The sequence below is a fragment of the Polyangium sp. 6x1 genome, from assembly GCF_029946515.1.
In the GTDB taxonomy this organism is placed as follows: Bacteria; Myxococcota_A; Polyangia; order Polyangiales; family Polyangiaceae; genus Polyangium.
The window spans coordinates 114,591-172,261 of sequence record NZ_JARZHH010000017.1; the positions used below are offsets into that span (position 1 = coordinate 114,591).

47 protein-coding genes (2 of these 47 cut by a window edge) are annotated in these 57,671 nt (G+C 68.4%); 22 read left to right on the forward strand and 25 right to left on the reverse strand.

Going from position 1 to position 57,671, the window contains the following annotated elements; genetic code table 11:
• The 4 genes from QHF85_RS18260 to QHF85_RS18275 form a co-directional block, all read left to right on the forward strand.
• Nucleotides 1-19, forward strand: the final stretch of a protein-coding gene (locus QHF85_RS18260; RefSeq protein ID WP_281328489.1) for a hypothetical protein. The gene continues 881 nt to the left of window position 1, outside the view; 19 of the gene's 900 nt are visible here — the last part of the coding sequence; its start codon lies off the left edge, out of view; the stop codon is at nucleotides 17-19.
• 176 nt (nucleotides 20-195) lie between these two features.
• The gene (locus QHF85_RS18265; RefSeq protein WP_281328490.1) at nucleotides 196-1,893 is read left to right on the forward strand and encodes a mechanosensitive ion channel family protein; all 1,698 of its coding nucleotides are present in this window, start codon (nucleotides 196-198) and stop codon (nucleotides 1,891-1,893) included.
• An 8-nt stretch (nucleotides 1,894-1,901) separates the two neighbouring features.
• Complete coding sequence (locus QHF85_RS18270; RefSeq protein ID WP_281328491.1) at nucleotides 1,902-2,516, forward strand: hypothetical protein; 615 nt, start codon at nucleotides 1,902-1,904, stop codon at nucleotides 2,514-2,516.
• Between the two features lie 135 nt (nucleotides 2,517-2,651).
• Entirely contained in the window at nucleotides 2,652-3,254 is a 603-nt protein-coding gene (locus QHF85_RS18275; protein ID WP_281328492.1) for a hypothetical protein, read from the forward strand.
• Nucleotides 3,255-3,294: 40 nt separating this feature from the next.
• On the opposite strand, the gene QHF85_RS18280 is transcribed toward QHF85_RS18275, so the two are convergent.
• Together QHF85_RS18280 and QHF85_RS18285 are read right to left on the reverse strand one after the other, a co-directional pair.
• Nucleotides 3,295-3,843, reverse strand: coding sequence for an SgcJ/EcaC family oxidoreductase (locus QHF85_RS18280; RefSeq protein ID WP_281328493.1), 549 nt, complete (start codon nucleotides 3,841-3,843; stop codon nucleotides 3,295-3,297).
• A 131-nt stretch (nucleotides 3,844-3,974) separates the two neighbouring features.
• Nucleotides 3,975-4,547 carry a hypothetical protein gene (locus QHF85_RS18285; RefSeq protein ID WP_281328494.1) on the reverse strand — a complete coding sequence of 191 codons (573 nt, stop codon included), beginning with the start codon at nucleotides 4,545-4,547 and terminating at the stop codon, nucleotides 3,975-3,977.
• A 155-nt stretch (nucleotides 4,548-4,702) separates the two neighbouring features.
• Between QHF85_RS18285 and QHF85_RS18290 the strand changes: the two genes are divergently transcribed.
• Entirely contained in the window at nucleotides 4,703-5,506 is an 804-nt protein-coding gene (locus QHF85_RS18290; RefSeq protein WP_281328495.1) for a hypothetical protein, read from the forward strand.
• 176 nt (nucleotides 5,507-5,682) lie between these two features.
• Nucleotides 5,683-6,144: a hypothetical protein gene (locus QHF85_RS18295; RefSeq protein ID WP_281328496.1), complete on the forward strand. Its 462-nt coding sequence runs from the start codon at nucleotides 5,683-5,685 to the stop codon at nucleotides 6,142-6,144.
• A gap of 80 nt (nucleotides 6,145-6,224) precedes the next feature.
• On the opposite strand, the gene QHF85_RS18300 is transcribed toward QHF85_RS18295, so the two are convergent.
• The 6 genes from QHF85_RS18300 to QHF85_RS18325 form a co-directional block, all read right to left on the reverse strand.
• Nucleotides 6,225-7,418 carry a glycosyltransferase gene (locus tag QHF85_RS18300; protein ID WP_281328497.1) on the reverse strand — a complete coding sequence of 398 codons (1,194 nt, stop codon included), beginning with the start codon at nucleotides 7,416-7,418 and terminating at the stop codon, nucleotides 6,225-6,227.
• A 147-nt stretch (nucleotides 7,419-7,565) separates the two neighbouring features.
• Nucleotides 7,566-8,543, reverse strand: a complete 978-nt coding sequence (locus QHF85_RS18305) for a hypothetical protein (RefSeq protein ID WP_281328498.1) — start codon at nucleotides 8,541-8,543, stop codon at nucleotides 7,566-7,568.
• Nucleotides 8,540-11,083 carry a TonB family protein gene (locus tag QHF85_RS18310; RefSeq protein ID WP_281328499.1) on the reverse strand — a complete coding sequence of 848 codons (2,544 nt, stop codon included), beginning with the start codon at nucleotides 11,081-11,083 and terminating at the stop codon, nucleotides 8,540-8,542. The genes QHF85_RS18305 and QHF85_RS18310 overlap by 4 nt, the downstream gene beginning before the upstream one ends.
• Nucleotides 11,084-11,270: 187 nt before the next feature.
• The gene (locus QHF85_RS18315) at nucleotides 11,271-11,558 is read right to left on the reverse strand and encodes a hypothetical protein (protein ID WP_281328500.1); all 288 of its coding nucleotides are present in this window, start codon (nucleotides 11,556-11,558) and stop codon (nucleotides 11,271-11,273) included.
• A gap of 190 nt (nucleotides 11,559-11,748) precedes the next feature.
• On the reverse strand, nucleotides 11,749-12,513 hold the full coding sequence (locus QHF85_RS18320; protein WP_281328501.1) for a hypothetical protein: 765 nt from the start codon (nucleotides 12,511-12,513) through the stop codon (nucleotides 11,749-11,751).
• A gap of 178 nt (nucleotides 12,514-12,691) precedes the next feature.
• Entirely contained in the window at nucleotides 12,692-13,570 is an 879-nt protein-coding gene (locus QHF85_RS18325; protein WP_281328502.1) for a sigma-70 family RNA polymerase sigma factor, read from the reverse strand.
• Nucleotides 13,571-13,626: 56 nt separating this feature from the next.
• On the opposite strand from QHF85_RS18325, the gene QHF85_RS18330 reads away from it, so the two are divergent.
• Complete coding sequence (locus QHF85_RS18330) at nucleotides 13,627-16,350, forward strand: serine/threonine-protein kinase (RefSeq protein WP_281328503.1); 2,724 nt, start codon at nucleotides 13,627-13,629, stop codon at nucleotides 16,348-16,350.
• A gap of 33 nt (nucleotides 16,351-16,383) precedes the next feature.
• On the opposite strand, the gene QHF85_RS18335 is transcribed toward QHF85_RS18330, so the two are convergent.
• Nucleotides 16,384-17,016: a hypothetical protein gene (locus tag QHF85_RS18335; RefSeq protein WP_281328504.1), complete on the reverse strand. Its 633-nt coding sequence runs from the start codon at nucleotides 17,014-17,016 to the stop codon at nucleotides 16,384-16,386.
• Between the two features lie 55 nt (nucleotides 17,017-17,071).
• On the reverse strand, nucleotides 17,072-18,436 hold the full coding sequence (locus tag QHF85_RS18340) for an RCC1 domain-containing protein (protein ID WP_281328505.1): 1,365 nt from the start codon (nucleotides 18,434-18,436) through the stop codon (nucleotides 17,072-17,074).
• Between the two features lie 362 nt (nucleotides 18,437-18,798).
• Between QHF85_RS18340 and QHF85_RS18345 the strand changes: the two genes are divergently transcribed.
• From QHF85_RS18345 to QHF85_RS18355, 3 genes are all read left to right on the forward strand, one after another.
• Entirely contained in the window at nucleotides 18,799-18,960 is a 162-nt protein-coding gene (locus QHF85_RS18345) for a hypothetical protein (RefSeq protein WP_281328506.1), read from the forward strand.
• Nucleotides 18,961-19,214: 254 nt separating this feature from the next.
• A complete protein-coding gene (locus QHF85_RS18350) occupies nucleotides 19,215-19,574 on the forward strand; it encodes a hypothetical protein (RefSeq protein WP_281328507.1) in 360 nt (119 codons plus the stop codon).
• Nucleotides 19,575-19,714: 140 nt separating this feature from the next.
• The gene (locus QHF85_RS18355) at nucleotides 19,715-21,172 is read left to right on the forward strand and encodes an FAD-binding protein (RefSeq protein WP_281328508.1); all 1,458 of its coding nucleotides are present in this window, start codon (nucleotides 19,715-19,717) and stop codon (nucleotides 21,170-21,172) included.
• A gap of 39 nt (nucleotides 21,173-21,211) precedes the next feature.
• Here the strand turns inward: QHF85_RS18355 and QHF85_RS18360 are convergent, their stop codons facing one another.
• Nucleotides 21,212-22,432 carry a glycerophosphodiester phosphodiesterase gene (locus tag QHF85_RS18360; RefSeq protein ID WP_348652745.1) on the reverse strand — a complete coding sequence of 407 codons (1,221 nt, stop codon included), beginning with the start codon at nucleotides 22,430-22,432 and terminating at the stop codon, nucleotides 21,212-21,214.
• Between the two features lie 426 nt (nucleotides 22,433-22,858).
• Between QHF85_RS18360 and QHF85_RS18365 the strand changes: the two genes are divergently transcribed.
• Genes QHF85_RS18365 through pstB form a run of 4 tightly spaced genes read left to right on the forward strand, consistent with a single transcriptional unit; the run spans nucleotide 22,859 to nucleotide 26,308 of the window.
• Nucleotides 22,859-23,704 (forward strand): phosphate ABC transporter substrate-binding protein, encoded by an 846-nt coding sequence (locus tag QHF85_RS18365; RefSeq protein ID WP_281328510.1) that lies wholly within the window; start codon nucleotides 22,859-22,861, stop codon nucleotides 23,702-23,704.
• Nucleotides 23,686-24,663, forward strand: a complete 978-nt coding sequence (gene pstC, locus QHF85_RS18370; RefSeq protein WP_281328511.1) for a phosphate ABC transporter permease subunit PstC — start codon at nucleotides 23,686-23,688, stop codon at nucleotides 24,661-24,663. The genes QHF85_RS18365 and pstC overlap by 19 nt, the downstream gene beginning before the upstream one ends.
• A complete protein-coding gene (pstA, locus tag QHF85_RS18375) occupies nucleotides 24,660-25,556 on the forward strand; it encodes a phosphate ABC transporter permease PstA (protein ID WP_281328512.1) in 897 nt (298 codons plus the stop codon). The genes pstC and pstA overlap by 4 nt, the downstream gene beginning before the upstream one ends.
• Nucleotides 25,557-25,564: 8 nt before the next feature.
• Entirely contained in the window at nucleotides 25,565-26,308 is a 744-nt protein-coding gene (gene pstB / locus QHF85_RS18380) for a phosphate ABC transporter ATP-binding protein PstB (protein WP_348652746.1), read from the forward strand.
• 24 nt (nucleotides 26,309-26,332) lie between these two features.
• Here pstB and QHF85_RS18385 read toward each other — a convergent pair whose 3' ends face one another.
• Together QHF85_RS18385 and QHF85_RS18390 are read right to left on the reverse strand one after the other, a co-directional pair.
• A complete protein-coding gene (locus tag QHF85_RS18385; protein WP_281328514.1) occupies nucleotides 26,333-26,848 on the reverse strand; it encodes a hypothetical protein in 516 nt (171 codons plus the stop codon).
• A 1,026-nt stretch (nucleotides 26,849-27,874) separates the two neighbouring features.
• Nucleotides 27,875-29,344, reverse strand: a complete 1,470-nt coding sequence (locus QHF85_RS18390; protein ID WP_281328515.1) for a hypothetical protein — start codon at nucleotides 29,342-29,344, stop codon at nucleotides 27,875-27,877.
• A gap of 175 nt (nucleotides 29,345-29,519) precedes the next feature.
• Between QHF85_RS18390 and QHF85_RS18395 the strand changes: the two genes are divergently transcribed.
• Nucleotides 29,520-30,473 carry a hypothetical protein gene (locus tag QHF85_RS18395; RefSeq protein ID WP_281328516.1) on the forward strand — a complete coding sequence of 318 codons (954 nt, stop codon included), beginning with the start codon at nucleotides 29,520-29,522 and terminating at the stop codon, nucleotides 30,471-30,473.
• On the opposite strand, the gene QHF85_RS18400 is transcribed toward QHF85_RS18395, so the two are convergent.
• Nucleotides 30,457-31,314, reverse strand: coding sequence for a class I SAM-dependent methyltransferase (locus QHF85_RS18400; protein WP_281328517.1), 858 nt, complete (start codon nucleotides 31,312-31,314; stop codon nucleotides 30,457-30,459). The two genes, QHF85_RS18395 and QHF85_RS18400, sit on opposite strands and share 17 nt — an antisense overlap.
• An 82-nt stretch (nucleotides 31,315-31,396) precedes the next feature.
• On the opposite strand from QHF85_RS18400, the gene QHF85_RS18405 reads away from it, so the two are divergent.
• From QHF85_RS18405 to QHF85_RS18415, 3 genes are all read left to right on the forward strand, one after another.
• On the forward strand, nucleotides 31,397-31,840 hold the full coding sequence (locus QHF85_RS18405; protein ID WP_281328518.1) for a helix-turn-helix domain-containing protein: 444 nt from the start codon (nucleotides 31,397-31,399) through the stop codon (nucleotides 31,838-31,840).
• Nucleotides 31,841-31,969: 129 nt separating this feature from the next.
• On the forward strand, nucleotides 31,970-34,309 hold the full coding sequence (locus QHF85_RS18410; RefSeq protein ID WP_281328519.1) for a hypothetical protein: 2,340 nt from the start codon (nucleotides 31,970-31,972) through the stop codon (nucleotides 34,307-34,309).
• 91 nt (nucleotides 34,310-34,400) lie between these two features.
• Complete coding sequence (locus tag QHF85_RS18415; RefSeq protein ID WP_281328520.1) at nucleotides 34,401-36,146, forward strand: DUF2169 domain-containing protein; 1,746 nt, start codon at nucleotides 34,401-34,403, stop codon at nucleotides 36,144-36,146.
• An 8-nt stretch (nucleotides 36,147-36,154) separates the two neighbouring features.
• Here QHF85_RS18415 and QHF85_RS18420 read toward each other — a convergent pair whose 3' ends face one another.
• Nucleotides 36,155-36,763: a hypothetical protein gene (locus tag QHF85_RS18420; protein WP_281328521.1), complete on the reverse strand. Its 609-nt coding sequence runs from the start codon at nucleotides 36,761-36,763 to the stop codon at nucleotides 36,155-36,157.
• A 35-nt stretch (nucleotides 36,764-36,798) separates the two neighbouring features.
• On the opposite strand from QHF85_RS18420, the gene QHF85_RS18425 reads away from it, so the two are divergent.
• Nucleotides 36,799-37,929 (forward strand): DUF2169 domain-containing protein, encoded by a 1,131-nt coding sequence (locus tag QHF85_RS18425; protein ID WP_281328522.1) that lies wholly within the window; start codon nucleotides 36,799-36,801, stop codon nucleotides 37,927-37,929.
• A 286-nt stretch (nucleotides 37,930-38,215) separates the two neighbouring features.
• Here QHF85_RS18425 and QHF85_RS18430 read toward each other — a convergent pair whose 3' ends face one another.
• The 8 genes from QHF85_RS18430 to QHF85_RS18465 form a co-directional block, all read right to left on the reverse strand.
• Complete coding sequence (locus QHF85_RS18430) at nucleotides 38,216-42,424, reverse strand: DUF6531 domain-containing protein (protein ID WP_281328523.1); 4,209 nt, start codon at nucleotides 42,422-42,424, stop codon at nucleotides 38,216-38,218.
• Nucleotides 42,425-42,430: 6 nt separating this feature from the next.
• On the reverse strand, nucleotides 42,431-43,432 hold the full coding sequence (locus tag QHF85_RS18435; protein WP_281328524.1) for a DUF2169 domain-containing protein: 1,002 nt from the start codon (nucleotides 43,430-43,432) through the stop codon (nucleotides 42,431-42,433).
• 8 nt (nucleotides 43,433-43,440) lie between these two features.
• Complete coding sequence (gene tssI / locus QHF85_RS18440) at nucleotides 43,441-46,071, reverse strand: type VI secretion system tip protein TssI/VgrG (RefSeq protein WP_281328525.1); 2,631 nt, start codon at nucleotides 46,069-46,071, stop codon at nucleotides 43,441-43,443.
• Nucleotides 46,072-46,249: 178 nt separating this feature from the next.
• A complete protein-coding gene (locus tag QHF85_RS18445; protein ID WP_281328526.1) occupies nucleotides 46,250-47,293 on the reverse strand; it encodes a hypothetical protein in 1,044 nt (347 codons plus the stop codon).
• A 4-nt stretch (nucleotides 47,294-47,297) separates the two neighbouring features.
• The gene (locus QHF85_RS18450) at nucleotides 47,298-49,490 is read right to left on the reverse strand and encodes an FG-GAP-like repeat-containing protein (RefSeq protein ID WP_281328527.1); all 2,193 of its coding nucleotides are present in this window, start codon (nucleotides 49,488-49,490) and stop codon (nucleotides 47,298-47,300) included.
• 319 nt (nucleotides 49,491-49,809) lie between these two features.
• Nucleotides 49,810-50,619 carry an SDR family oxidoreductase gene (locus QHF85_RS18455; protein ID WP_281328528.1) on the reverse strand — a complete coding sequence of 270 codons (810 nt, stop codon included), beginning with the start codon at nucleotides 50,617-50,619 and terminating at the stop codon, nucleotides 49,810-49,812.
• 26 nt (nucleotides 50,620-50,645) lie between these two features.
• On the reverse strand, nucleotides 50,646-52,187 hold the full coding sequence (locus tag QHF85_RS18460) for an SMP-30/gluconolactonase/LRE family protein (protein ID WP_281328529.1): 1,542 nt from the start codon (nucleotides 52,185-52,187) through the stop codon (nucleotides 50,646-50,648).
• Nucleotides 52,188-52,359: 172 nt separating this feature from the next.
• On the reverse strand, nucleotides 52,360-54,156 hold the full coding sequence (locus tag QHF85_RS18465) for an NAD(P)/FAD-dependent oxidoreductase (protein WP_281328530.1): 1,797 nt from the start codon (nucleotides 54,154-54,156) through the stop codon (nucleotides 52,360-52,362).
• Between the two features lie 99 nt (nucleotides 54,157-54,255).
• Here QHF85_RS18465 and QHF85_RS18470 point away from each other — a divergent pair, with 99 nt between their 5' ends.
• The 3 genes from QHF85_RS18470 (at nucleotide 54,256) to QHF85_RS18480 (ending at nucleotide 56,332) form a co-directional block, all read left to right on the forward strand.
• The gene (locus QHF85_RS18470) at nucleotides 54,256-54,834 is read left to right on the forward strand and encodes a TetR family transcriptional regulator (RefSeq protein WP_281328531.1); all 579 of its coding nucleotides are present in this window, start codon (nucleotides 54,256-54,258) and stop codon (nucleotides 54,832-54,834) included.
• A 185-nt stretch (nucleotides 54,835-55,019) separates the two neighbouring features.
• A complete protein-coding gene (locus QHF85_RS18475) occupies nucleotides 55,020-55,592 on the forward strand; it encodes a hypothetical protein (protein ID WP_281328532.1) in 573 nt (190 codons plus the stop codon).
• 281 nt (nucleotides 55,593-55,873) lie between these two features.
• Nucleotides 55,874-56,332 (forward strand): hypothetical protein, encoded by a 459-nt coding sequence (locus QHF85_RS18480; protein ID WP_281328533.1) that lies wholly within the window; start codon nucleotides 55,874-55,876, stop codon nucleotides 56,330-56,332.
• Nucleotides 56,333-56,570: 238 nt separating this feature from the next.
• On the opposite strand, the gene QHF85_RS18485 is transcribed toward QHF85_RS18480, so the two are convergent.
• A complete protein-coding gene (locus tag QHF85_RS18485) occupies nucleotides 56,571-57,314 on the reverse strand; it encodes a ferritin-like domain-containing protein (RefSeq protein ID WP_281328534.1) in 744 nt (247 codons plus the stop codon).
• 7 nt (nucleotides 57,315-57,321) lie between these two features.
• Nucleotides 57,322-57,671, reverse strand: the 3' end of a protein-coding gene (locus QHF85_RS18490; RefSeq protein ID WP_281328535.1) for a hypothetical protein. 367 nt of this gene lie beyond the right edge of the window; the window shows 350 of its 717 coding nt (coding positions 368-717); the start codon falls outside the window, past its right edge — the gene reads right to left on this strand; it ends in the stop codon at nucleotides 57,322-57,324.

Consider the following 57,671-nt stretch of genomic DNA (forward strand, 5'->3'; position numbering starts at 1 on the left):
CATTGGCTGCCAAGAGTAAGACGCCTGCGCGCTGGGCGGAGGCGCGTCGGACGGCGAGGGGCGCGCCCGTCCCCATCGACGACTCCACCGACCCAGCGAACGCTGGTGCGGGCACCGGGGCAAGGATGTCCGGGCGTTCTCTCTCCCAGGGAGCGCCCTTTTTTCATGGGCCTGGTGTACAGTGACGATGACACCATGCCCTTGCCCCGGTTTTTCCCCGATCCGGTCCCGAACAACGTCGCGCTGACGGTCGTGGCAACCGCCATCCTGCTCCTCGCGCCGCTCGCCCTGACCGTATTCTTGCGGTGGGTCGTGCGCCAGGCGACGCAGTCGGTTCGCTCGAAGTCCGTCGAGAGCGCCGCCGAGCAGGTCCAGAAGTCGCTGCGCCTCGTGGCGACGGTCCTTTCGTTGCTCGTCGTGGTCGGGGGCTGTGCGACGCTCGCCATTGCCATCATCCGGGACATCGATCTTTACCCGTGGGCGAACCGGTTCGTCGCGTACGCGAGCGTCCGTACGGGGGAGGACCTCCTCCACGGCGCGGCGATCGTGGTCGCGGTCGCGGTCGGCTGGCTGGCGCTGCGCATTTTCTTCAAGTCGCTGCTCGACCGCGTCGAGGCGAAGCTGCTCTCCGTCGCGGCGCTCGAGGGCCAGAAAGAGGAGATCCCGGTCCTGCGGCAGCGGGCCGCGAGCCTGGGGAACGTCGCGTTCCTCTACGGCCTGCACCGCCTCGGCAGCGGATCGCTGGGGCTGCCGGGGAGCCTCCACTGGCTGCTCGACACGATTCTCTACGTGCTCCTCGTGGTGTGCGCGGCGCGGACGCTCTCGGGGATCGGCGTCCTGAGCCTCGAAGGGATCGACAACGTGGGCGCAGCCCGCCTCGAGAAATCGGCGCTGCACGTCTACTACGCCGGCATCCGCAAGCTACTCCCGCTCGCCAAGCGTATCCTCGAGGCCATCATCCACCTCGCGGCGGCGACGCTCGTCGTGCGGCAGTTCCAGACGCTCGAGGCCTTCGCGCCTTATGGTCCGCGCATCATCCGGCTCCTCGGGACCTTCCTCGCGGCCCGCGTCTTCGTCGAGCTCGCCCGCGTGATTCTGGTCGAGGCGTTCGGAGGCGAGAAGGGAGCGGAGGACGAGACCTCGAAGCACCGCGTGACGCTGGTCTATCTCCTCCAGAGCATCGTCACCTACGTCATTTCTTTCGGCGCGGCGCTGATCATGATGGATCAGCTCGGCATCGACACGAAGCCGTTCCTGGCCGGCGCGGGCATCGTGGGGCTTGCGGTGGGCCTCGGCGCGCAAAAGCTCGTCAACGACATGGTGAGCGGCTTCTTCCTTCTGTTCGAGGGGCAGTTGCTCAAGGGCGATTACGTGCGCATCGGGGATTGCGAGGGGACGGTCGACTCGGTTCAGCTCCGGGTCACGATGATCCGCGACGGCTTCGGCCGGATGTTCACGTTCCGCAATGGCGACATCGGCACGATCATCAATTTCTCACGCGAGTACGTGCACGCGGTCGTGGACGTGGTCGTCGATCTCCACGTGAATTTGAATCAGGTGTTCGATGCGCTCGTGGAGGCCGGGAAGCGCCTCGGGGAGGCGCACGCCGATCGCGTCCTCGACAAGCTGGTCGTTCGTGGCGTGACGCAGATCGCGCAGACCGGCATCGTGGTTCGTGTTGCCGTCAAGCTCACGCCCGGGGATCCGGATCCCATGCCGCGGATCCTGCGCAAGTTCATCAAAGAGGTGTTCGACGAGCGCCAGATCCGGCTCGCGAACGCAAACCAGGTCGCCGTCGTGCTGACGAACGATGCCGCCGCCGAGGCCGGTCGAGCGCCCGAGAAGCCGCGCCGCGCGGCGCTCGAATTCGAGGCGCTGCCGCCCGCTCCCTGAGGAACACGATGCGTCGTTCCTTGATTCATTCCCTCGACCTGCCGCGTGGCTCGGACGCCCGCGCGCTCGCCGAGAGCCTCGTCGGCCCTTTCGCCGTCGCTTCCATCAGCGGCAGCGACGGGGCGTACGAGGTTCAGTTCGTGAATCCCTCCTCGCTCGTCGCCGTCATCGGCCCGTCCCACGCGCGCTTCTTCGTCCAGGAAGTCGAAATGGATGCCGCCGACGAGGACGAAGAAGCGGCGGAAGGAGAGGGCGACGAGGAGGACGAGCCGCACGATATCGCCGAGGCCGTGAGCCATCACCTCGCACGCAGCGTGGGGCTGACGAACGACGACGAGGATACCGAGGACACGCCGCCCGCGGACGAGAGCGATCGCCTCGCCCGCCATGTCATTGCGCAGCTCCTCGAGGGCGGCCTGTTGGAGCTCACTTCGCCGCGCTCGCGAGCCCACGTCGAGGCGCGCCTCGCGTATTGCTTCGAGCGAGGGATGCGCGGAAGCGCGCTCATCGAGACGCTGACGGAGGTGCCCGGCGTCGCGGAGATCTATGCGTCGGACGAGGAGCTCTCGGCGTTGATCGCCCAGGGCCGCCGGGCCGTCCCGCGGACACCAAGGCCGCGATGAAGCGGGTGGGCATTGGCTTGGGTTCCTCGAGGCGGAGCTGATCGACGCGAGCGTGGATCGAGCGTTGACGCACGGGGATCGAGCGTGCGAGAATCCAAACGACGGCGCCAGGGGGCGGTACGGCAACAGGTGGTCATGGCATCCGGACCTCGCAGCACGACCATGCTCGCCGGCACTTGCGTGGCGCTCACGCTGGCGGCGTGCGCGGGGGCGCCGTCGCGACGGGAACAGGTATTGCGCTCGTTCCGGCAAACCGTGGCCGAGGATCTCGCCGAGGCGGTGACGTCGCCGGTGCTCGACTGCGGTGAGGTCGCGATTTCGTACGAGGAGCTCGTCCAGCAAGACAGCGAGCCCCGGCGCTGCTTCGCCCGTGCATTCCGCTCCTGCAGACCCGCGCGCGTGGATGGCTCGTATCACGGCGTCGATAGCGGGCCGTTTTACTGGTCGGCGGTCGTCACCGCGGGGGCCGACAAGGCTGGGTGCGAGGTTCGTCATTACGAAGACGCGCGCCTCGATACCCATGGCGAACGGTCGATCGCGCGATACCGTTGCGGCGACCCGGCTGCCGGGACCGGCGCGGGCGAGAGCAGGCCTTCATGCGAGCTGGTTTGGAGGGAGCGGCACGTGCTCTGCAGGGCGTATGCAGGGGAGACGGCGGCGCCGGGGGGCCGTCAGGGTTTGCCGGCGAGAACGGCGTGCGTGGAGCTACCGGCCGACGTTCGATGGTCGATCCCGTGATCTTTCCCCCGCTTTCGTGCTCGCGGACCCCCGGGATGCCTCAGCCGCCCGTGGGCGCGGGGGCCGGTTGCGATGGCGGCGCCGGCGCCGGCTTCACGTCCGTGTTCTGGCCAGCGACAATCGACCACGCGCCCGCCGATTGTTTGATGACGTAGCGCATTCGCGTGCGCAGCACGCCCTGCTCGGTGGCCTGCACGCCCGGGGGCAGCGCCGTGTACCCCGTGACCACGTGATCCATGTCCACCACGGCCACGTCGGGATCGATGATACGCAGCTTCCGCACCGTCACCTCCGTCCGGCTCTCCTTGAAGACGCTGTCGAAGAGGAGAGCGTGCCTCTTCTGGATCTCGTCACGGCCGTTGAAGATCGTCCCCACGATATTGATGAATTCGGCGTCCGGAGCGAAGGACTTGCTCCACGCCGCCGCGTCGTGGTGGTTCCAGGCCTCGGTCTGCTCGGCGACGAGCTTGCGCAGGATCGCCTCGTCGTTCTGAGACGAGCCCTGGGCCTTCTCGGTCGGGTCGGGGGTGGAAACACAGCACGTCAGGAACAACGCCATGACGGCCGAGCTTCGCGCGAACGTGTTCATCAAGAACTCTCCTGGGATCCCATGACGAGGAGCAGAGCATCGGTTCCTCGCGGAGAGGGATCTCAATGACATCCGTCGGGAGGTGTCAAGCGCGCCGCGCTCCAGGCGCTCGTGGGCGGCCAGATCCAGCGTCAGAAGCGGAAACCCAGGTTGATGTCCACGGTCGGCCCGAAGAGGCTGAAGCCCGGGCGCGCCGTCTTCCCCAGGAAGGAAGTGCGGTGATATTGCCCGCCGAGCCCGAGGCCGAGCAGGACGCGATCGCCGAGCGTCCACGTCCACCCGGCGCTCAGCCCCACCGCGAACGCAGGGCCCCAGACCTTCTCCGATGCGACCGTCGAACGGACGGGGCCCGCCTGCGTGAACGGCGAAATCCAGAGCCCACCGGGCGCGTGCCCGAGCGGGTGAAAGAAGACACGCCCACGCAAGACCATACCGATCACGTCCTCGTCCGGCGGGCGATCGCCGCCGCCCAGGCCGAGCACGTTTTGCGTGACCGTCCAGGGCCCATAAAGCCCAGCGGTCGCCTGCACCGTGACGTGACAACCGAAAGCGCGCTGATAACCGGCGTTGATGACGTGCAACCCGAGGTCCGCGACGACGGCGTTCGGGCGCTCGGCGCACGACGGTTCCTCGGCTCGGGCGGAGCTGGCGAAGAACAGGATGGCGGCGGGAATGAGCAGATGGAGGGCGGAGCGTAGCCTCATGCGGGGCACGAACGTTGCCCCGTTTGGCGTCGGGGGGCAACAGGAGCGGGGAGGTTTTTCCCAGGGTCGGGGAGCCGCGCCGTTGTCACGCGGCGCGCGCTCGTTGTAGGCTCCACCAAGGCCGCCAGCACCTTGGCCGGAAGAGGATCCTTTTCATGAAGAACCCGACACGGTCGACCCTGATGACGACGCTCGTGATCGGCGTGATGGCGTATTTCGTCGCCACGGTGGGTCACGAGGGCGTGGGTCACGGGGGCGCTTGCTTGATCGTGGGCGGGAAGGCGCTGCGGATGTCGAGCGCCTGGTTCGATTGCGACAAGCAGGGATTGAGCGAATGGGCGGTGCGCGTCATCAAGGCCGGCGGCACCGTCGCCAATCTCCTCCTCGGCGCCTTCTTTTTGGCCATGATGCCACGCGCGCCTGGGCGGCCCAGCAATCGCTGGTACGCTTTCTGGCTGCTCGCGGCCACGAACCTTTTCATGGGCGCGGGGTATCTGATGACGTCACCCTTCGCGAATCATGGCGACTGGGCCGATTTCATCGGGGGCCTTTCGAGCCCGCTTCTCTGGAGAATCTCGCTGACGGTCCTCGGAGCCATTCTTTCGGCCGCAGCGCTGCGCGTGCTGCTACGCCGGCTCGACCCTCACCTGGGCGCCGAGCTTGCCGAGCGCGTGACGGCGGCGCGCATCCTCTGCTGGGTTCCGTACGGCGCGGTCGGTGGCGTGCTCTTCAGCGTCGCGGCGCTCATGAATGCCGAGGGAATGCAATACGCGCTGTCCTCCGCGCTCGCGACCCTGGGAGGCACATTTTTTCTGGCATGGCTCCCCGCGTGGGTGAAGGGCCCGCGGGGGGAGGTCGGACAAACCCTGGAGCTCGCTCCGACACCCGCGTGGTTGACGGCGGGCGCTGCGATCACGGCCCTGACGCTGGGCGTCCTTGGGCCGGGAATCCGCTTCTGACTGGGCGCGCCCCGTGAACCCATTTGGCCGGCGGGTGCGCATTCCCCAGGATCGACGACGACGCGGCTCTTGACGGAAGTTGCTCCGAGCGGCAGGCGCGGTGCGCAGCGGGCCACGGCGAACGCAGGTGCGATCCCCCTAGTCCCCGCGCGCTGCCGTGACGTATGATCGCGCCCATGTTTCGTGGTCGCAGCCTCGTCCTCGTGCTCCTGCTCGCCGCGTGTGGCGGGCCCTCCTCTCCACCACCCGCCGAGCCCGCCGCGCGTACGGCCGCCGATCTCGGGCCGATGTGCCATCGCTACTACGCGCGGCAAGGCACATGCACCGACGACTACCTGTCCGCGGTGCTCGACGTCCGCGTCGAGCTCGACATGCCGAAGGGCATCGGCGAGCGCGTCAAGGCCGAGGGGCGCGACGTGGTCCTGAAGGAATCGCGCGCCCATTGGGAGAGCGACATGGAGCCCGCGAAGATCGACGCGATGTGCGAGGCGATGGCGACCCGCACGCCAGCCGATCAGGTGGAGCGGCTGCTGAAGCAGGGCGACGCCTGCGAGGCGGCGGCCGATTGCAAGGCGTTCGCGATCTGCGCGGTCGGGACGGAGCGGTCGTACATCGCGTCGGGCGCGACACACCATTAGCGCGATTCTGTCATCCTCCGCGATCTGCCCCGCGGCGAGCTCGTTCTACGGGCGCTTCGCGGTTTGTCTTGGCGTGACGTTCACGCGGAGGAACGCTCGACGAGGTCGGCGGCGACGGCCGCGCCATCCGCCGCCACGCGGCCGGCGATCTCGGCTGCGCGCGCAGCGACCCCTCGAGCGAGCGCGGCTTGCAACGCGGGCAGGAGGGACTCCGCGTGCAGGGCTCCACGCGCCACGGACGCCCCGATCCCGAGCGCCCGGACGCGCGAGGCCCAGTAGGGCTGATCGGCGAACATCGGGACGATCACCTGCGGGACGCCCGCGCGCGCCGCCGTCGTGGTCGTGCCCGCCCCGCCGTGGTGCACCACCGCGGCGACCCTCGGGAACAACGCCTCGTGATTGACGTCGCCGATCGCGATGCAATCGGAGGCGCCGTCGATCCGATCGAGCTCGGCCCACCCCTGCGACAGGACGACGCGGCGCCCCGCAGCCCGCACGGCCTCGATGACGATGCGGCCGGTCTGCTGATCCGCAGGCATGCTGCCAAAGCCGACGTAGACGGGCGGCTCGCCTGCGGCGAGAAATGCTTCCAGCGCCGGGTCGAGCGGCGTCGGATCGGGGAGGAGCCAGGCGCCCGTCTGCGTGACGCGCAGGCCAGGCGTCGCCGGCAGCGGGCCGAGGACCGGGTCCGCGGCGAGCCATGGATCCTCGCCCAGGATGTAGCTGTGGACGTCGCTCAGCGGACCGAGGCCGAACCGCTCCCGGTTGGCATTGAGCCGCTCGAGGAGGCGCTCGTTCCAGCTCCGCGATTCGTCCTGCCAGCGCTTGCGATTTCCTTCCGGGTCGCCCCCGGTCTCGCCGCCGGGCGCGTGTTCCGGCGACGGCAGGGCCACCGGCGCGTACAGGGCGACCACGGACGGGATGCCCCGCCGTTCCGCGATGGATCGTGCGGCGTACTGGTGCGCTCCGCCGGCCACGATCACGTCGCATCCCTCGGCGGCCGACGCGGTGGCGTCGAACTGGTCTTTCGCGAGATGCTCGAGCAGCGCGCGGAGCTGCTCCGGCGTCGGTGGGGCCTGCGCGGCGGCCCCGCTCGGTGCGCGCATCGCGATGCCGATCGGGGTCGCCGTGAAGCCCAAGGCCCCCGCCCCGTCGATGAAGTTCGGCGGAATGCACAGCCTCACGTCGTGCCCCCGACGCCGCATCTCGACGGCCAAGGCCACGACAGGTTGCACGTCCCCGCGCGTCCCGACTCCCGTCAGCAACACCCGCATCGCCCCTCTCCCTTCCACCACGCACGCCCGCGTGGATGACGAACGGCGATGATGGCACCACGAACGCGATTTGCCATCCGCTCAGCGTCGGTTTCCGCCGGATGCGAGGCGCGATCCCGAGGGGCCATCGCCGCCGGCGATGTCCCTTCATCGGACGTGGAAGGGGATTTCGAGCCAGGTGATCCCCCCGCGGTTGTCGCGGACGATCGCAAAGAGCGTCTCCTCGCCCGCGGCGAGCGGGGCCCGGAGATCGCCGGCCGTACTGCCGACCTTGCCGCTCTCCGGATCGTAGAGCAGGCGCGTGGAGCTCACCTGACCTCCCGTGACGTAGTAATCGACCAGGATCCTCTCCTTGCCCATCTCGCCGTCCTCGGTGCGATAGCTGGGATCGGGCTCGTGACTCCCTTCGGGGACCGAGATGTCGAGCGGTTTTGCAGGGCATTGGTCGATCTCGGGCATCGCGCAAGGGGCCATCGTGATGCCCTCGCTCGGATCGACGGTTTTCCCGTCGAAGGTGAGGTGATCGATCGCGGGATTGGAATTCGGAAGCAGGACGGGGAAGACGAAGACCCGCGAGAACGCGAACATGAAAGCCTCGGGGCCGAGCTCCTTCCGCTCCGCGTCGAAACAGCCGAAGGGGACCGCCTGCGGGCCCCTCCCACGCGCGCCGACGTACTCGACGTGCCCGGTGCACGCCATGTGGAAGACGACGAGGGTTTTGTAGAACGGCGCGCTCCCGGGTCCAGGCGGCCCGGGCATTCCGAGCACGTCCTCGGGCACGTCGAACGAGAACGACATCCCCTCCTTCAAGCGTGGCGTGAGGTCTTCGCCTCGCGGGAACGCGCCGGCGAAGGCGGGATAACATTCATACGGCGCGCCTTCCGGTGGATCGGTGCAGACCGTCGGGATCCAGAACACCCGCATGGGATGCGCCTTCTCCGCTCGCCCGTCGAAGGCGAGCACATCGAGGTTCACCGTGTCCCCGGGCGTCGCATAAGGTTTGTCGGTGCGCGTCGCGAGGATTCGCACGCTCGTTACCTGATTCTCGGGATCGAACGAGGGAAAATTGCAGCCCGTCGCCCCCAGCATCCAGACAGCCCCCAGGATCCAGGCATTCTTGATCATAACTCCCCGCGCAGCCCCAGGCTCGGCAAGATGGGCAAGCCGCTCACGTACGACGACTGGGTGTAATCGTAGTTGTAGGTGATCCCCTCGGGGTTCTGGTGGTTGTAGATGTTCTGGATATCGATGTAAGCCGAGAGCTTCCACGACGTGAAGGTCCACGTCTTGTCGAAGCGCACATCGAGCTGGTGGAAGAACGGGAGCCGCGCGCCGTTCGGCGGAGACGCGGTCGCAGCCTGAAAACTGCCGGTCGTCGCGTCATAGGCGCCGCGGGTCGTGGGGGTATAGGGGTTGCCCGAGACGAGGCGGAAGCGCGCGCCGAGACGATACCCGCGACCGAGATTGTAGCTCGCGATCGTCGTCAGCACGTGCGTCTGATCGTACGGGGATCGGGCCGACGGCTCCGATGGCTCGGGGCGGCGCTCGCTCCTCGAAAGCGTGTACGCGATCCATCCGAAGAAGCGCTCGTCGGACTTGTAGCGCAAGAGCCACTCGGTGCCGTAGACGGACCCCGCCCCGACATTCCCCGCGCCGTCCGAGACCAGCCTGTCGAGCTGCTTGTAAAACGCGTTCACGGAGAGCTCCACGCGGGGGCCGAACTCCTGCTCGAATCCGACGTCGTAATGAACGGATCGGTTGGATTTGAGGCCTTCCTGGCCGAAGACGGGATCCGTCTCGAGCGGGCCCGGCGGCTGGTAGAAGATGCCGGCGCCCGCCTTGAGCGCCGTGCGGGGGGAGCCGCTCGTCAGCTCTTGCCTCAGGTTCAAGCGGGGAGAGAGGTCCCAGCTCTGGGTCGAGCTCGCGTAATCGAGGCGGAGCCCCGGCACGACACGCATTCCCTGCCACGGCATGAACTCCCATTCCGTGTACAGGCCGCCGAAGAGGCGGTTGCCCGATTGGGTCGTCTCCAGCGGCACGTCCTCGGGTCCGCCCGCGGGGACCCCCGGCGGGCGGGGACGCGGCAAGCGGAGATGCAGGTCATAGGGGCTATAGATCATGTCGATCCCGACGTTTGCCCGGACAGACCGCATGACCTTCTGCGAGACCTCCGCGCGCCCGCTGATCGGGAGCTCGGTCGTCGTGAAGCCGAGGGCGCCGAAGCCGACGTCCACCGAGTCCTGCCCGACGGCGGCCGTGACCTTGAGCTCCGTGCTGTCCGTGAGCTTGTGCTCGTAGCGGGCCTGGAGGCGCCAGAAGCTCGTATGGGTGCCGATGCCGGTGAAGCTCGTCGCCCCGGCGTTCGGATTTTCGTTGAAGATCTCGAGGCCGTCGTCGGAGCCGAAGAACAAGAGGCGCAGCGACGCCCGCTGGCCGAAGTCCTTCTGGAGCATGACCTGATAATCGTAATAACGCGGCGCCGTCGACACGCCCGCGCCGGCCGCCGTGAGGACGGGGCCGAGCCAGCCGTCGAACCACGAGCGGCGACCGGCGATCAGAAAGGTCACGCCCGTCTTCGGGATCGTCCCCTCGACGAGGAGCCGGGCGTCGATGAGATCGAGCTGCGCCATGCCGTGCAGCCGCCCGTCCTTTTTGGGATCACGTATCCCGACATCGACCATGCCGCCCATCCCGCGCCCGTACACCGCGCTGTAGTTCGAGGGATAGAAGTTGATCTTGTCGAGCGCCTCCGTCGGCACCACGGAGCTCAGGCCGCCGAAATGGTACACGATGGGCACGGGGGTGCCGTCGACGTAGGTGGTCGTGTCCTGGGGCGCGGATCCACGAACGATCAATTGGCCGCCGAACGGAGGCGGCCTGGCGACGCCGGGGAGGTTTTGCAGCGACCGCAGCGCATCCCCGTTCGTCCCTGGAATGAGCGCGATTTCTTCCCTCTTGAGCGTGCGTTTCGTCACCTCGCGGGGCGGGCGCTCCCCGCGGACGACAATCTCCTGGACCGGCGGCTCGTCCTCGCTCGCGGCGTCTTTCTCTTCGGGGGCTTTTCGGGGCAAGAGCCTCAAGACGACGTTGGTCTCTTCCCCGGGCGTGAGCTCTTCGTCCGCGGATTGGGGTTCATACCCCGGCGCAGTGACGGTGATGTGCGTCGGGCCGACGGTCACGTTTTCGAGGGCCCAGGATCCATCGGCGGCCGTTTGCGTCGTGTGCTCGGCGCCGTCGGCCGTCCGCACCGTGATGCTCGCGGGGGCAATCGGCGAGCCGGCCGTCTGGTGCTCGACACGTCCCGTGAGCTTCGGCGGCGGGGGCACGAAGACGTACCGGAACTTGATCCGGGCCGGGATGTTCTTGTCATTGCGCCGGGCCGGTTCGAAGACGAGCTTCTCGGCTGCGGCGACGGCGGCCTCGTCGAATCCGTGGCCTCGCGGGGCCTCGACGGTCGCGCGCCGAACCGCCCCGGAGGAATTGATTTCGAGGATCAGGTCGACCGTGACTTCCTCGAAAAAACGCTCTTTCAGCGCTTGCTCCGGATACTTCACGCCAGGATCGGCCTTGAGCCGCGGCGGAACGATGACCGGCGCTGGCGCGGCGGCGTCGCTCGCGGCGGGCGGCTCGTCGGGCGCCTGGGCGAGCGCGTCCCGTGGTGCCAAGGACGCCAGGAGGAAAACGACGGCAGCGCCGCGTCGGAGGGGAGGGTCGGTAAGCGTGGCCAAGGTTCTCGGGGGACAAGATGCACGCATGGCCAGCGCTCGGGGCTTCGATCCGACGAGCCGTCGGATCCCTCCGACGAGATCCTTTCTTTCGATCACGAATCTCGGGAGGCGGGCCATGGGACGATCAGGCCTCGGCTTGCGGGGGCGGCTCCGCGGCGTCGTCCGTGCGGGGGAGCGTCTTCCAGGCCGCGCTGACGACCAGGTCGACCTCGCCGCCGACGCAGCTCCAGGGCTGCCCCGGTGCGCCGGTCGCCTCGACGAGCGCCTCGACCGCGCGTCGCCAGGCCTCGGGCTGGGCCGACACGTTTGCCCCGGGGCGCGCCGGCGTGCATGGCGGCGGGGGCGCCGCGCTCGCCGAGGTGGGGAGCATCGCCGAGAGGGTCAGGCCGAGGAGCGTGGTGCGCAGCGTCAAGAGGCGAGAACTCCACCCCTCCTTGCCCGCTCGTCGGCGGACCCTTCGGAGAAAAATGGCACGGGCGTGCGGGGCGGGTCAAGCGAGGGCTCGCGTTGTTCCCAGCAGAGGTCTGTCCCGTCCGCTCGCTTGGGTCCGCGCCGCGATCTCCGCACGCAGCCGCGCGGGGATCACGTCGTGCGCCGCGCGATCACAGATAGTCGAAGCAGCTCAGGTCGCAGGACACCGCGGCGGTCGCGGCGCAGACGTTGAATTGCTTCAAATTCGCGTCGCTGGCCGCGTCGCACGCGTCGTAGCAGATCTGGAGCCCGCCCGGGTTGAAGCACTCGAAGAAGTTGTACACGTCGCAATGGTCGCGACACTCGAGCTTCAGGTCCGGGCAATCCTGGATGCAGCTCTGCGACGATTCGCCGGGATCGCAGACCCCGTTGCCGCAGGGGTTCGGCGGGCAATCCCCGGGGCAGCTCTGCGACGACTCGCCCGGATCACAGACCCCGTTGCCGCAAGGATTCGGCGGCGCGCAATCCTCGGGGCAATTCTGGAACGACTCCCCCGCATCACATGCCCCATTGCCGCAGGGGTTCGCCGTGCAGTCGGCCGGGCAGGTGGAGGAATTTTCGTCGCCGGTGCACTGCTTGTCCCCGCATACACTCGCCGCGATACACGAACCCCCCGTACACACCTCGCCGCAGCCGCAATTCGCGTTCGATACGCAACCCGCCTCGCAGAGCAAGGTCGTGGGATCCGCGCAGTAGGTCCCAGGCTGACACGTGACGGCGATCCCCTCGGGGCCGCACGAAACGAAGCCTTGCTCCGTCGAATCGCAGGTCGGGCCTGCGCCTCCGCTCCCGCCCGCGCCGCCCGCTCCCGCTTCGCCGCCTTCCCCGCCCGCACCACCTCCGCCGCCCGAGCAACCGCTGACGCTGAGAACGAGCCCGACGAGAAGCGAAGGCACAAGAATACCGAACAACGACCGCATGGGTTTCACCTGGAATCGGCGGATGGACCACGAGCCCGCGCGGGCGAATCCCTCGCCCACGGCCCGCGCGTGGTCCCCGCTCGACCTTTCGCGCTACCTGACGCCAGCTGCCTGCCGTTCTTGCACGGATGCGCGAAAAAAAAATTCGTCGGCCTCAGCCGGCCGATCTTCCCAGCAAGCTCTCCAGGCTCACGTCCAGCGATTGCGCCAGGCCGAGCAGGCTCTCCACCTGCGAGGCGGAGAGCTTCAGGCGGGCGCTGAGCCCGCCGCGCGTGCGCTCGAGCACCTCCTCACGCGCCCGCGCGATCCAGCGGGAGATCGTCGAGGCGTTCACGCGATGCATGATCGCCAGCCTGTCGAGCTTGATCCCCTCCGCGTAGTACATGCGCAAGAGGTTGCGGTCGCGGCTCGACAGCGCCGACATCGCCTCGCGCAAAGCCTCGCGCAGCTCCTCCGCGTGGCGCTCGCGCGAGAGTTTCGACTCCGGATCCAGCGACGGATCCATGGCCGCGAGCAGCGCGCGTTCGTCCGCGCGCACCTCGTGCCGACCGCGCCTGCGCAGGCTGATCCCCGTCCGCAGGGCGGCCACGCGAATCCAGGCCGGGAGCGGCCCGAGCCCGGCGTAGGTCGCGAGCTTCGGCGCCCCGCCGTCGCCCACGAGCAGCCTGTGGCCGAGCACCGATCGCACCTCCTCGACGAGCTCGGACGCGGCCGCCATCCCCCGCAGCGCGGCATGGACCTCGACGTCGAGGCGCCGGCCGAACTCCCGCAGCGCGGCGGCGTCACCCGCGAGGCACGCGAAGGCCAGCAGGAGATCGGCGGCGAGCACGCTGGAGAGCGCCTCCTCGATGTCGTCCTCGCCCGCGATGCGCTCGGCGAGGTGGCCGATGAACGCCGCCTCGTCCACCGCGACGTCGGGGAAGGCGCGCCGCGCCTCTTCGAGCAGCGATCGCAAACGGAGCTCCAGCGCGTCGACGTCGCCGAGCCCCGCGGCCAGCGAGGGCGCGAGGCGCCCGCAGAAGGCGCTGGACAAGGGGGGCAGCGGATACGGATGCACGCGGCCATGATACACAAAGCCCCGCAACGACGATGGAGCACCCTGGAGAGAACACCATCTTCGCGTTCGTCGAAGGGCGACTCGCGGCGGCCGAGGCGAGCCAGCTCGACGACCACATCGACGCGTGCGAGACCTGCCGTTCGCTGGTGATCGCGGCGGCCCGGGCGTCGCTCGGCGCGGGGAGCGACACGGAGGGGGCCGCTCCTCCGTCTCCGTTCGAGGACGCGGCCCCGCTCTCGCCCGGCGCGCGGCTCGGCCGCTACACCCTCACCGACGTGCTCGGCAGGGGCGGCATGGGGATCGTGTATTCTGCACACGATCCGACGCTCGATCGCAAGGTGGCGCTCAAGGTCCTGCGCGGCGAGGTGACCGCGCGCGTCGGGGCCGACATCGCGTCGGCGCGGCTCCTCCGTGAGGCGCGCATCGCCGCGCGGCTCTCGCACCCGAACGTGGTGACGATCTACGACGTCGACAGCCACGGCGGGCAGATCTTCATCGCCATGGAGTACGTCGACGGCGAGCCGCTCTCCGCCTGGCTCGAAGCGGGGCCTCACCCCGCCGGCGAGATCCTGGAGCGCTTCACGCAAGCCGGGCGGGGGCTCGTGGCGGCCCACGGCGCGGGGCTCGTACACCGGGATTTCAAGCCTGCCAACGTGCTCATCGGCAAGGACGGGCGCGTCCGCGTCAGCGATTTCGGGCTCGCCGGTTGGACGAGCGAGGACGCCTCGGGCAAGGCCGCGGCCGAGGGAGCGGCGACGCTGACCCGGACGGGCGCGCTCCTCGGAACGCCGCTCTACATGGCCCCGGAGCAGCACCGCGGCGAGAGGGCAGGGCCGCACGCGGACCAGTTCAGCTTCGCGGTCGCGCTGTACGAGGCGCTCTACCGGCGCTCCGCGTTCGAGGGCAAGACGCTCGACGAGCTCTCGGCGAGCAAGGCGCGAGGACCCGCCGAGCCGCCCGGCGGCGGCGAGGTGCCCGAGCACGTCCGGCGCGCCCTGCTGCGCGCCCTGCGCCCGCAGCAGGAAGAGCGTTTTCCATCCATGGACGCGCTGCTCCAGAAGCTCGCGGCCGACCCCGCGCGCACCCGCCGCCGCGCCGCCGTCGCCGTGCTCGCGGGCGTCCTGCTCGCGGCCGGCCTCTCCGTTCCTGCCTGGATCGCGCGGGAGCAACAGCGCGTTTGTCGCGGCGCCGAGGTGAAGCTCACGGGCGTGTGGGACGAGGGGCGGCGCGCTGCCGTGCGCGGCGCGTTCGGCGCCTCGAAGGAGCCGTTTGCCTCGGTGGCGCTCGGGCAGGTGGAGCGCGCGCTGGACGCTCAGGCGGCCGCCTGGGTCGCCGGCCATGTCGACGCCTGCGAGGCGACGCGGGTGCGCGGCGAGCAGGCCGAGTCGGTGCTGGCGCTGCGCATGGCCTGCCTCGATCTGCGGGCCAAGGAGCTCAAGGCGCTGGTCGACATCTTCTCCGAGGCGGATAGCGCCACGGTGAGCCGCGCCGTGCAGGCGGCGAACGCAATGACCCCGGTGCGCGCCTGCGCCGACGTGGCGGCGCTCTCCGGGCCCGTGCCGCCGCCGGACGATCCCGCGCTGCGCGCGCGCATAGACGCCGCGCGCGGGCAGCTCGCGCGCGGCAAGGCGCTCTACGACGCCGCGAAATACCCGGCCACGCGCGCCCTCGCCGACGAGGTGGTCGCGGAGGCCAAGGCGATCGCCCACCAGCCGCTGCTCGCCGACGCGCTCGACCTCCTGGGAAAGGTGCAGCAATCGCAGGGCGCGCACGCGGAGGCCGAGGCGACGTTCCTCGCGTCGATCCGGGCGGCAGAGGCGGGCCGCCACGATTGGCAGGTCGCGAATGGGCTGACGTCGCTGGTGTTTTTGGCGGGGCACCCGCTCGGCCGCCCTGCGGACGCGCATCGGTGGGCGGAGCTCGCCGCGGGAGCGATCGCCCGGCTCGGCGGAGACGTCGAATTCGAGGCGGCGCTGGCGGGCAACGAGGCGCCCGTCTACCTCGAGGAGGGCAAGCTCGACCGGGCGCTCGAGGCCGCCTCGCACGCCCATTCGCTCGAGCAGCGGCTGCACGGCGACGCGCACCTCCACACGGCCAAGGTGAAGACCAACCTCGGCGCCGCGCTCGTGGCGCTCGGCCGTTACGCCGAGGCGCGTGGCCATTACCAGGGCGCGCTCGCGACGTTCGAGGGGATGCTCGGCCCGGAGCACACGGCCTGCGCGACGGTCCTGAACAACCTCGTGGAGGTCCATGTCCGGCTGAACGATCTGCCGGCGGCGCGCGCAGCGGCCGAGCGGGCCTTATCCATCCGCGAGCGCGCGCTCGGCCCCGAGCACATCGCGCTGGCCAGCACGCTGCTCAACCTGGCCGAGGTGATGATGAAGGAGCGCGCATTCGCCGACGCGCGCCCTCGCCTCGCGCGGGTGGTCGCCATTTACGAGAAGACCGTGGGGCCGGCGCACCTCAATCTCGCCGAGCCGCTGGAAAACCTGGGCGAATTGCATCTGGAGACCCACGAGCCGGCGGAGGCGATCCCGCTGCTCGAGCGGGCACTTTCGCTGCGGGCGTCGGGCGCCGAGGGGCCGTACAAGGACGCATCCACGCGGTTTTTGCTGGCGCGCGCCCTCGCGGCGGCGGGCAGGGATCGCGCCCGCGCGAAGAAGCTCGCGGAGGAGGCGCAGGCGACCTATGCCGCAGGGGGCGAGGCCTGGGCGGCGCCGAAGGCGGAGATCGTGGCGTGGCTCGCGCAGCGGTGAGGCGAACCGTGGCGGCTCCATCGCCCCTGCCCATCAATTCGTGCTTTCGTGCGCCAGCCTTGCGACGATCGCGAGCCCTTCCTCCGCATGCCTCTGCGCAAGGGTCCACCCTGCCTCGTCGCAATGCCTCGTATACGCGTCGATGGCCTTCATGAGACAAGGGCCCGAGAATCGGAGGAGACGGCCGGAGTCGCCACGCATCCCCCACCCGGGATACAGCATCGAGCCAGCGTCCAATGCGTTGACCAGCACCTGCGTCCACATGTCGAAGGCCATTGAGAGCAGGCGACATCGCGCATAGCCGACTCCATTGTCGCGTGCGAGGCGCGGATCGTCCGGGTCTGGAGCGCGTCCTTGTTGCGCCTCGGTGATTCCTTCGATCATTAGAGCTTTCACGTCGGGACGATAGGACGTCTCGTCGGTTCCAATGGCATCCATCAGTCGAAGGACGCGCGGCGCTCTCTCGATTTGCTCGGCTGCGGTCCGGAGGAGATGCTCGACGAGCCTTTTGCTGAACGGAGCGTCCTCGATCCACTTGGGCTCCATGCAGCCCGCGTACACGTTGACTCCACTCACCACCATCTCGACGCTGCGGATGGCGCCGGCCACGTGTTTGGACAGGCGCTGGATGGCAAGGAACGCGGATTCGCGGGCTTCCGATGACATCGCGCAAGGGTACCACTCCTCCAGCGCGCGTGGAAGAGCGGTCCACGAGGGACGCTCATCGATGGGGGAGGGGAACGAACGGGAGGTGTGTCCCCATCGTATCCAGGGATCGGCCATACGAACGATTCTTTTCCCCGGTACCAAGCTCGCCGAACAGACCCGCTCCCCAGCATTTCACCTGTCCAGCGTCCGCTCCGCCGAAGAGGACGCAGGTATGCGAGGCCCCCACGGCGATCTCCTCGACGGGGCTGTTCGTCCCGAGATCGACGAACGGAAGAGCATCGCCGAGGGATTCGCGTTTGCAACGATCGAGGTCATCTCCGACGCCGAGCGCCCCGAATTGATTGATCCCCCAGCACTTCACGCGCGGCGCGGAGCTGTCCCCCTCGACGATGGCGCAGAACCTGCTCCCGGAGGTCGCCGCCGAGGCGGCACGTAATCCTTTTCCGAGCAAGATCGGGGCGGACACCTCGGGGCAATGGCGATGGCCGATCGCGCCTCCGTCGACGAAGTCCCAGCAACGGAGAGCGCCTTCGTCATCGAGCGCGCACGAGCCCCCGACGCCGCCGACGAGGGCGATGGTGCGGCCCGGGAGGGGCACCACGTGCTCCGTGCCGACGCGGACATTCGGAGCGTTCAAAAAATCTTTTCCGACGACACCAACGGAGCGGACGCGCCCATCTTCAAATGCAACGTTGAGCGAGAGGCCTCCCGCCGCCATCGCGAAGGGCCTCTCCTTCGTGCCGAAATCGACGGCTTGCACCGGGACGAATCGCTCCTTGCCCCCCGGGATCTCGCCGAAACAACGCACCTCCCGCGCGGACCCGTCCTCGACGAGCGCGCAGGTGTACTTGATGCCCGCCGCGATGGAGACGATGGTCCCTTCGCCCATGTCGATCTTCGGCCAGGCATCCCCGAGCTCTCCCGGAGAATCGCCGCGATTGTCGTCGAGCCCGAGGGCGTGCGCATACCCCCAGCAGGCGAGCCGCGCTTTTCGTTCCCCGGGAAGCGGGGCCAGCGCCGCGCAGGCGTGCCGCTGCCCGGCGCCGAGGACCGTCGCTCGTTCGCGCGCGCCATTGCGGCGACCCAGATCGATGGGCGCCGCGCGGGAAAGCGCCCCGGGCGTGTCACCCAGATCGAGCTTGTTGCCTTGCCCTGGAACGCCATCCTCCCCGCGCCCCCAGCAGTACACCTCTCCGTCGTTGAGGACGCAGGTGATATGGTCCCCGGCGACGAGACGGGATCGGGCGACGACAAACCCACGCGGCGGGGCGCTCGGCTTCGCGGAGGGCAGGGCGCTCGAGGACGAGACGGCCGTGCCGGCCTCGGCGTTCGCGGGCGGAACGGGCGGAACGGGCGCGCTGCAGGACGAGACCGCGAGGGGCAGGACAAACAGGGCCAAGGGGAGGTTCTGGCGCACGCCCGTTGATACCGCAGCGGCAAACCATGCGTCAATGGCAGTCCTCGAGGTCCCCTCGGGCGCACCTCCGCGGCGCGACCGCGGCCCCCAGGGTGCGCGGTCGGCGCCTCGGCGGGCACGAGATCCACCATCCCCCGCCGCCGTGGAGATAGGACAGGATATGTCCGTCATGCGGGCACTTCTCCCTGGACGCGGGGGCTTTCGGCGGGCAATCTACGCCGCGCTCGACGACGGGCCACGCATTCGATCCGAGCTGGCGGATCGCGTTGCCGTGGGACGGCTCGGTGCGCGCATGGGTTGAGGTTCCATCCCCCGTCGGGCGAGGAGGCTGCGGTGTCGCGCTGCGATCGCAGTGGAGGAGAATGAAGAAGGTCCTCGAAATTATCGCGGTCATCGTGGTGGTGTTGTGCCTCATCAGCGTGGGCGTTCTGCTCTCCCGCGCGCCCGGGAGCGGCGCGCGAGCCATCCCCGGAAGCGCCGTGGACGACGCTCACACGGCGACCATCATCGGAGGCGGGCCGTGAGGCGCGCCTCCTCGCCTTGTCCCCCGCGCGGCTGAGCTCGGGCCGATCGCGCCACGTCCTTCCCCGCATCCGATGCGCCGCTGCGCGAGCGCCGGACCGTTTGACCGCCACGCGGCAAGCGTGCTACGCGCCGAGCGTATCAAGAGCGTGCCGCGCGTCCCGCGCGCCCTGCCCCGAGGAAACCAAACCAAGATGACGAAACACAACCGCGAGCGGCTCGCCGACGGGATCCTGGGCGGCGCACAGGTCGGCGAATGAGCGCAGGAAACAACGTCGTGCGTATCGACATGCCTGGGGCCGTCCCCATCGCGAACGGCACCCTCGTCGACGTATGGATGGCGCAGCAAAAGGGCGGCATGTTCTCCTCTGACTACAACGGCACCTGGCTCCAGGTGGTCGACACCGGCGTGATCTATTCCGAGGCCGTGTTTTATCGAGAGGTGAGCTCCGTGGTGAATCGCGAAACTCCTCCGTCGCTGGAGGTGCGCGGCGATCTGCACACGCTCGCCAAGTTCCGCGGCCGCATCATCTACTGCCGCGTCGCGTACACGTACGAGCTCCAGATGACCACCCTGCTCGTGCAATACGAAAACGCCCCCGCGGCCTATCGCTGACGCCGCGCGGCCTGCGTGATCCGACGCGGTGGGAGCGATTCTGGGCTGATTCCTGCTCGACGCTCTTTCGGCTGCCATGGCGGCGCGCTTCCCGTATACTTGTCCCGTCCGCCTTTCCCTTCGTTCAGGAGCGATCGCCCATGACGCAGCCCCAGAGCCGCAGAACCTTCCTCGCCGTCCTCGCCTCCGCCTCCGCCGTCCTCGCCTTCAGCCCCTCTGCGCGCGCGTGGTTATCCGAGCCCGACGCCGCCTCCGATGCCGTCCCCGTCCCATCCCTCGACGGGCAGCTCCTCTTCGCTCCCGACGATCTCGCCGCGGCGGCGGACGATTTCGGCCACTTTCTCCACCACACCCCCGTCGCCGTCCTCCTGCCTGGCTCGATCGCCGACATCCGCGCGATTCTCCGCTTCGCCCACGCCCACCGGATCCCGGTCGGCGGGATGAGCATGATCGGCAATACCCATAGCGTCTACGGCCAATCCCAGGTCGAGGCGGGCATCGTGATCAACATGGCCTCCCTCGCCACCATTCACGAGATCGACGAAGACAGCGCGCTCGTCGATGCCGGCGTGCGCTGGGTCGACCTCCTCGCCGCCACGACGCCGCTCGGCAAGAGCCCTCCGGCCCTCACCGATCACATCGACCTCAGCATCGGCGGCACCCTCTCCGTGGGCGGCATTGGCGGCCAGGCGTTCCGCCATGGCATGCTCGTGGACAACGTCCTCGAGCTCGAGGTCATCACGGCGCAGGGACGACTCGTCACCTGCTCGCCCACCCACCAGCCCGACCTTTTTCATGCGGCCCTCGGCGGGATTGGCCAGTTCGGCATCATCGTCCGCGCCCGCGTCCGCCTCATCGACGTCCCCGGCATGGTGCGCCGCTATACCGCCTTGTATCCCGCCCTCGTCGACCTGATGGCCGACCAGGAAAAAGTCATCGACGACGGCCGCTTCGACTACGTCGAGGGGTTCGCGCAACCCGCCGAAGGTGGCGGATGGATGTATCAGATCGAGGCCGTCAAATACTACGCCCCGGGGCAGCCCCCCGACGACGCCGCGCTCACCGGCGACCTCACCTTCGCGCCCTCCACCCTCACCGTGGAAGACCTCACCCACTTCGATTTCGCGAACCGCATTGCGCCCCTCGTCGCGTTCCTGAAGTCCATCGGCGCCTGGCAGCTTCCCCACCCGTGGATCGACATGTTCGTCCCCGGCTCCGAGGCGGCCTCCTTCATTCAATCCGTCCTCGACCAGACGACCCTCGACGACATGGGCGGCGGACCCATTCTCATTTACCCGTTCAAACGCGCCGCCGTCACCGTTCCCTTCGTCGCCCTCCCCGACGAGCCCACGGTGTATCTCTTCTCTCTCCTCCGCACTGCGCCCCCGCCCGTCGTCTCCGATCTCCTCGCCAAGAACCGCGCGATCTACGAGGATCTCCGTGATCTCGGCGGCAAACGTTATGCCGCGAGCGGCGTCCCCTTCACGTCCGATGATTGGCGTGATCACTTCGGCTGCATGTGGCCGCTCTTCGTTCACCTGAAACACCGCTTCGACCCCCGCCGCATCCTCACGCCCGGCCCTGCCATTTTCGACTGAGAGGATGTCCCACCGATTGCGGTGCGAGTCGAGCCGCGCTCAAAGTCCCAGGCGGGCGCGCGCCTTCACGGCTTCGTCGGGAAAGTCGCTGAACACCCCGTCGATGCCGAGGCGGTAGAAGACGTCGTACTCGGTCGCCGGGCTCGCTTCGTAGTCCCCGGCGAGGAACATGGCCTCGCTCCGGAACGTCCACGTATGGACGAACAGGCCTTTGGCGTGCGCCCGCGCGACGAGATCCGTCGGCGCGAGGGACGTTCGATCCGCGTCGTCCACGCTGCCGTCACCATTCACGTCGTCCGCTTCTCCGTCGCCGTCCGCGTCGACGCCCTGCGCCGACACGATGTACCGCTTCCAAGGCGACACGCCGTCCGCATAGCCCGCGACGAATGAGAGCCCCTCGTCCGTGAGCAGATCGGCGAACGTACGCGGGTCGTTTTTCTTCGCGAAATCGTACGGTTTGTCGAAGGGCGGGGCGAGCGTGATCTTCCCGTCGAGCGCGACGCCGTCCGCGTCGATGAGCTGCACGAGCGGGAGCGACGTCTTTTGCCGCAAGTATTGCAGGTTTCCGACCTCGAACGACTGGAGGATCACCTTCGCGTCCGGGCCCGTGAGCCCGGCCTGCTCCAGCGCGGCGAGCAGTTTGTCCTCGAGCGGCAGGCCGATGTCTGCGTGATAGGTCGGATGCTTCGTCTCCGGGTAGACACCGATGGCGCGCCCGGTCTCCGCCGATTTCTGCTTGGCGAGCGCGAGGATCTCCTCGAACGTCGGGATCTCGTACTTGCCATTCTGATCCTGCGGCCTGTAGCTCCGCGGCTGGACGGCGCGGAGCTGCTTGATCTCGGCGAGCGTGAAATCGCTCGCGAAAAACCCTTCCACGGGGACGCCGTCGACGGTCTTCGTCGTCTTCCGGTCCGCGAACTCGGGCTTCGACGCGACGTCGGTCGTCGTCGAGATCTCGGGCTCGTGGCGGGCGACGAGGTGGCCGTCCTTCGTGGCGACGAGGTCCGGCTCGATGAAATCGGCGCCTTGCTCGATGGCCAGCGTGTAGCTCGCGAGCGTGTGCTCGGGCAGGTACCCGGAGGCCCCGCGATGGCCGGTGACGAGCGGCGCCTCGCCGTTCAACGTCTTCCAGGCCTCGGGCGGGGGGGTGTCTGGACGCCCGCCGCTCGTCCCATTGCCGCAGCCAACCAGGAGGGCCGAAAGGAGCACCCCGCGGACGGCCGTCCGCGCTTCGATGACCGGTATTTTCATGAAGGATATCCTCGCCGCGTCGTCGTGGCGGAGCGCCACGGCAACGGATGATCTCGTGATGGGCCGACGATCGCAAGGCGCTTCACGCGGAAGTAACGGTAGCTTCGCGGACGCGACGCGTGAGGTCCGCTCCCGGGAACGACGAGGGCGCGGCGGGCAACCTGGTGCGGACGCGATTCGCGCGCTCGGGCAAAGTCAGCCCGAGGTGCGCCGAGCTCGTTTGAAGGCGGAAAACGCGAAGCAGATGCAGGCGCTCCAGCGGCACCCGCGGGAAGGGATTCCGCAGCTCCTCCGGGCGCACTATGGACGGGATCATCCGACGCAGGGACCGGAAACGAAATGCTCGAGCTCGCCTCCGGCACGCCGTGTCGAGGGAGAGCCTACGCTGCATTCAGGGGGCATGGCGATGTGGGTTGCCGGGCGACACGCCGGGTCGTGAATCGGGCACTCTTCCTGTGGGTCCTGCTCAGCCTGCTCGCGTGCAGCGGCCGTTATGGACGTGAACCGGGCGCCGGCGCGAGGATCACGGTCCGGGGCTCGGATACCCTCGTCGTGCTGATGCAACGCTGGGCCGAGGCGTACACGGCGAACCGGCCGGACGTGGTCGTGGAGGTCTCCGGCGGCGGCACGGGCACGGGTATCGCCGCGCTCATGAACGGGACGACCGATCTCGCCATGGCCAGCCGCCCGATAGCGCCCGAAGAGCGCGCCCGGATCGAGGACAGCGGCGCGAGGCTCGTCGAGGTCCCCGTGGCCCTCGACGCCGTCGCCGTGTACGTGCACGACACGAACCCCATTTCGTCGATGACGCTCGACGAGCTGCGAGACGTCTTTCAGGGCAAGATCCGGCGCTGGAGCGAGCTTGGGGGCGCGTCCCGGCCCATCGTCCTTTATTCGCGCGAATCGAGCTCGGGCACGTATGCCTACTTCAAGGAGCGGGTCCTCGAGAAAGGCGACTTCGCGCCGGAGGCCCAGAGCCTGCCGGGCACCGCGGCCGTCGTGCAAGCGGTCGCTCGGGATCCCATGGGGATCGGCTACGGCGGCATTGCACGGGCCCGCGGTGTGAAGGTGCTCCCGCTCGAGCTCGACGACGGGAGCCGCGTCCCACCCAGCCGCGAGGCGGCGATGGCCCGACGTTATCCCCTGACGCGCCCGCTCTTCCTTTACTTCGTCACGCCGACGAACCCGGGGACCGAGGCGTTCGTGCATTGGATCGTCGGCCCCGAGGCGCAGGGGCTCGCCGAGGAGGCGGGTTTTTTTGCATGGCGGGGCTCCTTATGAGCCGGGGCATCGCGCCTCGCCGGCGCTTCCGCCGTTCGCTCGGCGAGCGGCTCGCCGAGCGCGCGATTGCCCTCGCGGCGGCCTCGGCGATCGGCGCCATCCTCCTCATTTTCGTATTCGTCGTCCGTGAGGCGCTGCCCTTGCTCTGGGACGGCGGCGCCGACCTCGCGCTCGTGGCCCCGCAGCACTACCCCGGTTATGACCATCCGGCCTACGTATGGCAGCCCGTGGGTTACCCGCCGAAATACGGCGTGGTGCCGCTGCTCGCGGGCTCGCTGAAGATCACGGCGCTCGCCATGGCGATTTCCGCGCCTCTCTCGCTCCTCGCGGCGATATACGTCGCCGAGATTCTGCGACCGCGGACGCGCGCGCTGATCAAGCCGGTCATCGAGCTGCTCGCGGGGGTGCCTTCGGTCATTCTCGGCTTCTTCGCCCTCACGTTCATCGCGGACGCGACCCAGGACATCCTCGGCTGCACCTATCGCCTCAATGCGCTCGTCGCCGCGCTCGCGCTCTCGCTCGCGGTGCTGCCCGTGATCTTCACCGTATCGGAGGACGCCATCCACGGCGTGCCTCTCGCGCTCCGCGAGGCCTCCCTCGCGGTCGGCGCCCGTCGCCACCAGACCATTGCCCGCGTGGTCCTGCCGGCCGCGCTGCCGGGGATCGTGGCCTCGCTGGTGCTCGGGTTTGGCCGGGCCATTGGCGAGACGATGATCGTGCTCATGGCCTCGGGCAACGCCGCCGTGCTCGACGCATCGCCCACGTCGAGCGCGCGAACCCTGACCGCGACGATCGCGGCCGAGCTCGGCGAATCTCCTCGCGGCGGCGAGCACTGGCGCGTGCTCTTCCTCCTGGGAATGATCCTGCTCGTCGTCACGTGGGCGCTCGACACGTTATGCCGGGTCGTGGTGCGAAGGCTCGCGCGTCGGCTCAACCCTTCCGAGGGGGAGGGCCCGTGAACGTCGGCGATCGCGCGCTCCGGTTCGTCTCGGGCCTCGCGCTCCTCGTGGTGCTCGTCGCAATCTTTGCGATCCTCGGGATCGTGGTGGTGTATGGGGCGGGCGCGCTCTCGTGGCAAATGCTCGTCGATGCGCCCTCCAGTGATCTCGCCGGGGGCGGCGTGATGCCGGCCATTTATGGCACGGCGGCGTGCACGATGCTGATGACCTTGGCCGGCGTTCCCGTCGGGGTCGCGACGGCCGTTTATCTCGCCGAATACGCGCCGCAGCGATCCTGGTTCGCGACGGCCGTGCGCGCTGCCGTGCGGAGCCTCGCCGGCGTGCCCTCGATCGTATTCGGGCTCTTCGGCCTGGGCTTCTTCGCGCTGTTCGTGGGAGGCCGCATCGACGGCATGTTTTATTCGGACGCGACCTCGCCCGTGTTCGGAAGGCCCGCGATCCTCTGGTCGTCGCTCACGCTCGCGGTGCTCACGCTGCCGGTCGTCATCGTCACCACGGAGGAGGCCATCCGCCGCGTCCCGCGTGAGCACCGCGAGGCCTCCTATGCGCTCGGCGCGACCAAGCTCACGACGATCGCGCGCGTGGTTTTGCCGCACGCGCGCGCCGGCATTCTCACGGGCGTCGTGCTCGCGGTGAGCCGCGGCGCGGGCGAGGTCGCGCCGATCCTCTTCACGGGCGTCGCCAATTACCTCCCGCGGGTCCCGACCGACGTGCGGGATGGGTTCATGCATCTCGGTTATCACGTGTATGTCCTCGCCACGCAGGCTCCGGACGTCGATCGGGCACGACCGATGCTCTTCGGCACGGTGCTCGTGCTCCTCGTGCTCACGCTCGTGCTCGACGCGGCGGCGCTCGTGCTGCGGGCGAGGGCGCAGCGAGGGACGCGCGTATGACGGCGAAGATGGAGGCCCGGGATCTCGTCGTCCATTACCGCGAGAAAGTGGCGCTCCGGTCTGCGAGCCTCACGATTCCCGAGAACCAGGTGACCGCGCTGATTGGCCCCTCTGGCTGCGGCAAGAGCACATTCCTGCGGGCGCTGAACCGCATGCACGAGCTCCATGACGGCGTGCGGGTGACGGGCAAGGTCTACCTCGACGGCGCCGATATCCTCGACCCGCACGTGGACCCGGTGGAGGTGCGCCGGAAGGTCGGCATGGTCTTCCAGCGGTCGAACCCGTTCCCGAAAACGATCTTCGAGAACGTGGCGTATGGCTTGCGCGTGGCGGGCGAGCGGAATCGCGCCGTCCTCGAGTGCCGCGTGCACGAGTCGCTCGAAGCGGCCGCGCTCTGGGACGAGGTGAAGGACCGGCTGCACGAATCCGCGCTCGAGCTCTCGGGCGGGCAACAGCAGCGCCTCTGCGTGGCGCGCGCCGTGGCCGTTCGGCCCGAGGTGCTCCTCATGGACGAGCCCGCCTCGGCCCTCGATCCCATTGCCACGGGGCGGATCGAGGAGCTCATCGTGGCGCTCAAGGAGAAATACACGATCGTGCTCGTCACGCACTCCATGCAGGAGGCGCGGCGGCTCAGCGATCAGGCTGCGTTCCTCTATATGGGCGAAATCGTCGAGGTGGCCCCCACGCCCGAGCTCTTCGAGGCTCCCCGGCAGCCGCGCACGCAGGCGTACCTGCGGGGTCACTTCGGCTGAATTGCGGAGCGGCGGGCGCCGATTTCAGAGCTGGCCGATCAGGATGAGGCCGACACGATCCGCGGAGGTCATGGGCACGACGGCCAGCACGCGGGGGAGGGAAAGGCGCGAGGCCCTTTCGGCAGGCGCATCGACATCCTCCGTGGAGAGCACGGCGATATCGATCGCTGGAGCGGCCAGAACGCCAAGGAAACCGCCGAAGATGGCCGAGACGCCTGGAATGTCGTCGTGGCCCCAGGCGAGCCCCATCCCGGCGCCAATCCCGGCCATGACCACGGGGAAGCCGAGATTCAGCGCGAGGCTGCCGAAGCCCTTGCCGACGTGACCGTGCGACCAGTGCACGATCGGCGGCACGAACGCCCGCAAGCCGAGGGTCACGGGCCCGAAGAGCGCGAGCTTCACCGTCGACAAGGGGAAGGCCACGATGTCGGCCGCGCCGATGCCGATCAAGGTTTGCCACCCATACCAGCGCTGGACCCGTGTCGAGGTCGGCGCGGCGCGCACGGAGGGCAGGGGCACGAGCGCCGGCGTATGTCCCACGGGTATCATCCGTGCATGATTCTTGGGGGAGGCGAATGGATACGTTGGAACGAACGGGGACATCGCGAGGCGCGTCGCGGGCGACGCCGCTGGGGTCGGAGGCGGCTCCGCGGCTCGCGCAGGGGCGATGCCCGCCCCGAAGGCAAGCGCGAAGGCAAGCATGGCCAGGCGTGTCATCCACGCGCTTATACCATTGCCGACAGCCTGTCAGCTATCCTTCCTTCGGTCCAAATGCCTCGGGGCGCGCCAGGGTAGCAGCGTCGTGGGGTTCGTCGCGCTTGCGGCGCTCGGGGTGTTCGGGCTGTAGGTGCAGGGAACACCTTTTTCTGTCGACACGGAAGAGCCCCATCCGGATGGGCGTTGCGCACGGCCTGGCGGGAACGCCATCAAGCTGCCGCCCTCGACGACAGAGAGGGGCGGCCTGCTTTGCTCGCACAATCGGCACGGCGTGCGTACCGGATGCTTCTTTCCGGGAGCCGTTGCCGTGATCATGGAACGGAGCGTACAGGAATGCGTTTTTTCGAAAAGGCGAGCTTGGTTGGTCTCTTTTTGACGGTCACGGCCTGTGGAGCCACTTCGGGTCCCGCGGGCGGCGGAGGCGGTGGTGGGGAGGGAGGCCAAGGAAGCGCGTCCACGAGCTCGGGGCCCGGCTCGTCTTCGAATTCGAGCAGCGGGTCGGGGGGCAATGGCGGAGGGGGCGGGGATGCGGCATGCGTGGAGGCATGCAACAAGTCAACGGCACTGGTCGCCGCGTTCGGGTGTAATGCAGACCCAACCAAATGCAATTGCAGCCCTGAATGCGCGGACGAGCTCTCCGCGTGGGTCGATTGCATGCCGCAGCCCCAGGAGACCTCCGCGTGCTCGTGCAACGAAGCCAACGAGCTTTCCTGTGATGACACGGTATGCCAGGCGGAGGGGAAAGCCTTCCAGGATTGCTACTACAAGTAGCCCGCCGAGACACCGTCGTCTGGTGGGCGCGCCTTCGGCCCCCCGCATCAAAGGCTTGCGGGGGGCGCGAAGGGGCGATCACTCCGCAGCGCAGGGCATTGCGCGGAAAATACGGACGGCGCTGCCCTTCGTGCCCTTCGCGGCGAAGGCGACGCTGCCATCCGGGTAGGCGCGGAACGCCTGGTAACGATTGCCCGGCACGCCGGCGTCGAGCACGTCGCTCACGGCTTCGCCGGTCGCCACGTTCAGGACCTGGACGAACATCTTTCGATTTCCGTCGGAGGCCTTGAGATCCCCCGAGGCGGTCGAGGTCTCCCAGCCGGCGAGGAGGTACTTGTCGCCGTAATTCGCGAGGTAGGGCGCGCGCGCGTTCTCCCCGGCCTTGCCGGCGAGCACGATGTCCTTGTCGGCCGTCCCGCCGTTGAAATGCAGGAGGTGGACCTCGGCGAGGCCGTCGGCGAGGGCGGGCTGGCCATCTTGACGGTCGCTCGTCAGGGCCCAGTATCCGCCGTCGTGATCGAGGGCGACGTCGCTCAAATTCGCGTACGCGAGGTCGATCCCCTTGATCGTGGAGACGGCCGGGGCATAGGCGATCCGGTTGTTGTTGTCGGTCTTGCAGATGGTGACGTATTTCTTCGCGTCCGGATCCCAGGTGATGCGCTCGTAGCCGCTGTGGCTACAACCCCAATCGAACCCGCCGGAGATCGGCTCTCCGGCCGGGGAGACGACCTTCATGCGATCGCCTTGGTGGATGTTGATGCAGCCGCCTTGCGTGACGCTGATCGCCGCGCCGAAATAACCGGCGAAGTTCGTGCCATCCGAGGCGATGCGGCCGTGATGCGCGTACCACCAGATCATGAAGACGTCGGGGCCCGTCTTGCCGGTCGAATACGGGGGCAGGGCCGCGCTCGAGCTCGTGAGCTTCGTCGCCCAGGACTCGCTTTGGCCGTCGAAGCGCACCATGTACATGTCGTGGCATGCCACGGGCGGGTTTGGCGGATTGCCGCAGAGGTTCGTCGGATCGCCGCAGTTGAGCGTCCCGCCGCCTTGGGCGTCGCGCGTGAGGAGGAGGACGCCGCCTTTGTCATCGGCATAGAGGTCGCCGAAATCGTGGGCGTCGATATCGACGAGGTCACCGACGAGCTTGTCGTTCACGTCGAGCTCGGCGACGTGGACCTTGTCGTCGCTCCCCATGAAGGCCAGGCGGGAGCCGCCAGACGGTTTGGGCGAAATCGCGAGGGGGCGGAGATTTACCTCGTCTTCGTTCTGGTCGACGGCGATGGGGAGCTCGACCTCGGTGACGGTCAGCGTCGGAGTGCTGCATTTGCCTTGCGTTGGGTTTCCGGTCATGCCTCCGCCGGAGCTCGAAGAGGCCCCACCCATGCCCGAGCTGCTCGAGCTTCCCCCTGCGCCGGCGGCATTTCCAGCGCCGCCGCTGCCCGGATCCCCGGAGCCCTTTTCGCCGCTGCAGGCGACGACGAGCGCGAGGGGCAACGCGAGGAGGACGGCCGTGAGGGGACGTGCGTGGGAAAAAATTCTAGCATTCATAAAGTGTCACTTTCGGGGCTTGGAGGGACGACAATCCGAAGGCGCAAAGGATACCACGCGCGTCCAGGGATGGGATGGCCTTGGGGAGATGCGGAAGGGAGCGGGGTCCTCGGGGGCTTGGAGGAGAGCGCGCCTCGTGATTGACATCCCGGTCGATGCCGCCGACCATCGAGGTATGATCAAGCGTATCTTTTGCATGGTGCTGTTCGCGTCCGGGCTCGTCCACTGCTCGGGTGGCGAAAACGGGGCGACGTCCGGCCCCGGGGGGCAAGGGGGCGGCGCGGGGGGCGGGAGCGCAGGCGGGAGCGGAGGCATGAACGCGGGCGGCGGCGGAATGGGAGGCGAAGGCGGCTTCCTCTTCCCGAGCGGCTCGGGGGGCGGGGGCGGGTCGTGCACGCCGGCGAGCGCGGTCGAGACGGTGTGCGACGGCAAGGACGACGATTGCAATGGCCGCGTCGACGACGTCGACGTGGGCCAGGACGGGATCTGCGATTGCTTGCGGATCGGCATCGTCGGCAGCCCGGGGAGCAACCCCTCCTCGAACTTCCAGGCATGGCTCACGGCGCGAGGCACGAGCGTGGAGCGGACGCACCAGACGCCCGCGGAGGTCCTCGATGCTGCGCTCCTCGACAAATACGACGTCATCATCTTCGATCGATTGGCACGGCCTTACACAGCCGAGGAGGCGAGCGCGCTCGCGGCGTGGGTGGAGACGCGGGGCGGGTTCGTCTCGATGACCGGATATACCGACGCGGATCCGGATTTCTACACGAACACGCTGCTCGCCCCGTTCGGGCTCGCGTATCAGCCCGGGCTGCAGTCCGAGCCGGTGACGATGTTCGCGGCGCATCCGGTGACGGCGGGCCTCTCGTCGGTGACGTTCCTCGGCGGATACGTGGTCGGGGACCTCGGCGGGAGCGGCGGCACGAGCACGGCGATCGGGAGCATCGCAGCGGGGCCCGTGGCGTTCGCGCACGAGCGGGGCAAGGGCCGGGCGGTGGTGTGGGGCGACGAGTGGATCGAATACGACAGCGAATGGCAAGCGCTGCCCGAGATCGAAAAGCTCTGGGTCAACATCATCGCGTGGATCGGGCCGCAGGATAGCTGTCAGGTCACGGTGCCGAAATGACGGCGCGCGCGCGGACCCTCCAGCAGGCCGCGGTATAACGGACGTCGGCTCCGTGCACGTAGGGATCGAACGCGGCGCGGACCGTTTCGATCACCTGCGTGCGCGTCTGCTCGTCCGCCGTTTGCAGGACCAGGCCGAGGGGACCGAGCCGGGTCAAGTAACGGACGAGCTCCTTCTCGGGCAGCGTGCAGGCAATATCGATCGGCTGGATGTCGATCTCGGCCCAGCCACTCTCCTCCAAGATCGTGGAGACTCGGCCGGCGTCCGCGAATGCGAATTGCCCCGGCGCGCCCGGTCGGCGGGCGGGGAGGTTTGGCAGGAGCGGCGCCGCGGCGCGCTCGGCCGTCGTCATGAACGGATTGTCTGCGGCGCTCCGCCAGGCGAAGAACTGGAGCTCGGCGTTGTCGCTCGCGGCGCGCCGCAGGTTCGCGAAGGCCCGGACAGGGTCTTCGAAAAACATGACGCCGAAGCGTGAAATGATCATGTCGAAGCTCGCGGGCTCGAACGCGTGGACCTGCGCGTCGGCGCGAAGAAAGCTCACCGGCGTGCCCTCCCGTTCGGCGCGTGCCCGGGCGGCGGCGATCATCGGATCCGAGATGTCGATGCCGACGCAGCGGCCCTTCGCGCCGAGCAGCCGCGCGGCGGCGAGCGTCGTCGCGCCCGTGCCGCAGCCGATGTCGAGCACCCGGCCTCCGGGACCGGCGGAGACCGCGGAGGCGAGCAGGTCTTCGAACGGCTTGAACATCGAGTCGAGCAGCTCCTGCGCGTCGACCCAGGCACGTCCGGCGGGGCCGTTCCAAAGGGCCGTCTGTTCGTTCTCTGTGGGCTGTGTTGCGCTCATGGGCGTCTCCTTCCTTGCTTGTTGCTTGCCACGACGAGGCGTGAGCTGCACCATGCCAGTTCAAGTCGACTTGAGGTCAAGCGTGAAAGACCTGGACATCGCCGAGGTGGCGCAGCGGTCCGGCGTGCCGGCTTCGGCGCTGCGGTTCTACGAGGAAAAGGGGCTGATCGCCTCCGTCGGCAGGAGGGGCCTGCGCCGCCTGTTCGATCCCGGCGTCCTCGAGCGGCTGGCGATGATCGCGCTCGGTCGTGCCGCCGGTTTTTCGCTCGACGAGATAGCGCTCATGTTCGCGCCGGACGGGCAGCCGCGCATCGATCGGCGGATGCTCCTCGCAAAGGCGGAGGAGCTCGACAAGACGATCCGCGAGCTTTGCGCCATGCGCGACGGCCTGCGACACGCCGCTGCCTGCGCCGCGCCGAGCCACATGGAATGCCCCACCTTCCGCCGCATTCTGCGCGCCGCCGCGTCGGGAGCCATGGGAGCGAGACGGAAGAAGGCTCCGCGGCCGCGGAATGGCGAGGGCTGACGGGCACGTGACATGAATGCGATTCCGTAGGGTAATGGCCTCGAGGTCCGGGGCGAGGCTCACGCCGCTGCTTCGTCGCCACGGGCGAACGTAGCTCTCCGTCGAGGACGTGCTAGGGTCGCTCCCCCCATGGATTCCAATGCGACGCTGCACGACGCCCTCGCCGAGTTTTTCGCGCACTTTTCGTCGAATTTTCTCCAAGGGCAGCGTGAAGTCCCCTCGTTCACGGCGAGGCGCGTCGGGACGTCGATCGAAGTGGCCATCCAAAGAGCCGAGGGCGAGCCGATCGTCCTCCGCCAGCGGGGATCCGCCCTGTATCTCCTCGCCGGGCGGGTCTGGGCCGAGACCCGCGTCCACGAAGCGCACGGCCGCTCATGCCTTCTGCCGACGCTCACCCCCTATCCCGTTGGTTTCTCGACGCAATGGGCCAACTGGCAGAACCTCCAAAATGCGGCGCTGCCCGCGGTCGGCCGGATCGCCCTGGCGCTCGATGAAGATGCGCACGAAGAGGCGGTCCTCCTCCTCCGGCACGTCATCGACGTCGACTCCGGTTATTGGCTCGAGCTCGAGCACGCCGTGCCAAACGAGCTCCGGAAGGAGGCGCTCGCGGAGCTGTCCGAGCTCAAAGAGCGGACCCGCTCGACCTCTTCGCTCGGCGGCCATCTGAAAGCGCTCGCGCCTCACGCCACGAGCAGCGATCCTCGCGAGCGCCTCTTCGTGGCCAAGCATTATCGATACACCACGAAGCACCTCTCGAATGACAATCACCTCACGTTCCTGAAAAACATCCAGCCTGCGCTCGACGCGTGGCTGAAAGAGGAGGACGGCGCCGTCTTCGAGACGGCGGTGGGGATCGCCGAGATGCTCGGGTACAAGTTATTCAACCACTGCGCCTACGCTGAGGCCGAGCCTTGGCTGTCGACGGCCATCGATGCGGGGGTCGCCGGCGCGGAGCTCTTCCGCGCCCGCTGGGAATGCCGGCTGTATCTCGGTGACGAGCGCGCCGCCGCGGAGGATTGGCGCGCCGCCGAGCCGATCGGCGACCCGGCGCAAGGACTCTCGCTCGGCTTCTTTTTTCGTGGCGACCGGCAGGATCGAAGGGCGATTGGGCTCGCGCAGGTGGCGCGATCCCTCGGGAAGCTCGCAGGCGGGGAAGACCCCTGCCGCGATCGGCCGAAGACCAAAAAAGCCAAGCCGATCTCCGAGGCAGAGCGTTCGTCGCTCCTCACGAGGGCGCGCGTGCTTGCCGACGAGGCGGTCGGCATGATCGACGAGCGCGCGCGGGGGGACGAGGCGCGCGCCCGCGCCGGCGAGGGGGTCACGGAGCGCGGCTTCGAGGCGCGTATTTTCGCGGCGCGGGCCTTGGTCCGCGAAGGATCGGGAGACACGGCCGGCGCGCTCGACGATTATCGCCGGGCGCGTACGCTCGCCACCGCCGCCGGGCTCTCCTGGCACGGCGATCTGCATGGAGAGGACATCCGGCGCCTGGAGCAGGCGGGCAAAACGAACGGCGGCGCGATTCCGGAGAGCTTCGACCCCGTCTGGTTTCTCGCGAGCGAGCGCAGCGACGACGAACGCGGCCGAGCTGTCGCCGCGTGGGGCGCACAGCCCTGGCGTGGGGTCCCCGGCGCTCGCGAGCGCGGCGCGTCGATTCCGATCCCCTTCGTCCTGCTCAAGGAAATCGTCGATCACTCGGCGGCCCTGTGGAAGCTCGGCGAGGCTGACGGCGTGAAATTGCCCGATCGGCTCGAATTCGTGCAGCGGGCCCGGCCGCTCCTCGATCGCTTCGCCGACCGGCGCGACGCCGACCGTCTGGCGAGCGTCCTCGACGACGCGCACGAGATCGCGTTCGATGTCTTGCCCCGCCATGAAAAAGCCGAGCGCGCGCCGTTCTTCGCTTACCTGCGAGCGCTCGGCGACGCGGAAACGATCGACGAGGCGGTTGTCCTCTCCGCGCTCGGCGACGACGCGTGGGGGCGGCTCACGCGACGTCTCGAGGCCAAGCTCGACGAGCTCGACCCGCTGCGGGACGTTTTCGACGCGACCGTGCGCGCCGGCGCGCCGATGGAGGCGGTCGCTGCGGCGCTCGCCGCGTACCGGGAGCTCTTCCGGAACGACTGGGGATCCTTCGGGACCCCGCGGCCGGCCTGGGTGAAGCTCGCCCAGCCGCTCGAACGAGCGGACGGCGCGAAGCTCTCCGCGGCGCTCATCGAATGCATCCGCCGCGAGCAATCCGTGCCGGGGTATTACGGTTTGCAGCGCATGCCCGCGAAGTACCTCTGGCCGCTCTTCTACGCGTGGCACCCTGCGACCGAGGAATTCCTGAACGAGGTGCTCGCGGGAAAACTCGACAATGGAAAGAGCCTCTCCGCGACGCAACGCAAGGCGCGCCTCGAATGCCTCGCCTGGTTTGCCGCGGAGAAAAAGCTCACCAAGCTCGACGCGGCGCTCGCGAAGAGGCGCCGGTAGCTCTTCGGCCGGCGGGTCGTGATGCGCGTAGCTGCCGCGCACGTCGCGCGGCAGCTTTCATATCGGTGTCGCTTCGCGGTAGGCTGCGCCCATGGATGTCGTGTCGTTTTGCGCCCTGCGCGCCTCGTTGTTCCCCTGGCAGCCGCGTCAGGGCGCGCACGCGCTCACGGTGATCTGCAAGGCGACCTTCGAGCTCGCGCCCGGCGAATCGCCGCTCGCCGCGAGGCGAGAGGCGGTCTGGGACACGAAGAGCCCCGCGAGCGACATGGCCCCGTTCAAGCGAAGGGCCGATGTGCTCGTGCTCGGGCGCGCTCATCCGTCGAAGTCGCCCACGCCCGCCGTGTTCGTCGCGCAGCTCGGCGTGGGGACCTTGCAGAAGTCCATCGAGGTTCGCGCGGATCGCGGCTGGGCCGCGGAGGGCTTCGGCCCCGTCGCGCCGACGTCGCCTGCGCGTCTTTCGCTCCTCGGGCAGCACGCGGCGAGCTGGGATCCGCGCACCTGGAACACGAAGCCGCTGCCCGAGGATGTGGACGGCGCGTACTTCAACCTCGCCCCCGCCGATCAGCAGCTCGCGAACCTCGCGGGGGACGAGCCGATCGTGCTCGTGAACCTGCACCCGTCGTATCCTCACCTCGAAACGAAGCTCGCCCGTGTCGTCCCGCGCGTGAACGTGCGACGCACGGGGGCGCCGGCGCAGGAGGTGCGGCTCCGCTGTGACACGTTGATCCTCGATACGGACCGGCAGATCGCGATGCTGGTGTGGCGCGGCGTGGTGCTGCTCGCGCATGCGGCGGAGGGAGGGCTCGTCTCGGTCAACATGACGGGCGCGGAGGGGGCGGCCGGCATCGACGTGGACACGACGCTGACGCTCGTGACGCCGGAGGGAAAAACCGCGCCGCAGGCGCCGCCGGTGCTCCCGTTCGTCGCGGGAGGACCCGGCGCGCCGAGCATCGCGATCCACGACGACGTCACGCGCCCTTTGCCTCCGTCGAGGGACGAGGACGAGGGATCGGGCCCGAGGACGTTGACCCACGTCCCCGCCCTGGCGGCGTCGAAGCCGGCGACGCCGTTCGAGCCGGCGAAGCGCCCGACGCAGGTGGAAGCGGATACGGAGGAGCCCGACACGAAGCCGTTCGACGTCCCTGCGAAGCAAGAGCGCGTGGAGGCGCGGACGAACGTGCCACCGATGCCGTTCGAGGTGCCCCGGCCGGCGCTCCTGGGCATCGCGGCGAAGATCGAGGCAGCGCCGACGACGGCGCGCGCCGTGGAGAAACCCGCGATGCTCGGGCCCCTCGCGGCCCCCGACAAACCGTCCGCGGAGGCCCCCGTCGCGGCCGCGGCGGCCAGCATCGAGCCCGCGCCGACCACGGAGCCGGCGGGCAAGCTGAACACGGCGCAGGAGGAGCCCGAGGCGCCGATCGAGCTCACGATCGAGCAGACCGCGGCCATCGCCGCCGAGCTTGCCGAAGGGAAGCAGGATCGCGCGAAGGTGCTCGATGCGCACGCGCTGCGCGAGCGCTCCTGGCGAAAGAACGAGCGGCGCTGGGCCGACGCGATCGACGCGGAGTCGGCGCGCGGGACGCACAAGCTGCGCGACGCCTACGACGCGGCGTACGTGGCGAAGGTGGAGTCCTTCCGCGGACCGATCACGCTGGAGGCATTCACGCGCCTGCTCGTGGCGCTCGAGCGCGGCAAGACGAACGAAGTGCTCGACGCGTTGCGGATCCAGCGCCCCGCGCTCATGCCGATCGTGCGGCTGTGGACGCGGAAGGTGGCGACGGACATGAAGCTCGGGGATGCGGCGAACGACGCGCTCCGTGCGGCGCGGCGGGCGTGAGGCGCGCGTCAGGGCTCCGGGATGCGGAGCGGGCCGAGGCCGGGGACGCCGATCTCGTGGGTCCGCTCCGTCGCGGCGGCGAGCCTCTTGGCTTGCCGCGCGTGGTGTTCTTCCCAGGTGAGGGGCATGGGCGGATCGTCCGAGTTGAGCCGCACGCGCTCGCCGGTGATGGCCACGTCATCGTTCGCCTTGATGACCACGCCGCCGGGCGCGGCCTCGACGCTCACCTCGCGGGCGCGCTCGATGGAGGCCTTGCCGACCTCGCGGATCGCGCTCCCGCGCGTGCGTTCGTGCAGGCTCCCGCCGACGTCGAGCGTGGCGTCGCCGGAGGTCTGGATCGCGAGCGTCTCGCTCTTCAGGGCGAGGTGCTTCTGGGCGGCGATCTCCAGCGAGACCGCGGAGAGCGAGAGGACGGGTCCCGCGTCGGTGAGGCGGAGCGAGAGGACGAGGTTTCCGTCGGCGCTGCGGACCTGAATGTGTTCTTCACGGCCCGTCTCCTCGATTTCGATCGATCGTCCGGAGGCGAGCCCGATCGTGCGCGCCGGCGCGGCGAGTGTTTCGCCCCGCGCGGGCGCGAGGGCCGCGGCGGGAGCGGGGGTTTCGGCGTCGTCCTTCACGGGGACATGATAACCGAGTTCGGGGAGCGGGTGGCATGACCAGCGCGCAGGCGGTCGCGAACGCGAAGAGCACGGACGGCAAGGTGTGGCTCGTGTGCGTGGCGAAACGGGCGTATTCGTTCGCCGGGGGCAAGCTCCGGCTCGCGGACGTGGAGGTGCCGGTGCGCCGGGAGCCGGACCTCGAGGTGGGCGACGACGGCCGCATGCGCGGGCTCCGGGACGATATGGACCTCTTCCCGCCGAAGGTCGCGACCGACGTGATCGTGACGGGGCGGGCGTATGCGCCGGGCGGCAAGGCGCGCGAGGCGACGGTGAAGGTGGCGGTCGGGAAAAACGCGCGCGTGCTCCGGGTGCTCGGGGAGCGGCGGGCGGAGGTCTCGATCGACGGAGTGGTGCGGTTCTCGGATCCGGCGCCCTTCGAGAGCGTGCCGCTCGCGTGGGATCTCGCGTATGGCGGGTACGACGCGTACGCGCACGACGAGCTCTGCCCTCCGAAGCGGCGGAACGGGCGGAGGATCGAGCCTTCACCGCGGCAGGAGGGGGTCTTCGCGTATCCGCGGAACAAGGTGGGGCGGGCTTATTTCATCGACGTGGACCGGGATCGGGCGGACGGGGCGTTGCTCCCGCAGATCGAGGATCCCGGCGATCCCTTGACGCCGTCGCGGTTTTTTGTGCCACACTGGAAGAAGTGGCTGGATCAGCCGATGCCTGCGGGGATCGGGTGGGTGCCGCACACGTGGTATCCGCGCATGATGCGGCTCATGGGTGGGTTTCTGGAGCACGATCCGGCGACGAAGCCGATCCGGGAGATGCAATTCGCGGACGGCGAGGATCTCGCGGGTCCGTTCCGGAAAAACGAGGTCCTTCCACGTGGGCTGCAGGGGGCGGCGCCGGGGATGGCGGTGGAGCGATTGCGGGGGGACGAGGTGGTGATTTTGCAGGGGCTCGCCTCCGGGGAAGGGGAGACGAGGTTTCCATTGCCGGGGGAGAGGCCGCGGATCGAGGTGAGGCCGCCGGGGAGCCCGAAGGTGTTCACGCCGGAGGCGGTGCTACAGACCGTGCGGGTGGACGCGGAGGCGCGGCGGGTGGTGATGACGTGGGCGGGGGTGGTGCGGGTGATGGCCCCTGTCGATCCGCAGGCGACGACGCTCCGCGTCAATTGGTGATCCGACAGGACCGAGCCATGGTGACTACTCGCTTGGGCCGCGAAGGGGGATGGCTGCCCTCGACAAGGCCTGGTCCACGATTTCCTCGTCTGTCAATGGCGGCTCATGCCAGTAAATGAGATCGGTCACTGCCGGATTCCCTGTCTTGGCCTGGAGCTCGCGAATATAGGCGTCCAGCTCTTGCTCCGTGCCACGCGCGGACCGGATCTTGTTGACCAGCTCGAGCAACCGTGTCCTGTCGGGTCCCTGATTCATTGCAGCTCCGCGGTGCATCTTCGTAGCTTCATCAGAAGTGATACGACGGATCGAGTATCGTTTGATGGAACTGTGGTGTGACGACCGTGAGGTTCGCCATGTCGTAGACAGCTCCGCCGTGCTGTATCGGCGTGTTGTGGTGCAGAATGTACGACATGTGTCCACCGTATTGCTGTGACGAGTGTGCGATTGGCGCGAGGCCTTGCGTCATGCGTGTCTGGTTCGCGGCGTTGAACACGGACGATGCCTGGGGGTCGGCCGCCATCTCCTTCCAGAACGCTTCGCGAAAATCGTCGAAGGTGTTGAATTGGCGGCCGTTCAGCTTGTCAGCCACGGATTGGGGGATTCTCCCTGCATTGCCATGCGATCCCCTCAGCCAGTTGCTGGCATCCGGATGATTGTTTCCTGCCGTGGCAACGCCTGGCGAGTTTCGACAATCCAGACCGAACGGGTCGACGTCGACGATCGGATTTCCGCAGAACGCAAAGACATCGGAGCCACCCAGAAGCCCCAACGGATCCGGGCTGCACCACCTGCCTGTCGACGCGTCGAAGTACCGGAACCTCGTACAACAAAGCCCCGTCTCCTCGTCCGCGTATTGCCCGAGGAGCCGGAACGGCGACTCCACGGCTCGACCCGTCCGCCCCGGCGCCGCGTACGTCTCCGTGACGCGCCCCCACGCCGAATGCGTCGCCGACCACGCGACCCGCCCCTCCCGGTCGATCAGCTCCTTCGGCACCCCCACCTGATCGACGACGTAACTGAACACCTCGCCCCGCTCCGCCTGGAGCAGCGGCAAGAACGTGCCCGGCGCATGGACGAAGGAGCGCCGGCCGTACCGCGTGTCCACGTCGCTCGCGACGACGTCCCCGTCCCACACGAAATCGACGGCATGACGAAGGTCGCCGTATTCATCACGGAGCTCCTTGCGTACCCGCCGGCCGAACGCGTCATAGGTGAAGCGCAGGCGCTCGCCCGACGGCAGAGCGACCTCGCGCAGTCGATCCCGCGCATCCCAGCCGTACCTGGTCCGCTGGCCCGTCTCCTCCTTCGAGATCCGCCGCCCCCGCCGATCGTACGTGTATTTCGTGCGATCCGCGCGGAGCAGCAAGTTTCCCTTGCCAATCTCCCACGCCTCGCCCTCGTCTGCCTGCGCCGCGCCCGTGTCGAGCCCGTCGAGCATCTTCTGGATCGAGCCCGCCGGATCGTACGCGAACACCTCACGATGGTCGCCCCGCTGCGCCGAGAGAATCTGCCCGACCGGATCGTATCGGTACGCCGTGGCGCCCCACCGCGCATCCTCGACGATCTTGGCCCGTCCGAGCGCGTCGTATTGCCAGAGCCGCTGCACCACCGCCTGCGGCACCCCGCCGCCAGGCCGCCGTGCCTCGACGCGTTGCTCGATGATCCGATCCATCGAGTCGTATTCGCTCCGGATCGAATACCGCCCCGCGCCGTCCCGTCGCGCCGTCTCCCGCCCGAGCATGTCGCGATCGAACGTGAGCTCGTGACCGTCGTGCGAAACGCCGGCGAGGGCCCCGAACGTATCGTATCGATACCGCGTCGTCGCGCCCTCCGGCATCACGCGCGCCGTCCTGCGGCCACGCGCGTCGAGCTCGTACCGGATCCGCTTCCCGTCCTGGATCTCGGCCACGACGCGGCCGAAGCGATCCCGCTCGAACGCCGTGACGACCCGCTCTCCGTCCTGCTCCACGACCGCGCCGAGGAGTCGGCCGAGGTGATCTCGTTCGAACGTGATCGGCCCATCCGTCGAGCCTTCGCGCAGCACGTTGCCGAGCCGGTCGTATTCAAATGCGCGATGGCTTCGATCGGGATACTCGATCCGGTCGAGCCTCCCGGCCTTCGAGAAGGCGTACTTCAGCACCCGCCCGTCGAACGTGGCCTCCTCGACGACCCTCCCTGCCGCGTCGTAAACGAATTCGTACCTCTCGTCCCGCGGATTCTCGATACAGCGGAGCTTCTCCTGCGCCGAATACTTGAACCGCCAGGTCCGCCCGTCGGGCTGCACGAGCTTCGTGAGCACGCCCGTCCCGCCGTACTCCATCCGCGTGACCTGCCCCGACGCGTCCACCACGCGGATCGGATTGCCCAGCGGATCGTACGCCGATTGCGTGATCGTGCCGTCTGGCCTCTGCACGGACAGCGGTTGCCCCAGGCGATCGTACGCCACCGCCGTGAAGCGCCCGAGGGCGTCGGCTCGTCGCACGGGCCGGCCCAGAACGTCGTGCTCGTACGTCGTCCGGGCGCCACGCGCGTCGACCTCGGCCACGACGTTGTGCTGGGCGTCGTGCGTGACCTCGACGAGGATCCCCTCGTCCCCGCTCACGCAGGTGAGGCGCCCCTTTCCGTCGTACGCGAACGAATACCGGACCCCTGTCGGATACTCGACCCGCTGCAGCGCGCCGAACCCGTCCCGCGAAAACCGCGTCGTCCCCTCGTCCGGACCGACCCGCAACACCGGAAGGTCATCGTCGTACTCCCACCGGGTCATGTTCCCCGCGGGATCGACCTCCTCGACCTTGTTCCCCCGCGCATCGTACCGGTACCGCGTCGCTTCGCTGGCGCCGTTCGTCTTGCCGATTAGGTAATTGTCCGCATCGTATTCACAGGTCCGGATCAGGATCCCATCCGGCGTCTCCTCCCGGACGACGAGCCCCGACTCGTTCCAGTGAAGGATCCTCGGCTCCTCGTTCCCCTCGACCTTTGTGATGCGTTTTTCCAGGTCGTACGTGAGGACCAGCGTGTGCAGACCGTCGTCCCCCCACGTCTTCTTGCAGCGCCCCGTCTCCGGATCGTACGCATAATGAAAATTCACGCCGTTCTTCAGCGTGGTCTTCACCATCCGGTGATCCTCGTCGTACGCGTAACGCTCCGTCTGCCCGAGCGCGTCCGTCACGCTCTCGAGCTCCCCCATCTTCGCGTAGGTGTAATCGACCCACTGCTCGAAGGAATCACCGACCCAGACCTCGAGCCGCGCGATACGCCCGCCGTGCGTCGTCTTCAGGCGCACCTCGCGGCCCGCCGTATCGATCACCCGGCGCAGGCGACCGTTCGTGTATTCGAGCACGATGGAATTGCCGTACGCGTCCCGGATCGAGCGGAGAAGCGCCTTTCCGCCCGGCGCCTCGGGCGCGAAATGCCGCACGAGCCGCGTCTTGTGGCTCGTCACCTCGAACGCCCCGCCTTCGAGCGCCCGCAAGGTCAACCGATCCATCCGGTGGAACGCGCTCTCCCCCACGCGGAGCGCGCGGAAGTACACGTCGCGGCCCTCCTCGCTGCGCAGCGAGAGCAGCCCGTCGTCCGTACGCTCGATCCATTGCTCGAAATCGTGCGCCCACCCGCCGCGGCCGAGCGAGGTTCGCGCAAGCGCGCGTTTCGACGAGTAGTGCCTCTTCCACTCGAACGGAATGGCCCCGGGCAGGACCAGATCGACTTTTCGATCGACGACGTCCCCGCTCGTCAGGTCGACCGGATGCCCGCCCTCGCACCGCACTTCGTCGCAAAGATCCGAGGCCTGCCCGTCCGCACCTTTCGCCGCGCTCTCCGCAGCTTCCCCGGCCACCTCGTCGCTTTGCTTGGCCGCGGATTCGAGCCCCTCGCCGAGCACCTCGTCCGCGTTCTTCGCCGCCCCCTCCACCGCCTCGTCCGCCTTCTTGAAGAACGGGGCAATGAGATCGTCGCCGAGCTTCTTGAGCGCCGCGCCGCCGAGGTTCATGACGACCTCGAACGCGAGGTCGATCACGAGGTCGACCGCGAGCGAAACCGCGCCCATGAGGAAATCCATCACCGTGGGCGTCGTCTGGACCGTGCCCGGGTCCTCCACGAGGGACGTCGGCCATTTGCCGTACTCCCAGCAATCGGCGTTGAGCGACATCGCCCCGCCGATCACGCAGCACGTCGCCTGCTCCCCGCAGATCTGGACGGCGCCCCGCGGCAGCCAGCATTTGTGCGAGCCGAAGAGGATGTGTAGCGGCGTCATCAGATCGAGCGGGCTCGGGAAAATGCCGATGTGCGGCCACAATTTCGAGGGCTCGTGCCCGTGCGTCACCGACGGCACGCCGTTGAACATCACCGTCGGCTTCTGCTTGTCGCCCATCGAGAGCGGGTGCAGGAGGTTCAGCTTGAAGAACCACATCGGCACGAACGGCCAATGGATCCCGTTGTGCCCATCGATCCCGACGAGCAGCCATCCCGCGTCCGTGTGGAAGTTGTTCGCCATGGCCGCTCATGCCTCCGGGAAAAATTCGCTCGGCAAGAGCGCCGCTCGCCGCTCCTCGAATTGCACGAGGCCATAGGTCGCCTTTGCGCGGAACACGAATCGCGCTTCACACGCCTCGGCGTCGATGTCGACGGCGTCGAGCCGCGGCACGATCGTCTCGCGCGTGCCCCCGACCGACATCGCGATCACGACCGGCGATCGCGGCACCACGAACGAAAGCACAGAGCCCCCGGGCCGCATCCCCGCGAGCACGATCTCGGTCCCCGCGCCGATGGTGTCGAACGTCATTCGCGGCGCCGCGCGGCTGCCGAGCTTGCGAACGCCCGTCATGTCGAGCTCTTGCCCCTTCATCACGTGCTTCGCCCGCATGCCGCCCCAGAGCGGATAGGGCGCGAAGCAGACGGGCTCGGGGTGATCGTCCCAGAGGCGCACGAGCGCCGCGGGATCTTCGAGCTGCGGGAGCGGCTGATTCTCGGCGCGCGCCTCGTCCGTGGAGAACCCCTTGCCGTCGAAGTTCAGCGGATATCCCGCCTCGTGCTCCGGGACAAACGCCTCCTCCCCGTCCATCTCCACCACCGCCGCGGGCACCTTCGAAACGCCGCCGTACGCATTCTCCCAGCTCATGGCCACTCGCTCGAACGGGATCGGCGAGCTCGGCGTGAGCCCCCCGAGCGCCCCCCGCTGCCAGACCCGCGTCCCGAACACCTGAATGTGCTGGTCCGACGAACCAACACGCAACGACGCCGTGGCCTCCCGCGCGCGATCGCCCCGGCGCGGATACACGAAGCCCGTCGCGCACACGGAGGCGACCTCCTTCGAAAACATGGCGTCGTTCGGGACCTTCGAACGCGCGTCGAGCGCGAGAGGCCGTTGCCCGGGGACGAGCGCGAGCCCGCCCGGCGCGATCCGGTACGTGATCGCGCAGAGGAACAGCGCCGTGATCCGATCGTCCTCCTCGCCGTTCGGAACCATCGCCGCCGGGAGCGGGGTCTCGTTGACGAATTTCATGCGCGCGCTCAGTTCAGCTTGATGAGCCCCGCGGTCACGTTCACCGCGCCGCCGCCGTCGATGTCGACTGGCGAGCCCTTCACGGTCACGGCGCCGCCATTGATGGTGATCGCGCCGCCGTTGATCGTGATCGTCCCCGCCGTGATGACGAGGCTCGCCGTGTTGAGCTGCGTGAAGGCGGCGCCGTTCAGGGTCAACATCGTGGTCTCGACCGTCGCCATCGCCGCGGCGTTCACCGTGAGGACCGTCGATTTCAACGCTTGCGTGCCGTCCGCCTTCATCTCCTGCGCCGGCGCCTCGATCTTCTGGCTCGCCCCTGATTTGAGCGCCTGCGGCCCCGCCACTTCGATCGTCTGCTCGCCGCCGATTTGCGCCTTCTGGTTCCCGGCGACCGTGATGTCCTGCGTCGCGCCGTAGTTCGCCTTCTGGGGGCCCGACACGTGGACGTCCTGCGCGCCCGTCACCGTGAGTTTGTCGTTGCTCGAAATGGTCGACTCGCGGTTGCCCGTGATCGTCTCCGTGTGGTTGGCCGCCACGGTGACCGTCTGGTTCGCTCCCACGTCGACCGTTCGGTTCGATCCGACGCGGACCGATTGATTGGCTCCGACGTTCGTGTTCTGGTTCGCGCCGACCGTGACCGATTCGTTGCCCCCCACCACCTCGGCGTTGTTCCCGCCCGCCAGCGTGGTCCGGTTCGAGCCCGTCATCTCGTTGCGATCGACGCCCGCGGTCGACGCGCTGTTGTTCCCCACCTTCTCGGTCCGATCATTGCCGGCGTCCGAATTCCAGTTGAACGGCGTGTGCATCTTGATCTGCTCATTGCCCGCCGTATCGTCGAACGTGAGCTCGTTGAAGGCCCCCGAGGACGGGCTCGACATGGTCTTGAGCGTGCTCACCGTGGGAGCTCCGCCCGGCGGCCGGTTCTTCCCGTTGTACACGCGCCCCACGACGATCGGCCGATCTGGATCTCCCTCCTCGAAATCGACGATCGCCTCCACCCCGACGCGCGGATGGAACACCGCGCCCTCGCCGACCCCCGCGAAGACCTGGTTCACGCGCACCCAGCACGACGTCGGCTCCTTTCCGTGCCGCGCCGTGTCCGTGTCCCAATGAAACTTGAGGCGGACGCAGCCGATCTCGGCGCCCGGCGGTCCACCCACGTGGATCTCCGCCCCCTTCGTGCTCGGCTCCGCCGTGACGAACGCCGTCTGCGAGCCTTGAATCCGCGGCTTCGGCGTCACGCGCGCCGGGCGGAACCTCGACTCCGCCACGGAGCCATTCTTGCCGCGCCGCGCGCATTCGAACGTCACGGCAAATGGCACGCCGGAGAGCGCCATCGCCGTCGCCGCGCTCGGCGGCAAGACGCCCGCCTGCTCGGCGCGGACCTCGATCTTCGTGACCAGGTATTCGCCCTCGTAGCGAGATTGCGGGTGTTCGAGCGCGAAGATGCTCCCCGCCGCGATCGTGCGGCACGTGCTCTCGCCGACCGCGTAGCTCGCCTCCACCTCCAGCCGATCCAGCGTGGCCGCCGCGAGCGGCTTGCCCATGGCCGGCGTCTCCGTGTAGCGCCCCGGATACTCGTGGTACACGAGGTCCGCGCTCGCCGGCCGCGCCGGCTCGGCGACGGCCATGTCGAGCGTCGGCTGTTTCCAGTTGTAATCGAGGAGCGAGACCTTGCGCGGGCGGAGGCGCGCCCCGAGCTTCATCGATTGCACCGCGCGCCCCACGAGGCCGGGGCCGAGCGGCGCGAATGGGTCGAGGCGCGTGCGACCCGCGTCGCTGTCCGAGAGGACGAGCAGGCACACCCCGTCGCCGTTCTCGTAATGGAACGAGATGCCCTCCTCCTCCAGGAGCCGACACACGAAGGCGAAATCGCTCTCGTTGTACTGGACGCAATACCCGCGCGTGGCCACGTCGTCGATCCGCGAGGCGTCCGCAATGCGCCACGTGTACTGCTCCATCGCCGGCGCGAAGCTCAGATCCTCCCCACCGTCGGGCGGTGCGTTCGCCCCGGCCGAGAGCGAGAGCTCGGGGTCACCCTGCAAGACCGCGTCGATGATTTGCCGCGTGGTCTTCTCCAGGAAGATGCGACAACGCATGCGGTGCATCGCGCGCGTGAGCGGGGGCGCGAGCACGAGGCGATAGAGCATGCCCCCCGGCACGGGCCCGAGCTCCTCGGCCTCGACGACGATGCCGTGCACGACGCGAAATGCCGGCTGCGTCGTCGTGGCGATCCGCAGCGTCGCGCGCGCTTGAATGAGCTCGTCCGGATCGAGCTCGGGCGCGGGCTCGCGGGCGAAGGCCGTGATTTCATAACGATAGAGGGTCGACAGGGCCTCGGTCCCGCGCACGGACACGACGCGCAGGTGGCTCCACGGCCCCGTGGGCCCAGCCGCGTCTTCCCAGGCGAACGTGAGATCGGTGCCGCCGAGCGCGCCGCCGCCCTCGCCGAGGCCCGCCGCGCCCGCGCGGCTCGCGAGATCCTCGAGCGCCGCGCCGCCCTTCGCCTGGAATGCGCTCACGGCCTTCTCGGCCACGCGTGACGTGATCGCCTTCTCCTCGAAGATCGGCATCTCCGGCTCGCGCAGGCCACCGGGCATCTGCGTGGGATCCCCTCCCGGGCGTTTGACGAACGACATCCTCTCTTCTCCCGCGTCCCCGGGTCCACATGAAGCGGCCCGGATGTGCGGGCGCATCCTAAACTCTCTACGTGCACAAAGGAAGAGGTTTCCTGACGAGCGGGGGGACGCCGTCGTCGTCGACGCGAACGTGCGTTACCCGGCAATCGGGGGACAGTCGCTCGGGCTCGGATGCCCATCAATGGGGAAAGTGGTCTCGGCTGGCATACCAGAGACGCTCGGTGAACCCAAGGTAAGCCTTGGCGAGGAGCGGCCCGTCGGGCCGCAAGACGAGCTTGATGCCCACCGTGCCCAGGATTCGACTCGGCCAGCGATGATGCGGCAGCGCGACGATCGCTTCGGCGGGCCAGCGCAGGAGGGCCTCGGCTTTTTCCGGCGAGCAGGCGCCCCGCGCGCGGAGCTCGTCGAGCACCGGCTCCCACCGCGGATCCCCGGGCGCGTGGTAGATTTCCAGGCCGAGGACGGGCTCGACGTGGTCCGTCACGTCGAGGTGGCAGGAGACGTGGCCCGTGCGCGGGAAGAGGGACGCGAGCAGGTCTTCGAGGGGCGGCCTCGCGCCGGGCCACGCGATTGCGTCGAGGTAACCCGGCAATGCGTCCACGGGCAGGGTCGAGACGACGCGGACGGCGTCGAGCCCACGCGTCGCGAGCGGCGCGACATGCAGCGCGCGCCCCTCCCGAGGCAAACACTCGATGCAGCGGATCATCGCGCGCTCCGCGGCCGCGGAGAGCGGACGCCCGAGCAGGAGCGCGGCGGCTTTGCGAATCACCTGCAGGCCGACCTCCCGCGTGGCGCTATCCTGCGGCCCCGGGGGGAATGCGTCGAGGAGGTGCCGATCGACACAGGGAAAGGGCAGGGGCGCTGGCAGGGCGTCTTCCCGCTCGACGTCGAATTCGAGCCAGAGCACTGGCACCCATGTTTGCAGGAGAGAGCCCTCGCAGCTCCAGGCTTCGCAAAAGCTCCGCACGGTTTGCCACGCTGGAGCATTCTCACGGGCCGGCCGGCGCAACATGGCCCGAGGGCCGCCTTCCTTGGCGAGGAGATACATCAGGAGGTCCACGCGCGGGTCGTCGCCGAGGCGGCACTCGACGGCGCCGCCCGAGGCGACGGGTGGCAGCGCGCCTGCCAGGCGCACGAGCGCGCGCTGCGTGTCGGGTGGGACGAGCGCCGGGGGAAAGAGCGACGCGGCGAGCTTTAGGGTGTCTTCGAGCGCGAGGATCATGGGTTCACTCCTTCACGACGAATGCGATATCCCGCACCACGAAAGCTTTTCCCTGGGCATCGAGCACGTGAACGCTGTACCGCCCCGTGGGGATGTCCCTGCCGAGGCGAAACGTCACGTCGACGCTCGATTGCGGCGCCTTGGGGTTTTTCACGGCCGAGGCTCTCCCGGGGATCTTCGTGTCCCCCGATTGAAGCTCCCAGGTGTGGAACTCCTCGGGGAAGAACGCGCCGTAATACGTCACGGTGACGGCATGTCCTCTTCGTCCTTCCGCGATTCGCGGCGCCGTGGTCCGCGTCTCGGGCGGGATCCATGGCGCGGGCTGAATCGCGTATTGCCTCAGCGGCTCCTCGGAGCATGTCCGGAGCCACTCCTCATCACTGTCGAGAAGACGCTCGGTGCTCGGTTCCCTGGAGAGCGCATGGCGAGACACGACGGCCTCCGGATCCTCCAGGAAACGCCGCCGAAGATCCGGATCCTCCTCCAGGCGTCGGAGGAGGTCGGGCTCGCTCGTCGTCTCCTCCGCCTGGACGTCGGTCGCGGCCGGGTCGCGGTAAAAGACGTAATTGGGCGCGTAGGTGCTCGCGAGGATGATGTCGGGCCGACGCGAATACGCGTACTGGACACGCACGACGTCCCCCGGCTGGAGACGCTCCGCGAACGATATCCAGTTGCCGCCGGGCACGGACGTCCATTCGCGGGAGCCGAGCGCGCGCCCGTTGCGCTCGACCTCCAGGATCGCCTCGGTGGTCTGTCGCGAGAGGGTGACCACGGCGCGGGAGCGCTGGATCATGAAGAGCTCCCGGGTCTCCGTCCAGTCGCTGCGATCGAGGTCGCCGACCAGGATTGTCTCGCCGATGGTGCAGGTACCGGATGTCCACGCGGGGCTCGTCTCGAAACCTCGCCGGGTGCCCAGATAGATTTCGAGCGGCGCGCCCATGCCATAATACGACGGACCCCAGCGGGTCGCGAGCAGATCCAGCACGCCGTCTCCGCTCACGTCGGCCAGCCGCACCCCCGAGCCCCAGCCGACGGTGTCGGAGATCCAGACGGGGTTTTCCCCTGCGCGAGGTGAGAACGCCATGATGGGCGCGGCGCCGCTCACGCCCCTCGCGCAGCTCCCGGGGGGCGGCGGCTCGATGGGATAATTCGCGTACGCGCGACGGGCATAGCGGAGCGTCCGCGGCGGCAGAGCGTCCACGAGGGAGTCGGGGCGCACGTCGATGTAATCGTTGTACGAGCTGATCACCGCAGTGGACGCCCCGACCTTGCCCACGTCGACGAAGGCCGGGAAGCCGAACTCCGGGCGCGCTGTCCACCATGCCCGGCCCGGGAACCGGATGGCTCCACACGCGTCGAGGCGGCCTCGGTAAATGGGCAAGGCCCTCGCCGCCACGACGAGGTCGAGCAGGCCGTCCTGATCGACGTCGGCGAATTTGGCCGCGGTGGCGTGCAGAGATTCCTTGGAGTACCACGATTCAGAGGACGAGAGCACGCCGGCCTTGTTCTCGAAGATGCGAACGTCTCCCGGCGGGTTGTCCATCTCCCCGTCGTCGCCGAACTTGAAGCGATGGACCGCCACAGGGATGGCCAGATCCAGGTCGCCATCGCCGTCGTAATCCCCCAGCGCGCAGCCGAAGATGGAGCTCTCCCCCATCCCATGGCGGTAACTCGGCAGGGATTCGAGGGTCCCATTGCGGTTGAAATAAACCTTGACGCTCCCCTCCGCGTCGCTCTCGACCCGGGGACCGACGGTGGCCACGACGTCGATCCACCCGTCTGCATCGATGTCCCCCACGGCGAGCCCCGTGTGGTAATCGAGATCCGCCGAAGACCAGCTCGGATCGAGCGGGAAATGCCCCCGTCCATCATTGTAGGAGACGGTCACCGCATGCTTTTCCAGATCGTTCCCGTTCGCCACGACCAGATCCGGAAACCCATCCCCATTGATGTCCGCGAGCGCCGCGCCCAGCGAATGCGCCAGCGGGTCGCGCGATGCAAGGACGGGCGTCCGGGGGTAGGGGAGACGCGCTCCATTGGCCGCGCCGAGCGCACCTTCCGCCTCGCTGATCGACCCCGCATCCGCGCTCGGTTGCTCCCCGCAGCCGAACACGGCGGCGCAGAGCGCGCCTCCGAGCGCAGTGCGCCCCGCCAAACCAAAGCCCTGCCAGCCCCCCTCGCTCCTTCGCTGCTTCATGGTTCCCCCCTGCCATCCGGCGTCCTCGCGCCCCGAGCGTGGTCCCCTCCGGCTCGCGCGTGCGCCTCGCGCGCGAGAGGCCGCTCGCCGCGCAGACGAGCACGGCGCGCGCCCGCAAAGATGAGGACGGCGCTGCTCTTCCACGAGGCGCTGGAGACTGTTTTGCTCATCCGTAAAAACCCCCGGCCCTCGGCGGACCTCGGAGCAAATGGGCTCGTCCGGCGTCCCGAGAGCTCCGGACGGACGCTCGAACAAGCACCCCTTGCCCGGCACGGAGGGCAAGCAGGCGGCGTACCACCGCGTGGTCGGGTTGGTTTTGCTACGACTTCGGGAGCAAGGCGCTCATCTGGTCGTAGATGAATCGCGCCGCGCGCTGGGGGTGCAGCCTGTAGATGAAATCCATGAGCCTCGCGTCAGGGCCCACGAGGACGCGCGCGTCGTCCTTCTCGATTCCCTCGAGGATGATCTGCGCGGCCTTGCCAGGCGAGAGCGTCTTGGGCACCGGCCCCGATCCGCCCTTCGGCAGGCTGTCCATCACGCCCGAGTTCACCGCGATGTTCGTGCCGATCGCTCCCGGGAAGACGACCGTGACCTTCACGTTCGTCCCCACGAGCTCCGAGCTCAAGCCCTCCGTCATGAGCTTCACCGCCGCCTTGGCCGCACCGTAAATGGTTTGTCCTGGAACGGGAAGGAACCCACCCATGCTGGAGACGTTCGTGATGTGCGCCTCCGGGCGCGCGAGCAGGTGCGGCAGGAACGCCTTGGTCATGTAGAGCGTCCCGAACAGGTTGACGTTCATCACCCGGTCGATTGCCGCATAGTCGAGGTCCTTCAACCGGACGAAGGGTTGAATGACGCCCGCATTGTTGATGATGCCGTCGACAGCCCCGAAGCGGGCGACGATCTGGGCCGGGAGCGCGTCCACCGCGGCCCGATCCGTGATGTTCACGAGAAACGTGGCGAGCCGGTCTCGGTTTCGCCCCGAGAGCGCGAGCGTCTCTTCGAGGGCCGACGCGTCGATGTCGACGGCGGCAACGCGCGCGCCCTTCGACAGGAGAGCCAGGCAGAGCTCCCTGCCGATGCCATTTCCGCCGCCGGTCACGACGACGACCTTGTTCTGGACCTTCATGGCCGTGCACTCCTTCGAAAGGTTTGTCAGGGCGATGGAACGAATCGATAAAGGGCGCTCTCGACGTCCGACGACAGGTAGATGGTGCCCGAGCGGCCCACGGCGACCCCCGTGGGCACGTAGCCAGGCGGCAGGCCCTCGCTTTCGGGCAGACCGATGGGCAGGTCGCTCGCGAGCACGGCGACGCGCCCCGTGGCCGGATCGATGCGCACGAGCTGCTTCTTGCCCACCTCGGCGACGATCAAGCCGCCGTCGGGGTGCCGTGCGATGCCCTCGGGCGCCTGAAGGTCGCTCGCCAGCGTGCTCCGGGTTCCATCCGACAAACGCACCCGGGTCACCCGCCCCGCGCGCACCTCGGTGACGTAGACGCCCGGCTCCTTCGCCTCCGTGTCGGCCACGAGCCCCACGGGCCCCGAGAGGCCTTCGGTCAGCACTGTGGTCTTCGCGGGCTCGCCACCCTCGATTCGCACGAGCTTGCCCGTGGTGGCCTCCGCGACGAGCAGCGCGCCGTCGGCGAGCTCGATCGCGCCCTGGACGCCATTCGTATTGGGAATCGTCCGCAGGATGTCCCCGGAGGCCCGATCCAGGACCTGCACGCTGCCGAGATACGCGCTGCTCAGCACCACGTGCTTCGCGCTCAGGCTCACGTGCATCGGGAACGTCATTCGCGTGGAGAGGACACGGGTCGTCTCGGTGATCTCTCCATCCCGGCCTCCCACCCGGCGAAGGGCGTACACATCCGCCACATAGAGGCGCTCGTCCGCGTCCTCCGGCGCGATCGCGAGGCCGGAGGGCACGGTCAAGCGCGATTCGACGAGGCGCCGGACGGAGCCATCGGCGGGATTCACCACGCGGATGTCGTTGTCCACCATGTTCGACACGTACACCTGGTCGTCGGGGCCGACCGCCAGGTTATCGAGCCCGGTGGGGAGCTGCGCGACGAGCTTTTTCTCTCCCGTGGCGGCCTTGACGCGGGTGAGCTCGCCGCGCGCCACGTCGACCACGTAGAGATTCTCCCGGCGCGCGTCGAAATTGACGGCGGTCGGCATCGTGAAGCCGTCCGCCACGACCTCCATGGCGCCCGTGTCCACGTTCAGCCGGACGATCTGCCCCTTGAGCAGGATCGGGCCGTACAGCCGGTCGTCCGGGCCAAACTCGAACCCATTGAGGAAGCCGGGCTTGGGCAGGACCTGGCGAGGGGGCTTGTTTCCTTGCGGATCCATTTCCCACAGCGCGTCGGCCCGGCCGAGCTGGGTGAAGTAAAGCCTGCCGTCGCGGCGGAAGGCCAGCGAGTTGAGGCCCGGCAGATTCGCGGCGAGGACGTGCACCTTGCCGTCGGGCGTGCGCCGCATCAACTGGCCCGAGAAATAGCCGGTCCAGTAAATGGATCCATCGGGCCCCAGGGTCACGTCGTCCGCGCCGCCGAGGGGAGGCCCCACCAGCGTGGACACCGCGCCGCTCTGCAAATCGACGGAATGGACCGATTGGCCGAGCAGATTGCTGGCCAGGAGGTGTCCATGGCCGTCGACGGCCAGCCCATGGACGCCCTGGAAGGGAGAGCCAGCCACGACCACCTCCTTGCGATAGGCCTGGGGACGGGCCTCGGTCGGGGTGTCGGTCGGGGCCTGGGGAGCCGCGGCCGGGGGCTGACATCCCAGGAGCAGGCAGGCGATCAGCGATGCGTAGGGGAATCGATACACGGGGGACCTCCGGGGGGCTCAGGTGCTCACGCTTTGCCGATCAGCCATGCGTCACTTCCAGCCCTGCCAGATCGTCGGCCTTGCGCCAGTTGTTCAGGATCTCGAAGAAGTCGAGCGTGCCGCCCGCATACGCGGCGAAGCGCGCCATGCTGAAGCTGAGGACGCCCTCGTTGTTGTAATAGCCGGGCGTGCACTCGGGGCCGCCGAAGCGAATGGTGCTGTTCATGAGGCTGCCGAGGATCACCTCCCACCATTGCTGCTGCGCCTGCTCCGTCGGCTCGATGGTCGTGATGCCCCGCGCGACGCAACGCTCGATGATGTAGGCTGCGTGCTTCGCCTGCTCGTCGAGGACGTGGACGAAGTTGATCGCCCAGCCGCTCTGGGTGGGGCTGAAGATCAGGAGGTTCGGATAGCCGCGGCTGTGCATGCCGTGGAGCGTCGTCGGGCCGTCGGCCCAGGCGTCGCGGAGCGACTTGCCGCCGCGCCCGCGGATGTCGAAGCCGAGCCGCCTCGTGTATTCGCTCGAGATCTCGAAGCCCGTGGAGTAAATCAAGCAATCGACCGCGTATTCCCTGCCCTTCACGACCACGCCGGTGGGCGTGATGCGCTCGACGCCTTTTCCGTCGGTATCGACGAGCTGCACGTTCGGGCGGTTGAACGTCTGCAGGTATTCGTCGTGGAAGCAGGGCCGCTTGCAGAGCTGGTTGTAGTAGGGCTTGAGCGCCTCGGCCGCCGCCGGATCCGAGACGATGGCGGCGACCCGCGCGCGGATCTCCTCCATCTTGCGGTAATCGTCGAGCTGGCGCTGCTCGGCCGCCTCCGCGGGCGTCGTGGCCTTTCGGCTCGCGGCATCGTCGAAGATGTACGTCCAGCCGTCCTGCACGAGGTCCTTGCCCTCGGCGCGGCCCGAGACGATGGCGGTGAAATTGACCATGCGCTCTTTTTGCCAGCCGGGCGCGAGCGTCTTCACCCAGGCCTCGTCGGTCGGCTGGTTGTTGCGCACGCCGACGCCCGAGGGCGTCCGCTGAAAGACGTACAATTGCTTGGCGGAAGCGCCGAGGTGGGGGATCGCCTGGACCGCGGTCGCTCCCGTCCCGATGATGCCCACGCGTTTGTCGGCGAGCCTCGTCATGTTGCCGCTCGGGCCGCCGCCGGTATAGGCATAGTCCCACCGGCTCGTGTGGAAGCTGTGGCCCTTGAACGTCTCGATCCCCGGAATGCCAGGCAGCTTCGCCTTGTGGAGGATGCCACCGGCGATGATCACGAAGCGCGCCGCGAGTTTGTCCCCGCGGTTTGTCGTGACCGTCCAGCGCTTCTCGCCCTCGTCCCAGTCCATCGTCTCGACCTCGGTCTGGAACAGCGCCGCCTTGTAGAGGTCGAAGTGCCGGCCGATCCGCTGGCAGTGGGCGAAGATCTCGGTCGCCTTGGCGTACTTCTCCGTCGGCATGTAGCCGGTCTCTTCGAGCAGCGGCATGTAGATGTACGACTCGACGTCGCAGGCGGCGCCCGGATAGCGATTCCAGTACCAGGTGCCGCCGAAGTCGCCGCCCTTCTCGACGACGCGGAAGGAATGCACCCCCGCCTGGCGCAGCCGCACCGCCGCCAGCATGCCGCCGAAGCCACCGCCGACGATCAGCACGTCGATCGTCTCGGTCACGGCCGGACGGGTGAAACCGGGCTCGACGTAGGGATCCTTGTCGAAGTCCGCGTACACCTTGTCGAGCTCGATGTACTGGGTGTCGCCGTCGGCGCGCAGCCGCTTTTCGCGCTCGATCCGGTACTTCTCCTTCAACGCATCCGGGGAAAAAGCGGCCTCACCCTTGTTCGTCGTATCCATCCGCGCGTATCCTTTCGACTCGACAGCCGTCCTCATGTACACGGCCGTGTACATCTCTGGACATACCCCCGTCTTCGTCGTAAGTAAACAGTCGTGTACATGCCTCGCTCGACCGAGCCCAAGAAGCCGACGCGCAAGCGCGATGCGGACCGCACGCGCAGCGCGATCCTCGACGCGGCGCGGACCCTGTTCTCGACCCGTGGCTACGCCAACACCGGCGTGCGAGACGTGGCGGACCTGGCCGGGGTGAACTCCGCGCTCGTGGGCCGCTATTTCGGCTCGAAGGAGGGGCTGTACCGAGCGACGCTGGAGGTGATCGACATCTCGCCGATGCTGCGCGGGGATCGGCGCCGCTTCGGCGCGGACATGATGTCGATCTTCTGCGACACCGAGGGCGCATCGGGCCCGCTGGTGATGATGATCCTCTCGGCGGCCGATCCCGCGGCGCACGCGATGAGCATCGAGTTTCTCCAGGCGAAGGTGATGGTGCCGCTGGCGAGGTGGCTCGGGCCCCCGAACGCCGAGGAGCGCGCGGCGCGGCTCAACATCCTCTGGACCGGCTTTCTCACGAGCTGGAAGCTCTTGCCCCTCCAGCCGCTCGCGGACGCGCGCCTCGCCTCGACGCGCCGCTGGCTCGAGGCCGCGACGCAGGCGATCGTCGACGAAGGCACGGGCTGAGCGAAGGCTCGCGCGCCTCTCTCGCCTCGTGCGCGTGCGTCGGGACAGGTGAGCCCCTGTCGCCCGAGAGCACCTTGACGTGCAACGCCGCCGCGACGAAACATGGCCGCGTGCTGACAACACGCGGGCCGGGCTCGAGGCAGGCGAGACGTTCGTCGGGGAAACAAGGAGCGATGCGCGCCCTCATGGCCACAGGTTCCATGGGCCTCGCGGTCGCGACGGGAGCGTGCCACCGCGCGCCGCCGCCTCCTCGCGAGAGGCCTCCTGCGACGGTGCAAATCGATCCGCCCAAGGAGCGAGCCACGACGCACCTGTCGGCGATGGGGTGCTCCGTGCAGCTCCCCGGCGCGTGGTCGCGCACGGATGAGGAGCCCCCCGCGGACAACACCTGGTGGACGGCGCAAGCCGACGACGGCGTCGAGGCATTGTCCGTGCTGCCCCTGCCGTGGCACGTAAAGGTGCCGCAAAGTGAGCTGCGGCTCGGCCTCGACGACATCCTGGAGGTTCGCCGCAAAGCCGATGTCGAGCAACGTGGGCCAGGGGTCGTGCAGTCGGAGCGTGAATTCGTCGACGACCCGATCAGCCCGGGCGCGTTGTATACGACGTTCGATCCGGACGCGGGCGAAGTGTGGGCAACCCTGGTCAAGGCGACGCCGAACCTGGCGTGTGTGTTTTTGCTGGCGCAGAGCGGCGTCAATTCCAAGGAGTTCCTCCAGCACGCCAAATCGGTGCTCCGCACCGTGGTGGTCGAGAAATGACGACGAGCGCGCGTTGGGGAGAGCGATGCACGAGCGGGGTTTCTCTGCTTGGCCTTGGTCAACGTCTCGTGCTCGCCGAGCGCGGCGCCAGTGCTTACCCGACCGACGGACGAAGCGGCCCGGGCAGAGGTTGCCGATTGCGTCGAGGTTTCCCGCATCGACGCGAGCGGCTTACGCAGCCTCTCGCTCGATGACGCCGAACATGTGACATCGGGGGAAGGGGCTCGACGAGGAGGGCTACGTCGAACCTGTCCAATCACCGGATACGGAACGTAAAAGCCATGGCAGGGTTGAATCACTCGTTCTTCCTCGTGCGCGCTTCCGAGTTCGCTCCGGCCGAGTTCGACCACTTTGTCACTCTGCCGGGCGAGATCGAACTTCATGACGACCTCCTTCGCTACATGGGCGACACGCTCGCGTGGATCCCGACCCACAACCCTGCGCGCGACGAGCCATGCATGGGGCTTTGCATGTACGGGCCTACCCTCATCCATGTGGAAGGCGCGCGCGTCGCGGCGGCCGTCTTCTCCACGTGGGCGAGACTGTTTGCGCTGGGCCCAAGCGACCTCGACCTGACAGGGGGCTATGCATGGGTAGGAGCCGACCCGAGCACGGGGGACTACGAGCGGCTGCATATCGGACGTGACGTGTTGTGCTCGCGTCTGAACGGCCTCGCCCTGCGCGCCGAACAGGTGGCGTCGGGGGAAGGTCGACTCTATCTTCTCCACTTCGGAGTCTAGGGCTCCACGAGGCCGATCCAATGCATCCGGCTGACGTGATCGAACGTTTTCGTACGTCGCTCTCGCCCCACTTGCATCACGAGCGAGTTCGCGTCGCGATGCCCGACCTGCTCGAGGAGATGCAACCCTGGGATCTCGGTGGTTCGCACTCGCCGAGGAAATGGGCTCGAGAAGCTCCTGCGCCAGATGAGCCTATGATGGCCCCCATGACGCTCCCCGACCGCGCGAAACCCGCCGCTCAGGGATTCCGAGCCGATTCGAAAGCACGCACGGCGTCGAATCCACGCGCGGCAAACCGAGGCGCATAATCGCGCTCTAGCGTTCGCTCCACGATCTGCCCGTACCGAGCCGGAGGCATGAGCCCCCAGGCGCGATCCTCCGCCGTGATCGCGTCTCTACCGCTCGCGAACGCCGGCGCGTAGCTCCGCAAAAGGCGCCCGAACATCGCCGGGAGCTCGGCCTCGACGAGGCGCCGCACGTCGTCGGCGAACGGCAATTCGAGGAGATGGTCGAGCATGCTCCAGCCGAAATCCCGGTGCCGAACCTCGTCGCGCAAGACGCGATCGAGCGTGCGCCTGGCCTGCGGGGCCGTGCAGCCTTCGCGTAACACCTTGAAGAGCGGCACCGCGACCGTTTCGCCCAGGCAAAACACCTCGACCCCCGCGCGCGCCGCGCCGAGGTGAAGCGGCTCCGACGGATTGCGACGCAGCCCGAGCGTCTCCTGGGCGAGAATGGGCATTTCCTTTCCGCCGGCCGCGCGGTACGTCGCGTGGCTCATGCGCGCGTGGGCCAGCTCGTCCTTGACGATACGCAGACCGTCGTGAATGAGGTCGGGCGAGACGCCGAGCTGGATGAGCCAGAGCGTCAGGTGCTGGGTGATCGCGGCGGAGCGGTATTCGGCGTGCACGCGGCGCAGCCATTCGGCGCGGACCGCTTCGCTCGCGGCGGCGCGTGGAGCGCGCTTCGGGGAGGGCGAGGGCATGGCAGGTTCAGGGGCCCGGCGGCAGGCAGAGCTTGACGGTCATGCTGCACGCGTCGCAAGGCTGGTTGTGGCAGGGATTGATGCTCGCCTCCTGGCACGTTTTGGCGTCCCCACACGTGACGCCGACGCAGTCCTGCGCGGCGAAGCATCCTGCCTGCGAGAGGGCAGGGTCCCCGCAGCCCGGGACGAGCCAGCGGCACGTCTCGACCGTGGCGCACTCCTCCTCGGTCGCGATGTACTGGCACATGTCCGCGGGATTGTCGGTCGGGATCGGGGGATTGCATGAAATCCCCGCGTCGATGCTCCACGAGCCGTCCTGGCACGTGGCCGTCGCGGTCTGCGGACCGCAGCCGACAT

Coding starts and splice junctions, on each gene's coding strand:
- QHF85_RS18270 (WP_281328491.1), top strand. CDS start 1,902: ATGCGTCGTTCCTTGATTCATTCCCTCGACCTGCCGCGTGGCTCGGAC.
- QHF85_RS18305 (WP_281328498.1), bottom strand. CDS start 8,543: ATGATCAAGAATGCCTGGATCCTGGGGGCTGTCTGGATGCTGGGGGCG.
- QHF85_RS18470 (WP_281328531.1), top strand. CDS start 54,256: ATGCCTCGCTCGACCGAGCCCAAGAAGCCGACGCGCAAGCGCGATGCG.
- QHF85_RS18430 (WP_281328523.1), bottom strand. CDS start 42,424: ATGGCGAACAACTTCCACACGGACGCGGGATGGCTGCTCGTCGGGATC.
- QHF85_RS18480 (WP_281328533.1), top strand. CDS start 55,874: ATGGCAGGGTTGAATCACTCGTTCTTCCTCGTGCGCGCTTCCGAGTTC.
- QHF85_RS18300 (WP_281328497.1), bottom strand. CDS start 7,418: ATGCGGGTGTTGCTGACGGGAGTCGGGACGCGCGGGGACGTGCAACCT.
- QHF85_RS18265 (WP_281328490.1), top strand. CDS start 196: ATGCCCTTGCCCCGGTTTTTCCCCGATCCGGTCCCGAACAACGTCGCG.
- QHF85_RS18425 (WP_281328522.1), top strand. CDS start 36,799: ATGACCAGCGCGCAGGCGGTCGCGAACGCGAAGAGCACGGACGGCAAG.
- QHF85_RS18330 (WP_281328503.1), top strand. CDS start 13,627: ATGGAGCACCCTGGAGAGAACACCATCTTCGCGTTCGTCGAAGGGCGA.
- QHF85_RS18400 (WP_281328517.1), bottom strand. CDS start 31,314: ATGAGCGCAACACAGCCCACAGAGAACGAACAGACGGCCCTTTGGAAC.
- QHF85_RS18395 (WP_281328516.1), top strand. CDS start 29,520: ATGATCAAGCGTATCTTTTGCATGGTGCTGTTCGCGTCCGGGCTCGTC.
- QHF85_RS18280 (WP_281328493.1), bottom strand. CDS start 3,843: ATGAACACGTTCGCGCGAAGCTCGGCCGTCATGGCGTTGTTCCTGACG.
- QHF85_RS18415 (WP_281328520.1), top strand. CDS start 34,401: ATGGATGTCGTGTCGTTTTGCGCCCTGCGCGCCTCGTTGTTCCCCTGG.
- QHF85_RS18335 (WP_281328504.1), bottom strand. CDS start 17,016: ATGTCATCGGAAGCCCGCGAATCCGCGTTCCTTGCCATCCAGCGCCTG.
- QHF85_RS18345 (WP_281328506.1), top strand. CDS start 18,799: ATGAAGAAGGTCCTCGAAATTATCGCGGTCATCGTGGTGGTGTTGTGC.
- pstB (WP_348652746.1), top strand. CDS start 25,565: ATGGAGGCCCGGGATCTCGTCGTCCATTACCGCGAGAAAGTGGCGCTC.
- QHF85_RS18435 (WP_281328524.1), bottom strand. CDS start 43,432: ATGAAATTCGTCAACGAGACCCCGCTCCCGGCGGCGATGGTTCCGAAC.
- QHF85_RS18465 (WP_281328530.1), bottom strand. CDS start 54,156: ATGGATACGACGAACAAGGGTGAGGCCGCTTTTTCCCCGGATGCGTTG.
- QHF85_RS18350 (WP_281328507.1), top strand. CDS start 19,215: ATGAGCGCAGGAAACAACGTCGTGCGTATCGACATGCCTGGGGCCGTC.
- QHF85_RS18295 (WP_281328496.1), top strand. CDS start 5,683: ATGTTTCGTGGTCGCAGCCTCGTCCTCGTGCTCCTGCTCGCCGCGTGT.
- QHF85_RS18475 (WP_281328532.1), top strand. CDS start 55,020: ATGGCCACAGGTTCCATGGGCCTCGCGGTCGCGACGGGAGCGTGCCAC.
- QHF85_RS18285 (WP_281328494.1), bottom strand. CDS start 4,547: ATGAGGCTACGCTCCGCCCTCCATCTGCTCATTCCCGCCGCCATCCTG.
- pstC (WP_281328511.1), top strand. CDS start 23,686: ATGGCGGGGCTCCTTATGAGCCGGGGCATCGCGCCTCGCCGGCGCTTC.
- QHF85_RS18390 (WP_281328515.1), bottom strand. CDS start 29,344: ATGAATGCTAGAATTTTTTCCCACGCACGTCCCCTCACGGCCGTCCTC.
- QHF85_RS18410 (WP_281328519.1), top strand. CDS start 31,970: ATGGATTCCAATGCGACGCTGCACGACGCCCTCGCCGAGTTTTTCGCG.
- tssI (WP_281328525.1), bottom strand. CDS start 46,071: ATGTCGTTCGTCAAACGCCCGGGAGGGGATCCCACGCAGATGCCCGGT.
- QHF85_RS18485 (WP_281328534.1), bottom strand. CDS start 57,314: ATGCCCTCGCCCTCCCCGAAGCGCGCTCCACGCGCCGCCGCGAGCGAA.
- QHF85_RS18450 (WP_281328527.1), bottom strand. CDS start 49,490: ATGAAGCAGCGAAGGAGCGAGGGGGGCTGGCAGGGCTTTGGTTTGGCG.
- QHF85_RS18455 (WP_281328528.1), bottom strand. CDS start 50,619: ATGAAGGTCCAGAACAAGGTCGTCGTCGTGACCGGCGGCGGAAATGGC.
- QHF85_RS18275 (WP_281328492.1), top strand. CDS start 2,652: ATGGCATCCGGACCTCGCAGCACGACCATGCTCGCCGGCACTTGCGTG.
- QHF85_RS18290 (WP_281328495.1), top strand. CDS start 4,703: ATGAAGAACCCGACACGGTCGACCCTGATGACGACGCTCGTGATCGGC.
- QHF85_RS18355 (WP_281328508.1), top strand. CDS start 19,715: ATGACGCAGCCCCAGAGCCGCAGAACCTTCCTCGCCGTCCTCGCCTCC.
- QHF85_RS18445 (WP_281328526.1), bottom strand. CDS start 47,293: ATGATCCTCGCGCTCGAAGACACCCTAAAGCTCGCCGCGTCGCTCTTT.